52 protein-coding genes and 1 tRNA gene (2 of these 53 cut by a window edge) are annotated in these 57,671 nt (G+C 34.4%); 16 read left to right on the plus strand and 37 right to left on the minus strand.

The annotated features are described in order from the left end of the window. The 5 genes from D1J36_RS00250 to purH all read left to right on the plus strand — a co-directional run. Nucleotides 1-642: the end of an AMP-dependent synthetase/ligase gene (locus D1J36_RS00250; RefSeq protein ID WP_154136976.1), read on the plus strand. 1,140 nt of this gene lie to the left of the window's left edge; 642 of the gene's 1,782 nt are visible here — the last part of the coding sequence; the start codon falls outside the window, past its left edge; it ends in the stop codon at nt 640-642. A gap of 42 nt (nt 643-684) precedes the next feature. Beyond that, nucleotides 685-1,629 (plus strand): SPFH domain-containing protein, encoded by a 945-nt coding sequence (locus tag D1J36_RS00255; protein WP_004918915.1) that lies wholly within the window; start codon nt 685-687, stop codon nt 1,627-1,629. A gap of 123 nt (nt 1,630-1,752) precedes the next feature. Beyond that, entirely contained in the window at nt 1,753-4,578 is a 2,826-nt protein-coding gene (gene uvrA / locus D1J36_RS00260; RefSeq protein WP_154136977.1) for an excinuclease ABC subunit UvrA, read from the plus strand. 24 nt (nt 4,579-4,602) lie between these two features. Next, complete coding sequence (locus D1J36_RS00265) at nt 4,603-5,187, plus strand: outer membrane beta-barrel protein (RefSeq protein WP_004918918.1); 585 nt, start codon at nt 4,603-4,605, stop codon at nt 5,185-5,187. Nucleotides 5,188-5,206: 19 nt separating this feature from the next. Continuing rightward, nucleotides 5,207-6,721, plus strand: coding sequence for a bifunctional phosphoribosylaminoimidazolecarboxamide formyltransferase/IMP cyclohydrolase (gene purH, locus D1J36_RS00270; protein ID WP_154136978.1), 1,515 nt, complete (start codon nt 5,207-5,209; stop codon nt 6,719-6,721). Between the two features lie 300 nt (nt 6,722-7,021). Here the strand turns inward: purH and D1J36_RS00275 are convergent, their stop codons facing one another. The 3 genes from D1J36_RS00275 to D1J36_RS00285 all read right to left on the minus strand — a co-directional run bounded on the left by D1J36_RS00275 (nt 7,022) and on the right by D1J36_RS00285 (nt 11,605). Next, nucleotides 7,022-7,738, minus strand: a complete 717-nt coding sequence (locus D1J36_RS00275) for an endonuclease NucS domain-containing protein (RefSeq protein ID WP_154136979.1) — start codon at nt 7,736-7,738, stop codon at nt 7,022-7,024. A 203-nt stretch (nt 7,739-7,941) separates the two neighbouring features. Further along, entirely contained in the window at nt 7,942-10,617 is a 2,676-nt protein-coding gene (locus D1J36_RS00280; RefSeq protein WP_154136980.1) for a hypothetical protein, read from the minus strand. Between the two features lie 4 nt (nt 10,618-10,621). Beyond that, on the minus strand, nt 10,622-11,605 hold the full coding sequence (locus D1J36_RS00285; protein WP_154136981.1) for a hypothetical protein: 984 nt from the start codon (nt 11,603-11,605) through the stop codon (nt 10,622-10,624). Nucleotides 11,606-11,751: 146 nt separating this feature from the next. Between D1J36_RS00285 and yaaA the strand changes: the two genes are divergently transcribed. The 4 genes from yaaA (at nt 11,752) to ffh (ending at nt 15,481) form a co-directional block, all read left to right on the plus strand. Beyond that, nucleotides 11,752-12,510, plus strand: coding sequence for a peroxide stress protein YaaA (yaaA, locus tag D1J36_RS00290; RefSeq protein WP_154136982.1), 759 nt, complete (start codon nt 11,752-11,754; stop codon nt 12,508-12,510). Then, entirely contained in the window at nt 12,510-13,358 is an 849-nt protein-coding gene (gene prmC / locus D1J36_RS00295) for a peptide chain release factor N(5)-glutamine methyltransferase (protein ID WP_154136983.1), read from the plus strand. The genes yaaA and prmC overlap by 1 nt, the downstream gene beginning before the upstream one ends. Next, on the plus strand, nt 13,355-14,041 hold the full coding sequence (locus D1J36_RS00300; protein ID WP_154136984.1) for a TrmH family RNA methyltransferase: 687 nt from the start codon (nt 13,355-13,357) through the stop codon (nt 14,039-14,041). The genes prmC and D1J36_RS00300 overlap by 4 nt, the downstream gene beginning before the upstream one ends. A gap of 75 nt (nt 14,042-14,116) precedes the next feature. Further along, nucleotides 14,117-15,481 (plus strand): signal recognition particle protein, encoded by a 1,365-nt coding sequence (gene ffh, locus D1J36_RS00305; RefSeq protein ID WP_154136985.1) that lies wholly within the window; start codon nt 14,117-14,119, stop codon nt 15,479-15,481. 70 nt (nt 15,482-15,551) lie between these two features. Here the strand turns inward: ffh and D1J36_RS00310 are convergent, their stop codons facing one another. The 5 genes from D1J36_RS00310 to D1J36_RS00330 all read right to left on the minus strand — a co-directional run bounded on the left by D1J36_RS00310 (nt 15,552) and on the right by D1J36_RS00330 (nt 19,719). Further along, complete coding sequence (locus tag D1J36_RS00310; protein ID WP_154136986.1) at nt 15,552-16,178, minus strand: low molecular weight phosphatase family protein; 627 nt, start codon at nt 16,176-16,178, stop codon at nt 15,552-15,554. Nucleotides 16,179-16,180: 2 nt separating this feature from the next. Next, complete coding sequence (locus tag D1J36_RS00315; RefSeq protein WP_154136987.1) at nt 16,181-16,651, minus strand: DUF6428 family protein; 471 nt, start codon at nt 16,649-16,651, stop codon at nt 16,181-16,183. Nucleotides 16,652-16,706: 55 nt separating this feature from the next. Further along, nucleotides 16,707-17,039, minus strand: a complete 333-nt coding sequence (locus D1J36_RS00320) for an ArsR/SmtB family transcription factor (protein ID WP_154136988.1) — start codon at nt 17,037-17,039, stop codon at nt 16,707-16,709. 179 nt (nt 17,040-17,218) lie between these two features. Beyond that, complete coding sequence (locus D1J36_RS00325; RefSeq protein ID WP_004919879.1) at nt 17,219-18,808, minus strand: peptide chain release factor 3; 1,590 nt, start codon at nt 18,806-18,808, stop codon at nt 17,219-17,221. Nucleotides 18,809-18,876: 68 nt separating this feature from the next. Next, nucleotides 18,877-19,719, minus strand: coding sequence for an ion transporter (locus tag D1J36_RS00330; RefSeq protein ID WP_014938513.1), 843 nt, complete (start codon nt 19,717-19,719; stop codon nt 18,877-18,879). 67 nt (nt 19,720-19,786) lie between these two features. Here D1J36_RS00330 and D1J36_RS00335 point away from each other — a divergent pair, with 67 nt between their 5' ends. From D1J36_RS00335 to D1J36_RS00345, 3 genes are all read left to right on the plus strand, one after another. Then, a complete protein-coding gene (locus D1J36_RS00335; RefSeq protein ID WP_154136989.1) occupies nt 19,787-20,884 on the plus strand; it encodes a Nif3-like dinuclear metal center hexameric protein in 1,098 nt (365 codons plus the stop codon). A 4-nt stretch (nt 20,885-20,888) separates the two neighbouring features. Next, nucleotides 20,889-21,668, plus strand: coding sequence for a zinc ribbon domain-containing protein (locus tag D1J36_RS00340; protein ID WP_064969394.1), 780 nt, complete (start codon nt 20,889-20,891; stop codon nt 21,666-21,668). 81 nt (nt 21,669-21,749) lie between these two features. Continuing rightward, the gene (locus D1J36_RS00345) at nt 21,750-23,756 is read left to right on the plus strand and encodes a S9 family peptidase (RefSeq protein WP_154136990.1); all 2,007 of its coding nucleotides are present in this window, start codon (nt 21,750-21,752) and stop codon (nt 23,754-23,756) included. A gap of 310 nt (nt 23,757-24,066) precedes the next feature. On the opposite strand, the gene D1J36_RS00350 is transcribed toward D1J36_RS00345, so the two are convergent. The 19 genes from D1J36_RS00350 to D1J36_RS00440 form a co-directional block, all read right to left on the minus strand. Then, entirely contained in the window at nt 24,067-24,933 is an 867-nt protein-coding gene (locus D1J36_RS00350) for a carboxypeptidase-like regulatory domain-containing protein (protein ID WP_252339395.1), read from the minus strand. A gap of 102 nt (nt 24,934-25,035) precedes the next feature. Beyond that, entirely contained in the window at nt 25,036-26,118 is a 1,083-nt protein-coding gene (gene recF / locus D1J36_RS00355; protein ID WP_154136991.1) for a DNA replication/repair protein RecF, read from the minus strand. After that, nucleotides 26,118-26,834 carry a hypothetical protein gene (locus tag D1J36_RS00360; RefSeq protein WP_154136992.1) on the minus strand — a complete coding sequence of 239 codons (717 nt, stop codon included), beginning with the start codon at nt 26,832-26,834 and terminating at the stop codon, nt 26,118-26,120. The genes recF and D1J36_RS00360 overlap by 1 nt, the downstream gene beginning before the upstream one ends. A 64-nt stretch (nt 26,835-26,898) precedes the next feature. Continuing rightward, nucleotides 26,899-30,072 carry a c-type cytochrome biogenesis protein CcsB gene (ccsB, locus tag D1J36_RS00365; RefSeq protein ID WP_154136993.1) on the minus strand — a complete coding sequence of 1,058 codons (3,174 nt, stop codon included), beginning with the start codon at nt 30,070-30,072 and terminating at the stop codon, nt 26,899-26,901. 206 nt (nt 30,073-30,278) lie between these two features. Beyond that, nucleotides 30,279-30,869, minus strand: coding sequence for a hypothetical protein (locus tag D1J36_RS00370; RefSeq protein ID WP_154136994.1), 591 nt, complete (start codon nt 30,867-30,869; stop codon nt 30,279-30,281). Between the two features lie 43 nt (nt 30,870-30,912). Then, nucleotides 30,913-31,593, minus strand: coding sequence for a tRNA (guanosine(37)-N1)-methyltransferase TrmD (gene trmD / locus D1J36_RS00375; RefSeq protein ID WP_004919912.1), 681 nt, complete (start codon nt 31,591-31,593; stop codon nt 30,913-30,915). Further along, a complete protein-coding gene (locus D1J36_RS00380; protein WP_154136995.1) occupies nt 31,590-32,936 on the minus strand; it encodes an NAD(P)/FAD-dependent oxidoreductase in 1,347 nt (448 codons plus the stop codon). Before D1J36_RS00380 ends, trmD begins: the two co-directional genes overlap by 4 nt. 43 nt (nt 32,937-32,979) lie before the next feature. Next, nucleotides 32,980-34,212 carry a 2-oxoglutarate dehydrogenase complex dihydrolipoyllysine-residue succinyltransferase gene (gene odhB / locus D1J36_RS00385; protein WP_154136996.1) on the minus strand — a complete coding sequence of 411 codons (1,233 nt, stop codon included), beginning with the start codon at nt 34,210-34,212 and terminating at the stop codon, nt 32,980-32,982. A 53-nt stretch (nt 34,213-34,265) separates the two neighbouring features. Continuing rightward, nucleotides 34,266-37,025 (minus strand): 2-oxoglutarate dehydrogenase E1 component, encoded by a 2,760-nt coding sequence (locus tag D1J36_RS00390; protein ID WP_154136997.1) that lies wholly within the window; start codon nt 37,023-37,025, stop codon nt 34,266-34,268. A 114-nt stretch (nt 37,026-37,139) separates the two neighbouring features. Beyond that, nucleotides 37,140-38,174, minus strand: a complete 1,035-nt coding sequence (locus D1J36_RS00395) for an SRPBCC family protein (protein WP_154136998.1) — start codon at nt 38,172-38,174, stop codon at nt 37,140-37,142. A 10-nt stretch (nt 38,175-38,184) separates the two neighbouring features. Further along, the gene (locus D1J36_RS00400) at nt 38,185-38,472 is read right to left on the minus strand and encodes an ATP-dependent Clp protease adaptor ClpS (protein WP_064968378.1); all 288 of its coding nucleotides are present in this window, start codon (nt 38,470-38,472) and stop codon (nt 38,185-38,187) included. A 21-nt stretch (nt 38,473-38,493) separates the two neighbouring features. Further along, nucleotides 38,494-39,846: a hemolysin family protein gene (locus D1J36_RS00405; RefSeq protein ID WP_154136999.1), complete on the minus strand. Its 1,353-nt coding sequence runs from the start codon at nt 39,844-39,846 to the stop codon at nt 38,494-38,496. 162 nt (nt 39,847-40,008) lie between these two features. Beyond that, a complete protein-coding gene (gene atpG, locus D1J36_RS00410; protein WP_154137000.1) occupies nt 40,009-40,878 on the minus strand; it encodes an ATP synthase F1 subunit gamma in 870 nt (289 codons plus the stop codon). Nucleotides 40,879-40,949: 71 nt separating this feature from the next. Next, a complete protein-coding gene (gene atpA, locus D1J36_RS00415) occupies nt 40,950-42,527 on the minus strand; it encodes a F0F1 ATP synthase subunit alpha (protein WP_004919940.1) in 1,578 nt (525 codons plus the stop codon). 17 nt (nt 42,528-42,544) lie between these two features. Further along, complete coding sequence (gene atpH, locus D1J36_RS00420) at nt 42,545-43,084, minus strand: ATP synthase F1 subunit delta (RefSeq protein WP_153935971.1); 540 nt, start codon at nt 43,082-43,084, stop codon at nt 42,545-42,547. 2 nt (nt 43,085-43,086) lie between these two features. Then, nucleotides 43,087-43,581, minus strand: a complete 495-nt coding sequence (locus D1J36_RS00425) for a F0F1 ATP synthase subunit B (protein ID WP_064968364.1) — start codon at nt 43,579-43,581, stop codon at nt 43,087-43,089. A gap of 96 nt (nt 43,582-43,677) precedes the next feature. Next, nucleotides 43,678-43,887 (minus strand): ATP synthase F0 subunit C, encoded by a 210-nt coding sequence (atpE, locus tag D1J36_RS00430; RefSeq protein WP_004919949.1) that lies wholly within the window; start codon nt 43,885-43,887, stop codon nt 43,678-43,680. Between the two features lie 54 nt (nt 43,888-43,941). Beyond that, nucleotides 43,942-45,000 carry a F0F1 ATP synthase subunit A gene (gene atpB / locus D1J36_RS00435; protein ID WP_154137001.1) on the minus strand — a complete coding sequence of 353 codons (1,059 nt, stop codon included), beginning with the start codon at nt 44,998-45,000 and terminating at the stop codon, nt 43,942-43,944. A 72-nt stretch (nt 45,001-45,072) separates the two neighbouring features. Beyond that, nucleotides 45,073-45,441, minus strand: coding sequence for a hypothetical protein (locus D1J36_RS00440; protein ID WP_154137002.1), 369 nt, complete (start codon nt 45,439-45,441; stop codon nt 45,073-45,075). A 132-nt stretch (nt 45,442-45,573) separates the two neighbouring features. On the opposite strand from D1J36_RS00440, the gene D1J36_RS00445 reads away from it, so the two are divergent. From D1J36_RS00445 to D1J36_RS00460, 4 genes are all read left to right on the plus strand, one after another. After that, nucleotides 45,574-46,791 (plus strand): TCR/Tet family MFS transporter, encoded by a 1,218-nt coding sequence (locus D1J36_RS00445; RefSeq protein ID WP_154137003.1) that lies wholly within the window; start codon nt 45,574-45,576, stop codon nt 46,789-46,791. A gap of 38 nt (nt 46,792-46,829) precedes the next feature. Continuing rightward, complete coding sequence (locus D1J36_RS00450; RefSeq protein ID WP_154137004.1) at nt 46,830-47,171, plus strand: Sec-independent protein translocase subunit TatA/TatB; 342 nt, start codon at nt 46,830-46,832, stop codon at nt 47,169-47,171. Between the two features lie 6 nt (nt 47,172-47,177). Then, the gene (locus D1J36_RS00455; RefSeq protein ID WP_154137005.1) at nt 47,178-47,738 is read left to right on the plus strand and encodes a phosphatase PAP2 family protein; all 561 of its coding nucleotides are present in this window, start codon (nt 47,178-47,180) and stop codon (nt 47,736-47,738) included. A gap of 137 nt (nt 47,739-47,875) precedes the next feature. After that, nucleotides 47,876-47,948: transfer RNA gene (locus tag D1J36_RS00460), tRNA-Met, on the plus strand. Between the two features lie 61 nt (nt 47,949-48,009). On the opposite strand, the gene recO is transcribed toward D1J36_RS00460, so the two are convergent. From recO to holA, 10 genes are all read right to left on the minus strand, one after another. Then, complete coding sequence (gene recO / locus D1J36_RS00465) at nt 48,010-48,687, minus strand: DNA repair protein RecO (RefSeq protein ID WP_154137006.1); 678 nt, start codon at nt 48,685-48,687, stop codon at nt 48,010-48,012. Between the two features lie 11 nt (nt 48,688-48,698). Further along, nucleotides 48,699-50,933, minus strand: coding sequence for a two-component regulator propeller domain-containing protein (locus D1J36_RS00470; RefSeq protein ID WP_154137007.1), 2,235 nt, complete (start codon nt 50,931-50,933; stop codon nt 48,699-48,701). 1 nt (nt 50,934) lies between these two features. Next, nucleotides 50,935-51,882 (minus strand): bifunctional metallophosphatase/5'-nucleotidase, encoded by a 948-nt coding sequence (locus D1J36_RS00475; RefSeq protein ID WP_154137008.1) that lies wholly within the window; start codon nt 51,880-51,882, stop codon nt 50,935-50,937. Nucleotides 51,883-51,889: 7 nt separating this feature from the next. Further along, entirely contained in the window at nt 51,890-52,642 is a 753-nt protein-coding gene (locus tag D1J36_RS00480) for a 5'-nucleotidase C-terminal domain-containing protein (RefSeq protein ID WP_154137009.1), read from the minus strand. An 89-nt stretch (nt 52,643-52,731) separates the two neighbouring features. Then, nucleotides 52,732-54,357, minus strand: a complete 1,626-nt coding sequence (locus tag D1J36_RS00485) for a GMC oxidoreductase (protein WP_154137010.1) — start codon at nt 54,355-54,357, stop codon at nt 52,732-52,734. A gap of 124 nt (nt 54,358-54,481) precedes the next feature. Continuing rightward, on the minus strand, nt 54,482-54,982 hold the full coding sequence (locus D1J36_RS00490; RefSeq protein ID WP_154137011.1) for a hypothetical protein: 501 nt from the start codon (nt 54,980-54,982) through the stop codon (nt 54,482-54,484). Nucleotides 54,983-55,054: 72 nt separating this feature from the next. Then, nucleotides 55,055-55,669: a deoxynucleoside kinase gene (locus D1J36_RS00495; protein ID WP_154137012.1), complete on the minus strand. Its 615-nt coding sequence runs from the start codon at nt 55,667-55,669 to the stop codon at nt 55,055-55,057. Between the two features lie 29 nt (nt 55,670-55,698). Then, complete coding sequence (locus D1J36_RS00500; protein ID WP_252339396.1) at nt 55,699-56,466, minus strand: hypothetical protein; 768 nt, start codon at nt 56,464-56,466, stop codon at nt 55,699-55,701. A gap of 9 nt (nt 56,467-56,475) precedes the next feature. Beyond that, nucleotides 56,476-57,498 (minus strand): glutaminyl-peptide cyclotransferase, encoded by a 1,023-nt coding sequence (locus D1J36_RS00505; RefSeq protein ID WP_154137013.1) that lies wholly within the window; start codon nt 57,496-57,498, stop codon nt 56,476-56,478. Nucleotides 57,499-57,527: 29 nt separating this feature from the next. Further along, on the minus strand, nt 57,528-57,671 hold the final stretch of the coding sequence (gene holA, locus D1J36_RS00510; protein WP_154137014.1) for a DNA polymerase III subunit delta. Its footprint extends 894 nt past the window's final position; the window shows 144 of its 1,038 coding nt (coding positions 895-1,038); the start codon falls outside the window, past its right edge; its stop codon occupies nt 57,528-57,530.

Genomic DNA, 57,671 nt, shown 5'->3' on the forward strand with positions numbered 1-57,671 from the left:
ATGAAAGTAGGAACTGTGGGTCCTGTACTTCCAAATTTAGATGTTAAAATTCAAGGAGACGGTGAAATATCAGTAAAAGGTCCTTCGGTTACTAAAGGTTACTATAAAGATGATGAGAAAACTCAAGAGGCTTTTACAGAAGATGGCTACTTTAAAACTGGAGATATAGGACATATAGATGATGAAGGGTTTTTACACATTACCGACAGAAAGAAAGAGATGTTTAAAACTTCTGGTGGTAAATACATCGCTCCTCAGATGATAGAAAATATGGCGAAAGCCTCCAAATTCATAGAGCAAATAATGGTTGTAGGTGAAGGTGAAAAAATGCCTTGTGCTTTGGTACAGCCAGACTTTCACTTCGCTGTAAATTGGGCAGAAAGACACAACATCAATATTGGCACAACTCCAGAAGAGATTGCTAAAAGCCCTCAATTAAAAGCTCGTATAGAAAAAGAAATAGAGTATCTAAATACAAAATTAGGAAGCTGGGAGAAAATAAAGAAAATAGAGCTTACACCTGAAGTTTGGTCTATCGACAGCGGACTACTTACCCCTACTCTAAAATTGAAAAGAAAAATGATTAAACAAAGATTTATAGAACTGTATAATAATATGTACGGGCATACAGAGGAAGAATAAATCGGTTTAACTATACACATTTAAAAGGAAAATTTAAAATTTATGATAACAACATTTAGTTTTATTTTGGGTTCTTTGGGAGCCGTTCTATTTGTAGGAATTATTTTCCTTAGCTTTTTTGGACTTTGGTTTATTGTAAAGCAACAAACATCAGTTATAATAGAACGCTTAGGAAAATTCCATAGCGTAAGAGGTCCTGGTTTTCATCTTAAAATACCTTTTGTCGACCAAATCGCAGGTAGAATTTCTTTAAAAATACAGCAGTTAGATGTAGTGGTAGAAACCAAAACTAAAGACGATGTATTTGTTAAAATAAAGGTATCCACTCAATATCTAGTTATTGGGGAAAAGGTTTATGATGCTTTCTATAAGCTAGATAATCCTCACGCTCAGATTACATCTTATATTTTTGATGTGGTAAGAGCGGAAGTTCCTAAACTTAGATTAGATGATGTGTTTGAGAAAAAAGATGATATTGCTATCGCCGTAAAATCAGAATTACAAGAGGCTATGAATGACTATGGTTACGACATCATTAAAACCTTAGTAACAGACATCGACCCTGATGAGCAAGTAAAACAAGCAATGAACCGTATCAACGCTTCAGAAAGAGAAAAAATAGCCGCTCAATACGAAGGTGATGCTCAAAGAATCCTTATTGTAGAAAAAGCTAAAGCAGAAGCGGAAAGCAAAAGACTACAAGGACAAGGGATTGCTGACCAAAGAAGAGAAATTGCTAAAGGGCTAGAAGAATCTGTAAATGTGCTTAACAAAGTAGGTATCAATTCTCAAGAGGCTTCGGCACTTATCGTGGTTACTCAGCATTATGATACACTTTCGTCCATTGGTTCTACCAATAAGTCTAATCTTATCCTACTTCCTAACACGCCCAATGCGGCTGGAGATATGCTAAATAATTTAGTAACTTCCTTCTCTACGGCAAGCATTATAGGAGAAGAAATCAAAAAGAAAAATAAGGAAGCGTAAAAGTTTACTTTTAAGAGGTTTAAATCAAAAGATAAGCAGTCCCAATATATTCTAAGACAATTTTAGATATATTGGGACTCATTTTTATTTTCAGCTTTCATAATTCATCACTAAATTTGCAAAATGATGAAAAATAGAGATTTCATAGAGGTCTATGGTGCTAGAGAGCATAACCTAAAAAACATTGATGTTAAAATTCCTCGTAACGAGTTAGTCGTTATTACAGGGCTATCAGGAAGTGGGAAATCTTCTTTAGCATTTGATACTATTTTTGCAGAAGGACAAAGGCGTTATATAGAAACATTTTCTGCCTATGCTCGGCAATTTCTCGGCGGATTAGAACGCCCCAATGTCGATAAAATAGAAGGACTTTCACCTGTTATCGCTATTGAACAAAAAACCACTAATAAAAACCCTCGTTCTACCGTAGGGACGGTTACAGAACTTTATGATTTTCTCAGACTTCTATTTGCTAGAGTTTCCACAGCTTATTCCTTAGAAACAGGTAAAAAGCTACAAAGCTATACCGAAGAGCAAATTTTAGAAACCATCAAAGAACAATATCAGAATGAAAAAGTCTTGCTTCTAGCACCACTAGTAAAGGCTAGAAAGGGGCATTATCACGAGCTTTTTGTGCAATTAGCCAAAAAAGGATATTCCCAAGCAAGAATAGACGGCACTTTGCAAGATATAGAATACGACCTTAAACTAGACCGATACAAAACCCACGATATAGAAGTAGTTATAGACCGTTGGATTATAGGCGAAACCGCATCTGAAGCTAGAATGCAAAAATCACTTTCCACAGCTTTGCAGATGGGGGGCGGTGTGGTTATGGTTCAAAAATATAATTCGGAAGAGTTTCAGTATTTTTCTAAAGATTTAATGGATACCGCCACAGGACAGGCTCTACCATTACCAGAACCAAATACTTTTTCGTTCAATTCTCCTAAAGGGAGTTGTCCTCATTGTAAAGGTTTGGGAACTGTAAAAAAAATCAATCCTGATTATCTAGTTACCGAGCCTACTCTACCCTTTCAGTCGGCACTATTACCATTAGAAACTTATAAATTTAGTAAGTGGGCTTTATCCCAAATTAAAAGCATACTAGAGTTATTTGAGCTTAGCTTACTAACACCATTCAACAAAATTCCTAAAGAAGCCTTAGACTACATCTATTACGGTTGTGATAAAGAGTTTGTAAAAGATTTAAAACACGCTGGAATTTCCAAAAAAACTAAAATTAACTTTGAAGGGCTAATCCCTCATTTAGAAAAAGTTATAGAAGATAAAGAGAACTACGGTGCTACACAAGTGGAGCGAGAGTTTACAGTAGAAGAAATCTGTACGGACTGTAACGGAACAAGATTAAAACCCGAAAGTTTAGCCTTTAAAATAGAAGGTAAGAATATAGCTGAAGTTAATGCGATGAGCTTATTAGACTTAAAGGATTGGCTTTCGGAAATAAAAAATAGCTTTAGCGAAAAAAACAAAATTATCGCCCACGAAATTTTAAAAGAGATAGAAACTCGTTTGGGCTTTCTGCTAGATGTAGGACTAGAATATCTTAGCCTTAACAGAAGTAGCAAGACCCTTTCTGGAGGTGAGTCTCAAAGAATTCGTTTGGCAACTCAGATAGGTTCGCAGTTAGTAAATGTGCTTTATATTTTAGACGAACCTTCTATTGGGCTTCATCAGAGAGATAACGAAAGGCTCATCAACTCTTTAAAAAGTTTACGAGATTTAGGAAACTCAGTTCTTGTGGTAGAGCATGATAAAGATATGATTTTAGAAGCCGATGAGGTGCTAGACATTGGACCTAAAGCGGGTAAGTATGGCGGAAAAGTCTTGTGGCAAGGCAGCCCAAAAGATTTAATAAAAGCTGATACCATTACAGCAGATTACCTCACAGGAAGAAGAAAAATAGAAATCCCTAAAAAAAGAAGAGAAGGCAACGGTAACGCTATTATTCTCAAAGGAGCTACGGGCAATAATCTTAAAAATGTAACCCTAAAAATTCCTTTAGGGAAAATGGTAGTTGTTACTGGTATTTCAGGAAGCGGAAAATCCTCACTGATTAACGGAACCCTTTACCCTATTCTCAACCGTCATTTTTATCGTGCTGTGCAAGAGCCTCTACCATACAAAAAAATAGAAGGTATAGAGCATATAGACAAAATAGTAGATGTAGACCAAACGCCAATCGGTAGAACGCCTCGTTCTAATCCTGCCACTTATACAGGTGTATTTTCGGATATCCGAACCTTGTTCGCTAACCTTCCAGAAAGTAAAATCAGAGGTTATAAGGCAGGGAGATTTTCGTTTAATGTTAAAGGCGGACGCTGCGAAACTTGTCAAGGAGGTGGATTGAAAGTGATTGAAATGAATTTCTTGCCTGATGTCTATGTGCATTGCGAAACTTGCAACGGCAAACGCTTTAATAGAGAAACTTTAGAAGTAAGATATAAAGGTAAATCTATATCCGATGTCCTAGATATGACCATAGACGAGGCTGTAGAATTTTTTCAGCCAATCCCAAAAATCTATTCTAAGGTAAAAACGCTACAAGAAGTTGGTTTAGGTTATATTACCTTAGGACAACAATCTACTACACTTTCGGGCGGAGAGGCTCAAAGGGTAAAATTAGCCACAGAACTCTCTAAAAAACAAACAGGTAAAACACTTTATATTTTAGATGAACCTACCACAGGACTGCATTTTGAAGATGTCAAGATACTGATGGAGGTTATCCAAAAGCTAGTAGATTTAGGGAACTCCTTTATCATTATTGAACATAATATGGATGTGATAAAACTTGCCGACCATATTATAGATGTAGGTCCAGAAGGTGGTAAAAATGGAGGGAGCATTGTAGCAGAAGGCACTCCAGAAGAAATTATAAAGAATAAAAAATCTATCACAGGTAAATTTTTGAAAAAAGAAATGTAGATAAAAAACAAAAACTTTAGCACTATGAAAAAACTATTACTTTCTGCGTTAGTAGCAACAGTTGGTTTCGCTAATGCACAAAAATTGGAAACAGGGTTTAAAATAGGGTATGTAAATTCTACTTTGCACCTAGAAGCTATGGGACAACAGTACAAGCCTAACGCTAAGTCTAGTGTTTACATTGCGATGCCTGTATCTTATAAGGTTAATAAATATGTGTCTCTACACGGAGAACTTGGTATGGCAGGACTTGGAGCAGAGAATCTAATTATGGATAATAATGAGCGTTCAAGGCTGCATCTTACCACTGTCTATATTCCTTTGGGGGTTAAGTTTACACCAATAGAATCGTTAGGGATTTTGGGTGGATTTAACTTAGGTTTTGTAACCAAAGCTCTAGGGAAACAAAACGGACAAGATGTAGAGTTTACCGATATTAGAAAGGGTAACCACTCTATATTTTTGGGTGGAGAATATAAAATAACTAAGTCTATATTCGTGGAGACGAGATATAATATAGGTCTTAGCAACCTTTATCCAACCAATGACATTACAATGAAAAACAATTTCTTACAAATAGGTGTAGGGTATTTATTTGACAAATTTTAATATCTAATAAAAAGTAAAAATGAAAAAAAGAGCTTTAATTAGCGTATCAGACAAGACTAATCTTGTAGAGTTTGCCACATTTTTGGAGCAACACAATTATCAACTCATTTCTACGGGAGGCACATTTAAACATTTAAAGGAAGCTGGACTTTCTCCTATTCAGATAGATGAAGTTACAGAGTTTCCAGAAATGCTAGACGGTAGGGTAAAAACGCTACACCCAAAAGTGCACGGAGGGCTTCTAGCCGTACGCTCTAATCTTGAACATATGAGTACCGTAAAAAACCATGGTATAGAGCTAATAGATATGGTAATAGTAAACCTCTACCCTTTCTTTGAAAATGTTAACAAAAACATTTCTTTAGACGAAAAGGTAGAGTTTATAGACATTGGTGGACCATCAATGCTTCGTTCAGCGGCTAAGAATTTTAATGCCGTTACCGTGGTTACTGATGTTAAGGATTATGCTAAAGTTCAAACCGAAATTTCGGAAACAGGCGATACAACTTTGGAAACCAGAAAAACATTAGCAGGAAAGGTATTTAACTTAACTTCGGCTTATGATGCTGCTATTTCCAAAATGCTTTTAGAGGAGGAATATCCAGAGTACCTTAATGCTTCGTATCAAAAAGTAGCCGATTTAAGATATGGCGAAAACCCTCATCAGTCGGCAGCTTACTATGTTTCTACTACCGAAAATGGAGCGATGAAAGATTTTGAACAATTAGGAGGTAAAGAGCTTTCTTTTAACAATCTAAGAGATATGGATTTATGTTGGAAAGTGGTTAATGAGTTCAAAAATGAGAAAGCGTGTTGTGCCGTTAAGCACTCTACACCTTGTGGTGTTGCTATTGGAGAAACCGCTTTAGACACTTACAAAAAAGCATTTGAATGCGACCCTGTTTCTATCTTCGGTGGCATTGTAGCGATGAACTACACCGTAGATAAAGACACAGCTGAAGAACTCAACAAGACTTTCCTAGAGATTGTAATGGCTACAGATTTTGATGCCGAAGCTCTAGAAGTATTGTCTAAAAAGAAAAATCTAAGGATTATCAAGATTAAAAACCCTGTATCTGACAGCCAAGTGTGGGTAAAGATAGACGGTGGAATGTTGGTACAAAACGCCGATGACCAATTCTCTGATGATATAAAAACAGTTACAGAAGTTCAGCCAACGGAAGAACAAACCAAGGCTTTACTCTTCTCCCAAAGGATTGTGAAGTATGTAAAATCTAATGCCATCGTAGTTACCAACGGCACACAAGCTTTAGGCGTAGGCGGTGGACAAGTAAATAGAATATGGGCTACCCAACAAGCCATAGAACGAGCGAAAGAGAAATTTAGTGGAGATTTAGTTTTAGCTTCTGATGCTTTCTTTCCGTTTAGAGATGTGGTAGATACCTGTGCTAAAGAAGGTATAAAAGCCATTATACAACCTGGTGGAAGTATGCGAGATGACGAAAGCATACAAGCGGCTAATGAGCATAATATCCCAATGCTATTCACAGGAATGAGACACTTTTTTCATTAAAAAATTATTAACACAAAAAACGATAAGCATCAAATTTTTTTTGATGCTTATCATTTTATAGAAAGATGCTTATGTTTTTTAATGAAATTTTTCTAGAATAGAGCTTGGTGCATATTGCTGATGTGATTTTTCTGTGATACTTGGTCATAATACAATTAACACTCAAAAACAAATTTGTTTTGAGATAGAAGAATCACAGTCAAATTGAGCTTTAACTCGCTTACCTTTAACCTAAGACAAATAAAAACTAGAAGATTTTAAATCTACAGTCTCGTAAAGCCTAATATTGGTAAAAACTTTCTATTCTTCTTGCAAAGTTATTTTCATATTATAACTCTTTAATGTAATATTTTTATTGGTTAAAGAAGCCTTTTTTAATCCTTTATCAATTTCTCCCGCTATTATACACCCTCTTAATATTTTACCTTCGAACTTTTCAGATAATAAACCTAAATACATCGAAATTTGCCCAAAAACCCTATAATCAGCTAAACCAGATTTTAGTTCTACAACCAATAAAGTAGTTTTATCTGCACTTTCTAATAAAATATCGATCCTTTTTCCTTCGATGTTATACTCAATACCTTCATCATCTCTTCCAAATATTTTATATCCAGGAAATAAATCTTGAATTTGATATATTATTGAATTTTTTAAATCTTTTTCATAGCTTAAGTTCTGACCTCTAATAAGTTCTTTCTCTTCATTACTTTCTTCAATCTCTATTAATTTTTCTATTTGAACCCTCGAATCACATAAAAACCTATGAAATGATTTAATTGCTGCTCTATTTGTTCCATTTCCATTGTTGCCAAATTCTGAGTACTTACCAGTTTCATATAATTTAACAAAAAATGATAGCTCTTTAGGATCTTTTATCTCATACAAGTCAACATTAATCCCCTCATTATCTAAATAATGTCTATTAATTCTATTTATTGCATTTTTATAATTGTACGCAGTCTGCTGGCTTTTTCCCTCTATATTAATTAGCCAGTTTTCAAATACTTCTTTCATCTTTTTAGGTTCATTAGTTATTAAAATTTTCACCAAAGGTAAACATTTATTGAATTACTTCGTTAGGCTTCAATACCACTAAACTAAACAAAATTGTAAAAGTGAAAAACATTTTGTGATATAAAAAATTAGGATATAATACTAAAACTCTTGATGTAAAAAAAACGGCTGAACCGTTTGATTCAGCCGTGTTTTATAAACCTTTATTTCTGCATAAAATACTTATAGTAAGAGCAACTTCCCATTAGAGATTTACTCGTTTCGGTATCGCTGTACTTTGTTTTCAATTCTGTGAAGTAATTTCTGTAGTTCTGATTTTTAGCTTTGTCTAACTCTTGCTGGAATTTGTCTTGTTTTTCCAGCCAATCATTATCATCATAACTCCAGTTTGGAGTTTGATTAGCTTCCCATTGGTAGTATTTTCCTTGTTCAGCACTTGCCATTTGGAAGAGTATTCTAGCTTGAGTTTCTCTATCTGTACTTTTTTCTAAAGCCTTTTTATAGTAACTAATAGCAACATCAAAGCTATCTGATTTTAAACCTACATTATTATAAGGAATGCTTTTGTAATAGTATAGAGGCGTGTATAATTCAGTATCACTAAGGAAATAATATTTACCACCATTGGTATTATTTATATCCATCACAAAGTAATGTCTATAATAGCCCAATATAGAGGTATTGTATAAAAAGTTCCCTAACAATTGGTTGGCATGGGCAGCATTAACATCATTACCTTTAGCTATTTTGACAAGTTTTAGTACTGCTTCTGCAAGTTCCTTTTTATTCATATTATTTTTAATGAATTTAAAGTCGGAGATAAAACTTTCTGCTTTCATCGACTCGCTTTCAGGGCTAGTATAACTTACCCAAACATTATGTCCGAAAACTAAAGAAGAAACATTGTTGTAACCATTATAGCCTTTAATTTTCATTCTTACCGGTGTATTACTTTGCAATGATCCATCTTCTGAAAATGGAAACTCGTATCTAGGAATACCTATAAAACCACTTGCTTTGGTATAATAATCTAAAGCTTTTTTGAAGTTAGCCGAACGCATCTCGTAATCTCCATAGAGTACATTTATGAAATTTTGAGTGTCTTCACCTGTATCTATATTTTTAGCGAGAATGCTATTTTCAAAAGCATTTTTGTTTTTTCGTTTGTAAAATGCTTCAATATCTCTAACTAGATCTATATCCAAAATATCTTGCAAGCCTGAAAGTTTATTAGACATTAAGAAAGACTTAGCTCTCTCCCCTTGTAAGAAATATCTATTAGCTAAAATATCTGTAATAAAACCTGCCTCTGAGCTGTTATATCTGTCTTCGGAAATAGCGGTTACCAAATCAGGGTAAGTTTTCATGATATGTTGCTCAAACTCACTATCAATTCTTGGTTGAGAAAGAATATCGTTTAATAATTTCATTTTATCAATTTGGGTAAGATATTCTTGGTTGCTGGTGTTTATATTTTGTAATAAGCTACTGCTAGATTTATAATCTTTCTGTAAAAACTTTATATAAGCCTCTGATATTGCCCAAAACTCATCATCTGATTTAGTTTTAACTTTTTCTGTCAGTTTTTCTAGCTGTTCTATATAATCTTGCATTTTTTTATTGTATTCCTCATCAGTTCCTGAAGAAGAAACTACAGGCAAACGGTTAGGGTGATTTAACAGCTCATCATCAGAAAGCCCTTTACTTTCTTCGGCAGTTAAAACTTTAGGTTCAGAACTTTCCATTCCAAAAAGGTTCTTAAAGAACGATACTATTTTATCCCAAAACGAAGCACTAGCTTTGTTCTCTGTCTTACTTACTGAAAGAGCTGTTTTAGAGGTACCTACTTTGGTTTCCTTCTCATTATAGTAGTAATATGGCAGAAAATACCTTTCCAACTCATTGATGGCTCTAGCTTGAAGCACTTTTAAAGCCTCCGAATTAGGGTCTATCTCATAAATTTTCTCCATCATTGGGAGCGGATTATTAAACCCTTGATAGCCGAGAAGAAAATACGCCATTATCTTCTCTTTATCACTTTTAGCTCTGGAAAGCAGGTCTTCAAATGCCTTTTCGCTGGACAGTTTAATAGAAGTATAAGCCGTTTGTTTTCTAGAGTTTGAATTTATAAATACTTGGAAGAAATTCCAGTTGGCTTCTTCTTTCTGTCCTAGCCCACTTTGTGCTCCCGCCATTTGTTCTAAAGCCATATAATAGATAGCGTTTTTTAGCCCTAGTGGCTCTACATAGGCAGAAAAGGCTTTTACGGCTTTATCATAATTTCTATTGTAATGTTCAAAACGAACAATTTGATAGGCATACCTTAGTTTTATCTCTTTGTTTGAGGTATTTTTATAAAAATTTATAAGGTTAACAAGTGTAGTTTCATAATCTAAAGTAGACGCGAGATTATAGGTTTCGTCGTCATAATAAAAACTATAGGTATTGTCATCATCATTGGCAAGTCGGTTAATTCTAAGGTTATTCAGTTTTTTGGCCTCAATGAGATAATCCAAACCTTCTCTATAGTTCTGATAAGCACCTAATTTTTGAAAAACAGCCTGATTTTGATACCCATCTTTAAACGAAATAATATCTTGTAACGGGAGCTTATAAACCAATGTTTTTACCTCATCGTAGGAAAGTTTATTGTTGAAAAAACTTTTCCAAAGTTGTAGATTATCATCAATGACAGCTATATTATCCGCTTCATAAAAAGGAGATGAGTAAGACAAAAGAAAAGGTGTATAAGACTTATCTTTGATGATAGTTTGCGTAAAGAGGTTAAAGTAATCACCGTCTGGGTCTTCCCAAGCACATGCTTTAGAATTTTGGTGAAGTAATAATATAACGCCTAATGAAATAACTGCTTTTTTCATTGTTTTAAAGTTTTCTGTTTTTAATAAATTGACTATCCAAATGATAGTAGATAATATGATAGTGTTTTAATTTTTGGTCTAAAAATGTTTTAACTTCAGTCAGTTGTTCCTCTGAAATTTCCTCTACTCTAACGGTAAAACCTTTATTTAAAAAATATCCAAAGTAGAAACCATCTTCTAATATCAATGCTTCATTGTCCGATATTTTCTTAAATTTATCATTGCTTAAATCGCTAATATTTAAAGCGTTGATAAGTTTATGTTTCCCCACATGATTGGTAACTATGCCCCAAGAATAAATTGGTAAGGCTACAGCTATATTTTTGATGGGATACTGGTCTAAGGAAGCAAGATAGTTTTTAAGCAAACTTACCTCCAAGATAGAGTTTTTACCGTCGTTATCTAAAGGAGATGAGGTAGAATAACACATCAGATAAACTTTATCCACAGGCGGAATGCCCATTTTCTTCTTATCTTTAACCTGATGCAAACGGAGCGTAGATGAAACTTTTTTAGAAGATACCTTTTTCAATTCCTTTAAAAAGAGGAAAAAATCTTCACGAGTGGTTTCCGTCCAATCACAGTCTATTTGTATTTCTGTAAATGCTCTTTCCTCCAAGCCTAGACTCTTTTGTACCTTTAAAATATTATCAAAAGTAGCTTGTGCTATTTGAGCAATCTCTTCTTTGGATATATTGAAAAAAGTTCTGTTGGTAATAAATACCGTAGGTACAAATTGTTTTTCTGCATCTAGCAAGTGAGCATTACCACTAATAGGAGCTAGAATTTCCACTTTTTGCTGCTCTTTATCTATATCAAAAAAACGAATGTAAAGCGTATCTAACGAAGTCTCTTGCAATGCTTCTTTCTCTTTTTCGTCTAACTTAAAATGAGATTTCCAATAATAAAAAGAATATTTATGCTCTGTGCTCTTTTGACAAGACACAAGCAAAGCGAATAACAATAGGAAAATAATCTTCACTTTCATAAAGTACAAATATAACCAAAATCTATTATGCTCAACTCAATTATGATAAATAACCAAACCAATTGATTTTATATATCGCTGTATGTTAGAAAAGAGATTCCTTTTTCTCTTTAGTATTTTTTAACTTTGCAAAAAAAAATAGATTTATGCTCATACTTTCATCTCCAGCTAAGTTAATGAATGTCTCATTAAAATCAGATATGCTAAAACCTACCGAACCTCAATTTATAGAAGATTCGGCGTTTATACAATCGTTTTTGAAAGAGAAAACGCCACAATATCTTTCTGATTTAATGGAAATTTCTTCCAAATTGGCAGATGAAAACTGGGAAAGAAATCAAAATTGGAGTGCCTCGCCTTCAGAAGAGGAGTCTAATGCAGCCCTCTATACTTTTACAGGTGAGGTTTATCGCGGGTTAGACGCTCCTACTCTAGATAAAAAAGCGGTAGATTACCTCCAAAAACATTACAGAATACTCTCGGGATTGTATGGACTGCTAAAGCCTTCGGATAGGATTATGCTGTATCGTTTAGAAATGGGGCGCCCGTTCCAGTTTGATAAGTATAAAAATTTGTATTCTTTTTGGAAATCCAAAATTACCGTCGCTCTTAACGAGGAGTTAAAGGACAATGACATTCTCCTAAATCTTGCCAGTACAGAATACTTTAAATCAGTAGATACCAAAAAGCTAAAAGCGAAGGCTGTAGATGTTAAATTCTACGAATACAAGGACGGTAAACTAAAAACCATTGTAGTCTATACCAAACACGCTAGAGGACTTCTCATTCGTTTTTGTGCTGAAACCAACGCCAAAACTTTAGATGATATTAAAGCCTTTAATTATGAAGGTTATCTTATAGACGAAGAACGCTCCAAAGATAACCAACTGGTATTTGTAAGGTAATGAAGTTGCTAGAACTACATTCTATTTTTAAACAAGAACTTTCGGAGCTTTATAATAGTTCCGAGATTTCTTGTTTGTGGGAAATTTTTGGAGAACATTATCTAGGTTTAGACAAAATAGGACTGCTACAATCCGAAAACACTGAATTCTCAGCTCAACAAATAGCACAATATACCGAAGCCATCAACCAACTAAAAAGCGGTAAGCCTTACCAACAAATTTTAGGTGAAGCTGACTTTTTTGGTATGAAGTTTTGCGTGAACCAACATGTGCTTATTCCTCGCCCAGAAACAGAGGAACTGCTAGACTACGCCATCAAAACCATTTCAAAAGAGTTTTCAGAACAAACAGAAATTAAAATTTTAGATATAGGTACTGGCTCGGGAGTGATATCTATTGTGCTGAAAAAACATTTTCCGAATGCGAGAATAACTTCCATAGATTTCTCTAAAGAAGCTCTAACCATCGCAAAAAAAAATGCAGAAAGACACCACACCGATATTGAGTTTATATTTGATGATTACCTCAATTATAAATTGACAACTCACTATGATGTGATTATTTCTAATCCGCCATACATAGGTATAGAGGAAGTTTCTGAAATTTCGGATACTGTAAAGAATTTTGAGCCTCATTTAGCTCTTTTCTCTCCTTGTTCAGACCCTTTAGTATTTTACCGAAAAATAGCAACAGATGCCAAGCACCATCTTAACAACGGAGGATTTTTATTTTTAGAAATAAACCAAAAACTAGGAGCAGAAACTTTAGCTTTGTATAAAGATTTCAGTGATGCTCAACTCATCAAAGATTTATCTAATAATGACAGAATGATTATAGCAAAAAAATGAAGCCAGAACTAACCAACAGCCTAGAAGATTTAGAAAAAATATTTCAATATTTAGCTCAATTCTTAACTGAAGAACGCCTGCAAAAAATCAACCATTATGCGGAGGAAAGTTCGGATTTCATTTTACCTGTGATGGAAGATGTTTATCAATATCGCAATGCTGCTGCAATCGTGAGAAGTGTGGAAGCGTGTGCCTTCCATAAGGTAGTAGCTTTAGAAAAAGATAATATTTTTGACCCAAACCTCAGCGTTACCAAAGGAGCAGATACTTGGGTAGAAGTAGAAAAAATGCCTAGAAATAAGACTTCCCTAGAGAAGATAAAGGAGCGAGGTTATAAAATAGTAGCTGTTTCGCCCGAAAACAATGCTACCATGCTCCCAGATTATAAGGTAGAAACGCCCATTGCTTTAGTTTTTGGCACCGAATGGGAAGGCGTCTCTGATGAATTACTAGACTTTGCAGACGAAACTTTAGCAATACCAATGTATGGCTTTACTAAGAGTTTTAATGTTTCTGTGGCGGCGGCGATATGTATGTACGAACTCAAACAAAAACTTCTTAATTCTACCATAGACTACAAACTTAGCCTCGATAAAAAGTGGCATACCAAAATAAGATGGGCGGTAAATTCTATAAGAAGCGGAGAAGAAATTTACCATAAATTTTTGCGAGAAAACTTTTAACAATCCATAAGCCAAAGCACTTATTCGGAAGAATGCTAAATTTTCCTTATTTTTGCCACTCAAAATAAAGCGATTATGTTCAATAGTTTACAAGATAAATTAGATAAGGCTCTTCATAACCTTTCGGGAAGAGGTAAAATTACGGAAATTAATGTAGCTGAAACGGTTAAAGAAATTCGCCGTGCCTTAGTAGATGCCGATGTAAATTATAAGGTAGCTAAAGACCTTACCAAGCGAGTACAAGAGAAAGCCTTAGGGCAAGATGTACTTACCAGCCTAACGCCTGGGCAGCTAATGACCAAAATAGTACACGATGAGTTGGTGGAACTAATGGGTGGTTCTCAAGAAGGTATCAACCTTTCAGGGAAACCTACAGTTATCCTAATTGCAGGGCTTCAAGGATCTGGTAAAACTACTTTCTCTGGGAAATTAGCTAACTATCTAAAGAAAAAAAGAGCTAAAAATCCGCTTTTGGTAGCGTGCGATGTTTATCGTCCTGCTGCGATAGACCAGCTAAAAGTACTAGGAAGCCAAACAGGAATTCCGGTATATACCGAAGAGGAAAATAAAAACCCTTCTACCATAGCAGAAAATGCCGTTAATTTTGCTAAAGCTAACAAACACGATGTGGTTATTGTGGATACTGCAGGTCGTCTAGCGATAGATGAACAAATGATGAACGAAATAAAATCAGTTCATTATTTCATCAAGCCTACGGAAACCTTATTCGTTGTGGACTCTATGACGGGGCAAGATGCTGTAAATACAGCTAAAGCCTTTAATGATGCTTTAAACTTTGATGGTGTTGTTCTTACAAAATTAGATGGGGATACCCGCGGTGGTGCGGCTCTTACTATTCGTTCTGTAGTTAATAAGCCAATTAAGTTTATTTCCACAGGAGAAAAGATGGAAGCTTTAGACCTTTTCTATCCTGAAAGAATGGCAGACCGTATCTTAGGGATGGGTGATGTAGTGTCTTTAGTGGAAAGAGCTCAAGAACAATTTGACGAAGAGGAAGCCAAAAAACTACAGAAGAAAATCGCTAAAAATGAATTTGGTTTTGATGATTTCTTAAAGCAAATTCAGCAGATTAAAAAAATGGGTAACATGAAAGACCTTCTTGGTATGTTACCAGGTGTAGGCAAAGCCATTAAAGATGTGGATATAGATGACAACTCATTTAAACACATAGAGGCTATTATCCATTCTATGACACCAGAAGAAAGAAGAAGACCTAGCATTATAGATGTTAATAGAAAGAAAAGAATAGCCAAAGGAAGTGGTAGAAAACTAGAAGAAGTCAACCAACTTATGAAACAGTTTGACCAAATGGGTAAAATGATGAAGATGATGCAAGGACCTCAAGGCAAACAACTCATGGCAATGATGGGCAAAATGGGAGGCGGTATGCCAGGCATGGGAGGCTTGTTCGGAAGATAGTAGAATAAAAATATAAACCGAGAGAAAATTTCTCTCGGTTTTTTTATGTAAAAGATTAAATAGCGTCTGTTTATTTAATATTCCGAAATACATACAACATTTCCGTAGCTATTTGTAGATTTATTTCAGTATAAACTGCAGTTTGATTAGATGTGTTGTCAGAAATTTTAGGATCTTCATAAGTTATGGAAAATCGTTTTTCTGCACCTAGAACGGAAGGACAATTGTTATCCACTTGAGAACAAGTCATAACAGCAGCAAAATTTTCCTTAGGGTTAAAAGGATTGTCTAGCGTTTTGGAAAATCCAATAATAGGCATCTCGTTACCCGAGTATTTTATAGCATAGATGGGATTGCTTTCATCTTTTGACAATGTCTCTATGCAAAAACCTACATTACGAAGAGTATCTACTATTTTAGGAAATAGAGCCGTAGCTTCTGTTCCTGCGGAGTAACACTCTATATTATAAACTCCAAAGTAATAAGCCATAGTCTTTGCCCATATTTGACAAAGATGACTTCTGCGAGAGTTATGTGTGCAAATAAAATTAAGCCTAATAGGCTCCCCCTTCCTTTGCTTTTCTGTAATGAAGTCTATAAGAGGTTGTAATATTTTCCTCCTATCTTTGGAAATAGAATCTACCTCTAATTGTTCTATAAACCACTGAACATTAGATAATAAAACATCTTTATTCATTTTTAGCAACATCCTGAGCTAGGGTCACAGCAATTAGTTTTATTCTGAAGCTCTGAAAGTTTTAATTTAGGCTTTTCAGTAGGGATTCCACACTTATCAGGAGCTAGACAATCCGTCTGTTTAGTTGTGAGAACAAAATGCTTTCCTCTAAAATCTAAACCAAACTTCTGAATGCTCTCTCCTTGATACTCTACTTCTATTTCCTCATCTGTAAGTTGTAATTGTTTTTCGGAAAGAGCAATAATATCCAATAATTTTTCAGGGGTCAATCTGTGGTCATAATCTGTTGCCGTCCATAGCTGAAAGTTTACCCACTTTTCCTTTCGTACTGTTCCACCACAATCTATAAAATCTTTGGTAATTTGCCCTACCTCCGTAATATGAAAATGAGGCGGAATAAAATCGCCATTAGGTATTTGAAAATCAATTCTGTCTAGTGTAGCTAGTACTTTTTTAAATTCTGATAATTTCATAATAATTTAATTTTAGTTAATCGCAAATAAACGATAATTGTTATATATTTTTTTATCAATCACAACAAGAGGATTGAATTTTTTTATCAAAAAAATTGAAAAATAAAGATTTGGCAAGATTCCATTTTTCTTCATCTATACAATATTTTATTTTTGGAGGGTTAAGTTCTCCTTTTATAAGCCCTACCCTTTTTAGTTCTTTAAGGTGTTGAGAAATAGTAGATTGTGCCAGTGGGAATATATCTACCAAATCTCCTGTAAAACAAGAATTTTGTTGTTCTAAATAAGATAAGATAGCGATACGAGTAGGATGAGCCAAAGCTTTTGCAAAATCGGCTAGTAGTTCTACATCTCCCGTATAATCAATAGGTTCTAAATTTCTTTTCATAAGTTCATCGCAAATATACGATTATTTTTTAGACTAACAAGAAATTAGATTTATTTTTTACACTCATTTCATATCTACTCAATAAAGACATATATCATATCTTCAATTATTATAAAAAAAGAGAGATGATATAGTTTAAAATCATCTCTCTTTACTTTTTTAAAAGTCTAAATCAGTTTCTATCTATTAAATTCACTAATAAAATGTAGCTTCACATTAGGAAACTTCTCTTGCGTCATTGTAATTGTAAATGAAGAATCTGCTAAGAAAACCAACTGATTGTATTTATCTCTAGCTAAAAAGCGTTGTTTTAACCTTGCAAATTCTTGGAACTCCGCCGACTTCTCATCTGCCTCAACCCAACATGCTTTGTGTATACTTATAGGTTCATAAGAACATTTGGCTCCATACTCGTGTTCTAATCGGTATTGGATAACTTCATACTGTAACGCTCCTACTGTACCTATAATTTTTCTTCCGTTCATTTCTAAAGTAAATAGCTGTGCCACACCTTCGTCCATCAGTTGATCTATACCTTTAGCTAGCTGTTTTGCTTTAAGTGGGTCATTATTATTTATATATCGGAAGTGTTCTGGCGAGAAGCTTGGTATACCTCTAAAGTTAAGTTTTTCTCCAGCCGTTAAAGTATCTCCAATACGGAAGTTACCCGTATCGTGCAAACCTACAATATCTCCTGGGTAACTCTCATCTACCACTTCTTTTTTATCCGCAAAGAAGGCATTAGGAGAAGAAAACTTCATCTTTTTATTTTCTCTTACCAAAAGATAATTTTCATTTCTTTTGAATGTTCCCGAAACAATCTTTACGAAGGCTAAACGGTCTCTGTGCTTAGGGTCCATATTCGCATGGATTTTAAATACAAATCCTGTAAAGTTTTTCTCCTCTGGCTTCACCACCCTCACATCAGACTCTTTAGGCTGCGGCATTGGTGCTATATCTATAAAGGCATCTAGGAGTTCTCTTACTCCAAAATTGTTAAGTGCAGAACCAAAAAATACAGGCTGCTGTTCTCCTTTCATATAAAGCTCTCTATCAAATTCAGGATAAACAGATTCTATAAGTTCCAACTCTTCTCTTAAGGTTTCTGCAGCTTTTGCACCTATCGCATCGTCTATTGCTTTATCTTGAATATCATCAAAAGTAATGCTCTCGCCTACTTTTTGTTTCTTTTCCTCTAAAAACAGTTGGATATTTTTCTCCCAAATATTATAAATCCCTTGAAACTGAGCTCCCATACCTATTGGTAAAGAAAGAGGCACTACACTAAGTCCTAACTTCTGCTCAACCTCATCTAACAAATCAAAGGCATCTTTACCTTCTCTATCCAATTTATTGATGAACACTAACATTGGGATATTTCTCATACGGCATACCTGAACTAGTTTCTCCGTCTGCTCCTCTACCCCTTTAGCTACATCTATCACAACGATTACAGAATCTACCGCTGTAAGAGTTCTATAAGTATCCTCAGCGAAGTCTTTGTGACCTGGTGTATCTAGTATGTTTATTTTGTGATTTCTGTATTCAAATGCTAGTACCGAAGTCGCTACCGATATACCTCTTTGGCGTTCTATCTCCATAAAGTCCGAAGTAGCTCCTTTCTTTATTTTGTTTGATTTTACGGCTCCTGCTTCTTGTATTGCCCCACCAAATAAAAGTAATTTTTCAGTAAGCGTAGTTTTACCCGCATCGGGGTGAGAGATAATCCCAAAGGTTTTTCTTTTTGCTATTTCTTTTTCTAAAGACATTAATAAACTGTTTTTTGAGACTGCAAAAATCGGTATAATTTTTTGATTAGAAAAACGCCTTTCCTAATTTAATCTTTTAATCGTTCACCACAGATTTTACAATATCTAGCATCGTCATCATTATTAGAGTTGCCACAGCGTTCGCAATCGTTATTCTTTCTGGTTCGTAATTTCATTTCGGAAGTTACAATTCCTGTAGGAACCGCTATAATGCTATAACCACAAAGCATCAAAATAACCGATAAAAACTTGCCTAAAGGAGTTACAGGCGATATATCTCCATAGCCTACCGTAGTCAAAGTAACCACCGCCCAATAGATACAAGTAGGAATATCCACAAAACCGTTTTCGCCTCCTTCTATCACATACATTACAGAGCCCAACAATACCACTATAATGATAATGAATAGCATAAATATGTATATCTTACGAGAACTTTTCCTAAGTGCTTGTACAATGTATTGTCCGTCGTGCATATAATCCATCAAATTAAGTACTCTGAAAACCCTTAACATTCTTAGCAGTCGGATAATCATAAAGAACTTAGTCTGTGGAAAAAACAAACTCAAAAAGAACGGTATTATCGATAAAAAATCAATAATCCCCATAAAACTGAAAATGTAATCCTTTTTATTTCTTACAATTACAATTCTCAAGATATATTCTATCGTAAAGAAGATAGAAATTGTCCATTCTATAGCTAGAAGAAGATAATGATATTCCTTTTCTACTGGTCTTAAACTTTCCGAAACAACAGTAAGTGTACTGATTAGAATAAGGACAAGAAGTACAATATCAAAAAGTTTCCCCAATGGCGTATCTGCACCATAAATAATGCGAAATAGCTCTTTCTTCCAACCTTTTTCTGGAACGAGATTATGCTCTTTTTTTATTCTGACCCTATGTATCATAGCCGCTGCGAAAATAACAAATAAATAATAAATTCTTATTTTCGTGGAAAAATAATTCAGTTTTTAAATGAAAATAAAAGAACTAGTAGCAGAACTTAATCGCCTCGTACCCTTCGCACAAGCAGAAAATTTTGACAATGTAGGTCTTCTTTGTGGAAACCCAAAAAGAGAAGTTACAGGCGTTCTTATCTCTCACGATACACTAGAACACATTGTAGATGAAGCCATTGAGAAAAACACCAATGTTATTTTATCATTTCACCCCATTATATTCTCTGGCTTAAAAAGTATCACAGGCAAAAACTATGTGGAAAGAAGTGTGATGAAAGCCCTAGAAAACAAAATTGCCATTATTGCCATACACACCGCTCTGGATAACGATTTTATGGGCGTTAATCATAGAGTTGGAAAAGAACTAGGATTAAAGAACCTTAAAACTTTAATGCCTAAGAATCATGATTTGCAACAGCTTTCCGTCTATGTACCTAAAGACTACGAAGAGAAAGTAAAAGAGGCTTTATTCTCGGCTGGAGCAGGAAGCATTGGCTTTTATAACGAGTGTAGTTTTAATATCAAAGGAACAGGCACCTTTAAACCCCAAGAAGGTTCTCAACCATTTATAGGACAACAAGGCACAAGGGAAAGCGTAGAGGAAACTTTAATCTCCGTTATTTTTGAAAAGTATAAAAAGAACGCCATCATTTCAGCGATGAAAACAGCTCACCCATACGAAGAAGTGGCTTATCAAATCTATAACCTTGAAAATAAAAATCAATATCTAGGTTTAGGTCAATATGGTGAGTTTGAAACCGAAATCTCCGAAGAAGACTTTTTAAATTTAGTAAAGAAAACTTTTGGATTACAAGTCATTAGACACAGCCAAAAACTCAATAAACCTATCCGAAAAGTAGCAATGCTAGGCGGAAGCGGTGCTGATGGTATTAAAGCCGCACTTGCCAACAGATGTGATGCTTATCTAACGGCTGACCTTAAATACCACGACTTTTTCCAAGCGGAAAATCAATTATTGTTATGCGATATAGGACACTTTGAGTCTGAACAATTTATCATACAACAATTATTTGAACTTTTATCAGAAAATTTTACTAAATTTGCAACCTTGAAAACCACTCAAAGTACTAACCCTGTAAATTACTTTATATAAAGATATGGCTAAGAAAACAAACGACATTTCTGTAGAAGAGAAACTAAGAGCATTGTATGATTTACAATTTATAGACTCTCGTTTAGACGAAATTAGAAATACAAGAGGTGAACTTCCTATTGAAGTAGAAGATTTGGAGATAGAAATAGAAGGTTTAGGAAAAAGAGCCGAAAAGTTTGCTACCGAAATTAAAGAGCAAGAAGTTGAAATAAAAAATAAAAAAGAACTCATCTCTCACGCACAAGGGCTTATAGAGAAATATAAATCTCAACAAGACAATGTAAGAAACAACAAAGAGTTTGAAGCTCTAGCTAAAGAAATAGAATATCAGGAACTAGAAATCCAATTAGCAGAGAAAAAAATTAAAGAGTTTGGTGCTAAAAAAGACCACAAAACAGAATCTTTAAACAATCTAGAAGCTAAAATTGAAGAATTACAAAGCCACCTTACTTTCAAAAAGAACGAACTAGAAAGCCTCATCGCAGAAACTCAAAAAGAAGAAGAGTTTTTACTAGAAAAATCTCAAGAGTTTGCAGATAAGATAGACCAAAGGCTTCTAGCATCTTACCAAAGAATTAGAAAAGGGTCTTCTAACGGTCTTGCAGTGGTAGGTATAGAGAGAGGAGCTCCTAAGGGGTCTTACTTTACTATCCCACCACAGAAGCAGATGGAAATTGCTCAAAGAAAAAAGATTATTATAGATGAGCATTCTGGTAAAATCTTAGTAGATGACGATTTGGTGATTGAGGAAACAGAAAAAATGAAGGAAATAATCAAATTCTAAGAAAATAAATTTTATCTGTCCGCTCTTTTTAGAGCGGATTTTTTTATTTTTGAGCTTTACTTAACCTATAATGCTTAATTTATGATAAACTTAAAACAAAAAATGCTGGCTGTGGCGACCAGTCTCCCGATGCTCGTCAGTGCTCAAAATCTTATGACACCAGAGAAATTGTGGACGCTTAAAAGAATGAGCGTTCAGGTAGTTGCACCAGACCAATCGGGGCTAATCTATAAAGTAGGACAAACCGACTTAAAGACAGAAAAAACCAATTCCGAAAACTACTTTCTCAACTTAAAAAACAATCTTTCGTCTAAAGTTAATTTTAACGGAAAAAGCATCTTCCAATGGGATAAGAATGGCATCTATGCCACGGAAGGTAAGCAGATATTCCTTTCAAAAGACCAAGGTAAAACGTGGAGTTCATTCTATACCCTACCTGATGATGCCGATAATGTTATCATCTCTCCCAACGGAAAAAAGATAGCTTACAGCAAAGAAGTGCTTGTAGAAAAGGTGCTTGGCAAAGAGAAATATAATGATGTACCTAATACAACGGCTCATGTTTACTCTGACCTTAACCACCGCCATTGGGATTACTTTAACCAAGGAAGATACAACCATATTTTTGTGATAGATTTGGACAAAAATAGCTCTCCTAAAGATTTACTAGAAGGTAAAAAGTGGGACAGTCCACAAAGGCCTTTTGGAGGAGCAGAAGATTTTGTATTCAGCCCTGATTCCTCTCAATTATTATTTGTAATGAAACCTTTGGAGGGAGCGGAATATGCCAAATCTACCAATACAGATATTTTCTCTTATCATTTTGATAGCGAAACTATAAAGAACCTTACCGAAGCTAACAAAGGCTATGATGTAAGCCCTAAATTCAGTCCTGATGGCAATTACCTTACTTGGTTAAGTATGGCGAGAGACGGCTACGAGGCAGATAAAAACGACCTCAAAATAATGGATTGGAAAACAGGAGTAATAACCAACCTTACCAAAGATTGGGACGAGTCTGTTACTGGAGATTTCTTTTGGAGCCAAAACAATCAGTTGCTTTACTTTACAGCAGCTTACAGAGGTACCAAACAGCTTTTTAGCATCAGTCCTAAATCTAAAAAGGTAACTAAAATCACCGAAGGAACTTTTGATGTAAACGATATTATCACAGAAACCAAAAACCAACTTTTAGTTACTAGAACAGACATCAACCACAACGCCGACTTATTCTCCGTAAACACCAAAAACGGAGCGATGAAGCAAGTTACCGAAGTTAATAAAGAGGTGTACCAAAACATCGCCACTTCTAAATCTGAGCTTAGAATGGTAAAAACTTCGGACGGCAAAGAGATGGGCGTATGGTTTCACTACCCACCAAACTTCGACCCTAACAAAAAATATCCTGCACTACTCTATTGTCAGGGAGGTCCACAATCTGCATTAACGCAATATTTTTCGCTTAGATGGAACTTTGCACTAATGACAGCTAACGGCTATATTGTTATAGCTCCTAACAGAAGAGGTATGCAAGGCTGGGGTGTAGAATGGAACGAAGCTATTTCTAAAGATTGGGGTGGACAGCCTATGAGAGATTACCTTTCTGCTACAGATTACGCTAAAACACTTCCATTTGTAGATGGAGACAGAATAGCTGCCGTAGGGGCTAGTTATGGTGGTTACAGTGTATTGATGCTGGCAGGGATACACCAAAACAGATTTAAGACCTTTATTTCTCACAACGGTCTATTTGATATGAAATCTTGGTATCTTAATACTGAGGAACTTTGGTTTGCGAACTGGGATTTGGGTGGTTCTCCTTACGACAACCCTCTACCAAGAGCTTATACAGAGTTTAATCCGAGTAACTATGTCCAAAATTGGAACAAGCCTATGATGATTATACAAGGGCACAAAGATTACCGAGTGCCTTATGAGCAGGGTCAAGGTGCTTTCCAAGCGGCAAGACTAAAAGGACTAAAAGCCAAACTACTCTACTACCCTAATGAAAACCATTGGGTTCTAAAACCTCACAACGGTTTAGTATGGCAAAGAGAGTTCTTTGATTGGTTAAAAGAAACGCTTTAGGATACTAACATAGTATATAATAATAAGGATAGGTTTATAAGCCTATCCTTTATTTTTTTTAATCAACTGAATTAAAAGTGTTTTACATTACAATAATTTGAAAATATCAAATCTTCATTTCGGGAAAGAGCTTTGCTAAGGCGGGGCTAAGAAGCACGAAACCTTCTATAAACACGAACCTGAGCAAAAACCATTTTCGCTTTTGTAAGATTACAAAAAATTGAATTTTTTGTGACTAAAAATTACAAAATTTTCAATGCTAGAGAGCTTTACCTCCGATGTTGCAAAACCGATGTTGTCTGCAGTGTTTTTATTTCTCTGATTTTACATCAATGTTTATCGCAGGAACAATACTTGCAGGAAATTTTCTCCATTTTTCAACAAAGCTTCTCTTATATGAACTTCCTAAAAAACCTGCGCTAATAAAAAAACTCCCTGAAAAATTTCTGTCAAGTGGTTGAAAACTAACGAAGATTTTACCTTTAAACCATATATTTTTATCAGAAACATCCAATGTAAAGACATTGTTTTTAACATTTTCATTCTCAATAGAAAATAAAATATCTTCTGAATTTAGAATTTTATCAGGCTTTCCTTCTGACTCAGAATAAATAATAAATCTTGCAGGCATCGGTTTGTTAATCTCAAACTTTGCAAAATTAATATTGATTTTAGTAATTTTAGATTTTGAATTTGATTGAATGGGCACTGCAATTTCCGCTTGTGGTTTTTCCAATTCTTCAACAGTATATTTTTTTATTGCTGTTTGAGAATTTCTTGAGAGATAATCTATATGTATGCTTTTTGACCGAGAATTATAACCTAAATTCTTTGCAACATACTTTTTGCTAGAAATTATAACTTCTTCAACATTTACAAATCTTGGATTTAAAGCAATTTTTGTAGAGTTAAGTTTTATAAGATTTTTCACAGTATTTTCATAAGTTTGAAAACCTGCAATCTCAATTTTGACCTTCAAGTTTATATCAACATTTGTAAAGTCTATTTTGAAATTTCCTTTCTCATCGCTAAAAGTTCCTTTCTCAATGTTTTCAAACCCAATTTTGGCGTAAGAAATCGGAGAATTATCCTCACTTGAAATTAAAGTTCCTGAAATTACTTGACAAAAATGCAAATTCGCAATAAAGACTAGGAGTAGGAAAAAAAAATTCTTCATGTGTTTATGATAAGTAATAGGTTGATTTTATAAGTATTTTTCTTTTATGTGGTCGTTTTGGTAACATTGCAGACGACAATTCTGTTTATGCAAAATAAAATCTTAAGCTATCTCAAAAATACGGCTTTCTTCATTGATGTTTTTTACTACGGCTTCCGTTCGTTCTTTATGGGTATCTGTAATGAATATCTGTCCAAAATGTTCTTTGTTCACTAATTCTATAAGTTGAGCCACACGGCGGTCGTCCAACTTATCAAATATATCGTCTAACAGCAACAGTGGAGTCTTCCCTGTAATTTCTTTAATACGGTTGATTTGAGCCAACTTTAACGCAATTAGAAACGACTTCTGTTGCCCTTGAGAACCAATTTTCTTTATCAAATCCCCACTCATTTCAAAACGGAGTTCATCTTTATGAATCCCTTTAGAAGTGTAGGTAAGCACTCGGTCTTTTTCTACATTTTGAGATAGAACTTCTGCCATTGTTTGCTCTTCCAAATCCGATTGGTAAACAATATTAACCTCCTCTTTACCATTAGAAATCATATTATAAAAATGCAAAAAAGTAGGCAGTAGTTGTGTGATAAACAGGTTCCTCTTTTCAAAAATCACCCCTGCATATTGGCACAAAGGCTCATCATAAATCTCTAGCGAATCTTTATCAAAATATCTATTTTTAGCGAAAGACTTTAGTAAGGCATTTCTTTGTTTAAGTGCTTTTTGGTATTGCATAATAGAGTGCAAATACTCTGCATCTACCTGCGAAATCATTGCATCTAAAAATCGTCTTCTGCTCTCCCCAGAATCAGAGATAAGATTGGCATCATAGGGAGAAATCATCACACTTGGCAAAAACCCAATATGGTCTGACAAACGAGCGTAAGACTTATCGTTCTTCTTTACCAACTTTTTAGCGTCTTTGCTTTGGATAATTTTTAATATCGTTTCTTTTTCGCCATCATCCACCACCGCCTCTAAAGTAAAGAAGTCTTCCCCCGTAAAAATATTATTAACATCAGAATTTCCTAGAAAACTTTTCCCTACGGACAAGTAGTGCAAAGCGTCTAAAATATTGGTCTTCCCTGCCCCATTATTCCCTACGAAACTATTGATTTCGGAAGAAAAATCAAATACTCGCTCTTGATGATTTTTGAAATTTGTTAAATATAATTTTTTGATAATCATTACTGAAAAATTAGCCAAAAATACTCCAATAAAATCAGAAATAAAAACGGAAGCCCACAACAAGTTTCTACCCACAAAGAAAAATACCAATCAGGCTTACTTTCAGACGCACCATAAACCAAAGCTGAAGCCACCACAATAGCTCCACCAAACGCCACCGCATAAAGTGTATTAAAATAAATAAATGACAGCCCTCCGCTAAAGATTAGTAAAATATAAGCCAGTTTTTTAGTCGCCGCTACGCCTATAAACTTAGGGAATGTTATCACTTTATCACTGGATTTATCTCGTATATCAAAAGGTAATACCAATGCCGAAACATAAAGAAAACTCACAAAAAAAATAGCTCCATCTATTTTAGGTAAAAACAACCAAGCACTTACCAAAGCCCAACTCAACCCCACATAAAATATCTTTAGTAATGGTATTTTTCGAACAAAAGTATTCAAAAAACGAGAGTTATAAGCCAAGCCAAGCGATAAAATCGTAAGCCATTTCAATAGAACATCAACACTATAAAAAGACAAAATCAGCATTATGCCGAGTGCAAAACTAACTGCATTAACTACTAATATTCTACCAATGATTGGCTTTCTATATTGATATTTAGTATATAGATAACCATTAAAATAAGTGAGAAAAACCAAACTCAATAGCTCAACTGAAATCTGAACTTTGGTATTATTGACAAAAAAGACAGTCAGAGCTGTTCCCATTACGGAAACATAAATCTGACTGTCTATAATATATTTTTTAAATTGTGTAAAAATGATTTTACTCTTAGTTTTTGGAGTTCAGTTTTTTATATTTAAACCACGCCGCTAAAGAAATGGTAATCATACTCGCCCCTGTAATATAAACCCACGCTGGTACAGGGATAGGGTCTCCTGCCGCATAAGAGTGTAACCCTGAAAGATAGTAATTAACCCCAAAATAAGTCATAATAACCGAACTAAAAGCAAACATCGTTACCATATGAAAGGCATAACGCCCTCTAAGCCCTGGCACCAAACGCATATGTAATACAAAAGCATATACCATAACCGATATAAATGCCCAAGTTTCTTTAGGGTCCCAAGACCAATATCTTCCCCAAGATTCGTTAGCCCAAACTCCACCTAAAAAAGTCCCTATCGTAAGTGCAAAAAGCCCTATCGTAAGCGACATTTCCGAAACGGCAGTAAGCTCTTTTATCGTGGTATCATTATGTTCTTGGAAAGTAGCTTTACTAGAAACAATGTAAAACAACAGTACCATAATTCCTATAATAAAGGACAACGCAAAGAATCCGTAACTAGAGGTAATAATAGCCACATGTATTACTAACCAATAAGATTTAAGCACTGGCACTAAAGGTGTAATTTGCGGGTCTAGACTTACCGCACCATGAGCAAAGCCCATCAGCAATACCGCCACTAAGAAACCTGCCGAAGGTATCAAAGCATTATTATTTCTGTAAAGTAATAACCCTGCACTAATGCCTACCCAAGAAATAAACATAATCGCCTCATAACCGTTACTCCAAGGTGCGTGTCCTGAAATGTACCATCTGATACCCAGCCCCACAAGATGCACAAGGTAGCCCAATATCCCTGCAGCTAAAATCACTTTAATGACTTTATGTAGCCAACGATTGGGTTTAAATAATTCTATAAAACCAAGTACCAATAATAATGCAGCAACAACACTATAAAAAATCATCAACTTAAAGTTGAGGTCAAGTTTGTTCATTAAAATTTCTAAGTCTATCTTGGTTTGAGGCGGCATCACATTTTTACCCCATTTTGCTTGATAACTCTTTACTTTATCTAGTTCCTTATCAGCAGTTGCCCACTTATCGCTTTGTGTAGCCATCAGTACCGAAGAAAGGTAAGGACCTAACACCTCCTGTGCATTAGTATCTATTTGGAAGTTAGCGTCCATTACAGAATTCCATTTGTGGTTAGGGTCGTTCTGTACTGGTATCACACGGAAATATTGCCAAGACATTAGGGCATTCATCACTTGTACTTTATCATTAAGTTTGATAACTGCTTGGTCGTACTTAGATTGTTCGGCTGGCTTTTTGTTAAAAGCCTCATTGTAATCATCTTCTAAAACAAAACGAAGATTACCAAACTTATCCGCTGGGAAAAGATTTACAAGACTAGTATAACCCTCATCGTTCGCCTTGGTTTTTTTCTTTAATTCCTCCCCTACTTTCCCTCTAGTCTCTACCTTAATAATATGTACTTGTGCCCAAAACATTGGGTCTATAGTCGCTGACAAAAACCACTGGTTAGCATCTAGTTGTTTAAAAGATTCTTTACCCGTAAGTTTTCTTAAAATATCTAGTGCTTGTGTATTTACTGGCTGTATTCTCCCATCATAACTCTGCACTAACAAAGAACCAAATTTCTCTGCGTGAGCCTTATCTATATTGATGTGCTGTACCATATCATCGGCAGAAAGCACTTTTTGAGCAGGCACTTTGCCTGCTGATGTTTTTGGTTGTGCTTGTAGAAGACCAAAACTCAACATCAGTAATAATACTCCTAACGCTTTTTTCTTACTAATATCTTTTAGCATTTTATTTAAAGACCAAAAACGAGTTCCTCTCCAAAACAGAGTAATAAACATTGCAATAAACATAAGTGTATAGCCTATATAGGTAATAAGTGTTCCCCAATAGTCGTGATTAACCGATAGTACCGTACCGTGTCTATCTGGGTCAAAACTAGATTGGAAGAAACGGTATCCACGATAATTAAGTACATTATTCATATAAATTTTGTATGGTGTCTGCTTACCATTATCTATAATCTGAACGTGGCTCTCATAAGCAGACGGCGAAGAACTCCCTGGGTAAGTTTCCATCACAAAGTCGTCTAATTTCAATGCAAATGGCGTAGTGTAAACTTTAGCACCAAACCCCAACATCATATTCATACCATCTAACGAAATTTGTTTTACCAAGTTAGGATTACCTTCCTGTACTTGTAGGCTAACTTGCTGCTTAGTTTTAGGACCTTCTACCTCTAGTAAAAGCTCATCAGGTATATTTTTATCCTTCTTTTTATCTCCAGAATAAGATACTATTTCGCCTCTTTTTAGTCCTTCAGGCACTACAATTCTCATTTGGTTAATCGTATATAAACTTCTAAGAGATAACGGCGTGTACTCATCTTTAGGAGATGCCCCCACTTCTTGACTCGTCATTACCATATAAGTAGCATCTACAGGAGTTTTAATGTAAAGTTTCCCGTCTTGTTTTTTAAACTCCACCGCCCCATCTATCGGTCTGTTATAAGTTACTAATGTACCACCGATATTTTTAACCTCTCCTTCTGACAGATAATACTCTAACCTTCCTGCATCGTCTGTGGTTACAAAATGAAGATACTCTTTACCATTAGGCATTACCTTTATACTGTCCTTCTTTCTAGGCGTGTAAGCCAACTGCTTTACTTTTATTTTTTTACCATTAAAGTCGTAAGCCGCTTTAAAGTAATGATTGGTAACTTTAGACCAAAAAGGTACTTCTGGCGTCATCAAGAACGGAATATCCTTATAATTAAGCACTTCTCCTTTTTCTTCTATTTGAATTTTAAAGAAATTCTTGCTAGTTACTATTTCGTTAGAAGTTTCCCCCTCACGAATGTGCATCGTCCCTTCGTAACTGATATATCTAGTAATAGCACCTCCTATAAACAACAAAATAAATGATAAATGGAAAACCAATAAAGGCCACTTTTCTCGTTTCCATAAGCGATACCTACCGATATTGCCTATAAAATTGATGATAAGCAAAAACATAATTGCCTCGAACCATTTAGACTCATAGATAAAAGCCTTTGCCGTAGGCGTGCCATAATCGTTTTCCATAAAAGTGGCATACGCCATAGATAAAGCATAAACCAACAGCAACACCGCCATAGTACGGGTGGATACAAGAATATTTTGGATTTTTTTCATAATAATTTAATCATCAATAATGAAAAGTTTCATCATTAGCTCCGCAAAAATAAGGAGGATATTTTAAATAAAAGAATATACCTAGATAGTTTTTGTAAATTATGATATTCAGAGAAATACAATATTCAATTCCCTAAATCTAAATATTTTTTCTAAAAATTCTCTAAACTCAACTGAAATATAACATTTTGCAAAATAACATCGCCCTAATAAAGTCTAAGTACCTCCATAAGTTTCTCATAATCATCCCCCTGACCAAATCTGCTAGTAGTTGCCTTTGTCCCAATAATATCAGATTGCTTGCAGTCAAAACAAATCTTAACAAATCCTATTATTTTTTCATTTTTCTTAAAAATTAAAATATCTCTATAAATAGGTGCACAAGCAAGGGCAACTCCATCTCTTTCTGACTTTTCAACAAATATTTGGTTTATTTTTGAAAAATCCTGAGATTTAATTTCCATCTTCTTAAATCCAATTTGACTCAACTGGTTTGTAAAATTAACTTCTTCTATATTTTTTGGTGTACCCTCTAAAATTAACTTGACTTTAAGCTCATTAAGTTTTGAGTTATCTCGATTTTCTAATAATTCCAATGCATCACTTTCTGAAATATTGGTTTTATAGTATTCAATTTGATCGTAATCAAAAAATAAATTTCCAATTTTTATATCATCTTTTGATTTACGATTATTTTCTTTCATATCATCTTCTAAAACCTCTGGTTTTAACTTAGAATTTTCACATGAAAAAAACACAAAAATTAGGATAACAAAAACTTGATTTAAAATTTTCATTTTTTTACATAAAATTTAATCCAAACATTAAACATACCTTTTTCTAATCTTCTCCTAACAAATCGGGTCTTTTAGTTCTAGTGATTTGTAGTGCTTGTTCGTAACGCCAATCGTCTATTTTAGGAAAATTACCACTCAATAAGACTTCGGGAACTTTCAGCCCTTTGTAATTTTCAGGACGAGTGTAAATAGGTGGAGCTAACAAATCGTCTTGAAAACTATCTGTAAGAGCCGATTGCTCATCGTTAAGAACACCTGGCAATAGCCTTATAACAGCATCTGCCAAGACACAAGCTGCAAGTTCGCCTCCCGTTAAAACAAAATCTCCAATAGAAATTTCTTTAGTAATGTGTAAATCTCTCACTCTTTGGTCTATACCTTTATAATGCCCACACAAAAGAATAAGATTTTCTTTGATAGAAAGTGTATTGGCTATTTTTTGATTAAGAGTTTCTCCATCAGGTGTAAGGTAAATTACCTCGTCGTACTCTCGTTCAGATTTTAGTTTAGAAATGCACAGGTCTATCGGTTCTACCATCATTACCATACCTGCACCGCCGCCGTAAGGCTCGTCATCTACTTGACGATGTTTACCTACGCCCCACTCTCTTAAATGATGGAAATGGACTTCTGCAATACCTTTCTCCATAGCTCTTTTAAGAATAGAAGTCTTAAAAGGACTTTCCATGAGCTCTGGTACTACACTTATAATATCTATTCTCATTGTTCTGTTCTGTTTTTTTTGTTAGGAAGTATAATTAGTCTTAAAGAAGAATCTCCATTAAGGTAACTCCACATCCAGTTGAAAAATATAGCGATTTTATTTCTCACCGAAAGAATCAGCATTAAATGTAAAAACATCCAAAAAAACCATGCAAAAAAGCCCTGAAACTTCATATATGGTAAATCTACCACAGCTCTATGCTTCCCTATCGTTGCCATAGAGCCTTTATCAAAATATTCGTACTCTTTCCAATCGTTTTCGGAGCGTTTGTTTAGATTATCACCTAAGTTTCTTCCTTGATTTATAGCTACATTAGCCACCTGAGGGTGCCCTTGAGGATATTTAGGTGTTTCCATATAAGCAATGTCTCCTATTGCAAATATATTGTTATAACCTTTTACTCTATTGTAGCGGTCTACTCTGTATCTATTGTTGATGATTTGCTCTTCTGATAATCCCTCAATGATATTTCCTGTTACACCAGCTGCCCATATCACATTGTTAGACGGAATTTCTTTACCACTTTTTAGATAAACTTTATTGCCATCGTAGTTTACCACCCTATCATCGCTGATAAATTTAACCCCCAACTTATTAAGATACTCTTCCGATTTATTCTGGGCTTCTTCGCTCATTACCGCCAGCGGCTTTTTGGTAGAACTCACTAAGATTATTTCTAAGTCATTGAAATTCATCTTAGGATAATCTCTAGGTAAAATATCTGCTTTCATTTCCGCAAATGCTCCTGCCAATTCTACCCCCGTAGGACCACTGCCTACAATTACGATATTCCAATTACCATCATCAGACCTCTTTCTTTCTATAATAAGTTTCTCAAAAGTGAGTAAAATATGATTTCTAATACTGATAGCTTCCTGAGTATTTTTCATACCATAACTCAGTTGCTCCATTTGTTCGTTACCAAAAAAATTGGTTCTACATCCTGTGGCTATAATCAGTTTATCATAAGAAAACTCGGAATCTTCTGTAATAATTTTATTTTCTTCGGGAAGTATTTTGGTAACCTCCGTCATTCTGTATTGTATATTTTTAGACTTCTGAAATATCTTTCTAAAAGGAAACGATATGTTGGAAGGCTCTATCCTCCCACATGCTACCTGATAAAATAATGGCTGAAACATATGATGGTTCACTTTATCTATCACCATTACCTTTTTCCTTTTACCATTGAGTTTTCTCGCCAGTTGTAACCCAGCAAAACCGCCTCCTATGATGATTATTTTCTCTCTTGCTTCCACAAAGTCTAAATTTAAAAGTACAAATTTAAAGATTTTAATTACAACTATTCCCCCTACAAGTAATAATAAAAAACTCCTACCCAAAAAGAATTGAGTGGGAGTTTTTTAATTATTATTATGTGATTGACTAAAGTTCTAATCCTCTTCTTTCATCACCTCCTAGCAAGTGCTCCACAGGGTTATCAATAGCTTCTTTTACCGCTACTAAGAAACCTACAGATTCTCTACCATCTATAATTCTGTGGTCATAAGATAGTGCTAGATACATCATTGGACGAATAACTACTTGCCCATCTACTGCTACTGGTCTTTGGATAATGTTGTGCATTCCTAAAATCGCAGATTGAGGTGGATTGATAATCGGTGTTGAAAGCATAGACCCAAATACCCCACCATTAGTGATAGTAAAAGTTCCTCCTGTCATTTCATCTACCGTAATTTTTCCGTTTCTTGCCTTCTCTGCTAATTCCTTAATGCTAGCCTCCACACCACGGAAAGACATTGTTTCTGCATTTCTAAGCACAGGAACCATAAGCCCTTTAGGACCAGATACCGCGACAGAAACATCACAGAAATCATAAGTAATCATTTGATTACCATCTATCATAGAGTTTACCTCTGGATACATTTGTAACGCTCTAGTAACCGCCTTTGTAAAGAAAGACATAAAGCCTAAACCTACACCGTGCTTCACTGCAAACTCCTCTTTATATTGTTTTCTAATTCTGAAAATCTCACTCATATCTACCTCATTGAAAGTAGTAAGCATCGCCGTTTCATTCTTAACAGAAACTAAACGCTGAGCTAATTTTCTTCTCAATGAAGATAATTTAGTTGTCTTAGAAGATCTAGACCCATTAGTAGCAAATACAGAACCCATAGCCGGTACAGAAGCCTGTTCTGCATCTTCTTTAGTAATTCTACCATCTCTACCTGTTCCTTTTACTTGAGATGCATCTACCCCTTTTTCATCTAGAATTTTTTTAGCTGCAGGAGACGGTGTTCCCGTAGCATAAGTTGCAGAATAAGCCTCTTGTTTTGGAGCTTCTGCTTTAACTTCTTCTTTCCTTTCTTCTACTTTAGTAGTCTCTTGCTTAGCTGCACCACCTTCTGGCTTAGCTGCACTCATATCAATTAGACAAACCACTTGTCCTACTTCTACTACATCACCTTCCTCTGCTTTTAACGTAATGATACCACTTTCTTCAGCAGGAAGTTCTAGCGTTGCCTTATCAGAATCTACTTCTGCGATAGGCTGATCTTTTTCTACATAATCACCATCTTGAACTAACCAAGTAGCAATTTCTACTTCTGTAATAGACTCTCCCGGAGAGGGAACTTTCATTTCTAATATTGACATATTGGGGTATTTTTTATTATTCGTTGATTTTTATTTTTAATATTACTCTATTTCTAGATACCAAATGTTTGGTTAATTACATTAGTTTGGTTAATCTCATACTTCTTATGGCTACCTGGTGCTGGCGTTCCACTAGGAACTGGTGCAATTACTTGTACATCGTACTTGCGGAAATTTCTCAAAATATAAGACCAAGCTCCCATATTCTCTGGTTCTTCTTGAACCCACACAAAATCTTTTCTGTTAGAATATTTAGACAACACAGTCTCTATTTTCTCTGAATCCAAAGGATACAACTGCTCCAGCCTTACTAAAGCGACTTTCTCATCTCCTAATTCTTCTTTTTTAGCCAATAAATCGTAGTAAACCTTACCAGAACACATCACTAATCTCTCCACCTTAGAAGCATCAGCCGTAGCATCATCAATCACTGGTTGGAAACTTCCGTTTGCTAACTCTTCCATAGAAGAAATAACCTTAGGGTGTCTTAGTAACGACTTAGGCGTCATTACCACTAACGGTTTTCTAAACGGAAACTTCATTTGCCTTCTCAATAAATGGAAATAATTGGCTGGAACTGTACAATTAGCTACGAAAATATTATTATTAGCACAAAGCGTTAAAAATCTCTCTAACCTAGCCGAAGAGTGTTCTGCACCTTGCCCTTCAGAGCCGTGAGGTAACAACATTACCAAACCATTTTGCAGCTTCCATTTTTCTTCTGCAGCTACCAAATATTGGTCCACAATAATTTGAGCGCCATTCACGAAATCTCCAAACTGTGCTTCCCAAATGGTTAAAGTATCAGGCGATGCCATAGCATAACCATAATCAAACCCTAAAACAGCGTACTCTGATAGTAATGAGTTATAAATATGAAACTGCTGACTTTCGTTGATATGTTGTAATGGTACATATTCCTCCTCTGCATCTTCTGTTTTTACCACTGCATGACGGTGAGAGAAAGTACCTCTCTCCACATCTTCCCCAGAAATTCTCACATTGTAACCTTCTGCAAGAAGCGTAGCATAAGCTAAAAGTTCTGCCATTGCCCAATCTAGCTTATCCTCTTCTATCATTTTTAACCTTTGATCAAAAAGTCTAGTGATTTTTCTTATGAACGCCTTGTCTTTAGGTAAAGAAGACATCTTAACTGCCAACTCTTTTAACTGTTCAGCATTGTATTGAGTTTCTACAGCCTTTAGAACTTTTTGTTTATTTGCAGGGTCTAGATACTTAATCCAAACCTGTTCCATAAATACATCTAAAGTATTTTTTTGAATTTCTTTAGATGCATCAAAATCTTTATCAAGAAGGGTTTTAAATTCTTCCTCCATCTTCTTCAACACTCCTTCAGAAAGCACTCCTTCTTTCTCTAATTTTGCTTTATAGATTTCTCTAGGATTAAGGTGTTTCGCTATGGTATTGTAAAGTTTAGGTTGTGTAAAGCGAGGTTCATCACCTTCGTTATGCCCATATTTTCTATAACCTAACAAATCTATATAAACATCTTTGCCAAACGCTGCTCTATAATCCGCCGCAAATCTAATTGCGTGTACCACTGCTTCTACATCATCTGCATTTACATGCATTACAGGCGAATCTGTTACCTTAGCAATATCTGTACAGTAAGTAGAAGACCTTGCATCTAGATAATTGGTTGTAAACCCTACCTGATTATTAACTACAATATGAACCGTTCCTCCTGTCTTGTAACCGTCTAAAGTCATCATTTGTGCAATCTCATAGACAATCCCTTGTCCTGCAATAGCTGCATCTCCGTGAATAACGATAGGCAATACTTTCTTAAAATTATTACCATAAGTATGGTCTATTTTAGCTCTAGAAATACCTTGTACTAAAGAAGCTACAGTTTCTAAGTGAGACGGGTTAGGCGTTAAATTGATAATTACCTCTTCCCCTGCAGCCGTTTTTATTTTCGTAGTAGAACCTAAGTGATACTTAACATCTCCAGAAAATACATCTTCCTCAAATTCTTTACCTTCAAATTCAGAGAAGATTTGCTTGTATGACTTCCCAAAGATATTGGTTAATACATTAAGCCTCCCTCTGTGTGCCATACCTAAAACCACTTCATCTACACCGTGTTTTGACGAACGACTGATAAGCTGGTCTAAAGCAGGGATTAAAGACTCTCCCCCTTCCAGTGAAAATCTCTTTTGCCCTACGAATTTAGTATGAAGATAGTTTTCAAATGCTACCGCTTGATTGAGCTTAGATAAAATCTGTATTTTTTCGTCTGCCGAAAGTTCTGGGTGATTTTCATTCTTAGAAATCCACTGGCGAATAAATTCTTTCTCCTCTACCTCACGAATATGCATATATTCTATACCAATAGAGTCGCAGTAGATTTGGTCTAAATGACGGATAATGTCTGCCAAAGTAGCTGCTCCCAGCATTCCTGTTTCTGTAGCAGAGTTAAATTTAGTATCTAAATCTGACTTTGATAACCCAAAGTTCTCTATAGATAAATCAGGGAGATAAGTTCTTCTCTCTCTAACAGGGTTAGTTCTAGTAAACAAATGTCCTCTAGTTCTATAAGCCTCTATTAAGTTAAGAACTTTAAACTCCTTTATAATATCATCTGGAACACCTACTTGCTGAGATAAAGAAGACGCACCTACTTTTTCTGTAAAAGAATCGTCTTCACCAAAATTTTCTAGAGCAAAATCAAACCCTTGAAAAAAAGCTTTCCAAGATGGCTCTAAACTATCTGGGTATTTTAAGTACTGCTGGTACATGCTATCTATAAAATCAGCATGTGTTGCATTTAAGAATGAAAATTTATCCATTATGACAGATTTATCTGTTTTTTAATTTAACTTTTTATATGATGCACAAATTTATTAAAAAAAAACGATTCGGAAAACTCCAATAATCAAAGTTTATTTTTTCTTTTATGTCTCTTAAGACGATACTGGTAATGCTATTTTTAGCAATACTGGTTTATTCTCTACAGGTGTTTCTATAAAGACCTCTTGTAATTTACCAGTCCTTAAACTGTCTTCTTCTGCTTTTTTTAATAACTTATTGATAACCGAAACCCTATTAGCATAATCTCCCTTATAATACATCACATACAATCTAGAAGCGTCCTGCATATGATAAGTAAAGTTGTTATCTGTAATCTCTGTTTTTTTAGATAGTGGTATTCCATAAAAATAGCTTACCTCTTTATCTTTATAGCTTTTGGCTTGAGTAATGAGCATAGGAAAACCAAATTCATCTTCTTTTTTACCCAAGTCATTCATCACAAAATTGACTACCTTATGATGATTTTTAACTAAATCTTTAAAATAAATAGTTTTGTTTTTATTCTGAGTATTGGCATTTATTCCTACTAAAATGGCAGCTTCTTGATTTTCTACCATAAGGCTATCATATTTGATATTGGTTAAAATTTCTATTTTATCCACCTTATTACTCAATACTGCTTTTAAATTTCGAAGGCTCTCATCTACCATTCCCTCAAAATTTTCCACTGAAAACAGATTAACATAACGATCTAGAAGTGCTTTCTTTGGTGTGGTTACCATCCATATCAATCTCGTTTTTTCTCCCTTTGGCAAAAATTTAATATCTACTTTGAGAGGTGCATTAGTATCCGCATCAAAAAACTCGTATCTCAGAGTTTTTTCGAAGTTTTCATATCTAATAAATACCATTCCTACCCCTTCTTTAGCATCTACAAAGTTCATAGAACTTCCCTGCCCTTCATAAGGTAGGAAATATTCAAATTTCAATTTAGGATTTTGGGTAAAGTACTGATACCATCTGGTAAGATTCTGAAAGTTACTAAATTGTGGATAAACTTTATCTATGGGATAATCAATCTCTCTTTCTACTTTAAAGGATTTGCTCTCATCAACAAACAACATGGAGACCGCGTAAACACCTGCCAACAGCACCCCTAAAACTAAAACAAACTTCAACCAACGCATGAGATTATTTTTAGATTATTTCACTAGATAGCCCTCTTAAAAGTAGTTTTTTGTGCATGGGCTGAATCAGTTCTAAATCACCTGTTTTCACAGTACATTTGCCTTTATAATGTACCAAGAACGTACATTGTTCTGCCTGTTCTAATGTATGAGCACATACTTCCATAAGAGACTCTATAACGAAATCAAAGGTATTAAAATCATCATTATGCAATACAAGTTTATGCATCGCTTCAGTGGAAGATAAAACGTCAACCTCTTCTTCGTTCTCTTTATTAGGGATATTTTGAAAAACCATTTTCATAGTTTGAAATAACTATTAGTTAGCATTAGTACCTTCCCCCGATTCTCCAAAAAAGCTATCATCATAGGTAAGCTCTACCATTTCTACACTTTTATTATTCATTTTCAGTATTTTAAAATGGTAATTTTCAAAATCAAACTCTTGATTTTCCTCTGGAATTTCTTCCAAACGATGAAGTATAAAACCTGCTAAAGTGTTAAATTCACCCTCTTCAGGCAGTGGTTTTGGTAAAAAATCGTTAATTTCTTCGAGTGGTTGTGTGGCTTTAACCCAATAAGTATTTTCTCCTATTTTATCTACTATCTTTTCTTCTTCATCTTCCTCATCTTGTATCTCTCCCACCAACTCTTCCAATATATCCTCTAACGTGATAATACCTTCTGTACCTCCAAATTCATCTATCACAATAGCAATATGCTGTTTTTTAAGCTGAAAACTCTTCAATAAGTCAGAAATCTTTTTGCTTCCAACTACAAAATAAGCCTCTCTTAAGAAACCTCTCAAATCTTCATGGGTAAGCTCTCCTTTGGTTTTAATATAATTTCTAATAATTTCTTTGGTATAAAATATACCTATCACATTGTCTATAGAACCTTCATAAACAGGAATACGAGAATAACCACTTTCCATTATAATTTCTATAATTTCATCTATCGAAGTTTCTATATCAATAGATAAAATATTCTGGCGTGGCACCATAATCTGCTTTGCAGAATGGTCTGTAAAATCAAAAGCGTTCTTTATAATTTCGTAATTTTCCTCTTCTATCTCACCACCATCAGCACTTTGCTTTACTAGAAGTTGTAATTCTTCAGTAGAATGTATTTCATGCTCTGAGGCAGGGTTTATCTTTATCAATCTTAAAAAAGCATTAGAAATAGAGTTCATTAACCATATAAATGGTCTAAAAATATTATAGAACAATTTGAGCGGTGCCGCAACGAACAACGTAGTTTCTTCTGCCTTTCGTATCGCTATAGATTTGGGAACCAGCTCTCCAAATACTATATGCATCACGGTAATAATAAGAAAACTAAGCACCAAAGATACTGTGGTAACCGTAGTAGTATCTACACTGATACTAAAGTATCTAAACAAACCTTCTATAATATGATGAAGTGCACTTTCTCCCACCCAACCTAATGCTAAAGAGGCTAGAGTAATCCCTAACTGCGTAGCAGAAAGATAGGCATCTAAGTTTTTGATAATGTCTTCTGCCTGCTTTGCCATAGCATTACCTTCGGCAGCTTTAATTTGAATTTGAGAATAGCGTACTTTAACTATTGAGAACTCTGCGGCTACGAAAAAGCCATTTAGTAGAACTAAAAAAATTGCGATAAAAATTTTGACTATACTGTCGGGATCCATTTAATTTTATAAATTATAGTGATATGCAAAGATAAATATTTTTTTAACAACAATATATAATCTCTATAATTTTCAGCAATATTGTATTCGTAACATCATATAATGCAAAAAGGTACTAGAAAAATTTCTAATACCTTTTTATTATTTATTTTAAACTGATTATCACCCGTTCTTAAGAGCCTCAGCACCAGAAACAATCTCTAAAATTTCGTTAGTAATAGCAGCCTGACGTGCTTTATTATAGTAAATTACTAATTCATTCTTAAGAGCTTGAGCATTATCTGTTGCCTTATGCATCGCCGTCATTCTAGCCCCATGTTCTGAAGCTATAGAATCTAAAACAGCTTTATAAACTTGAGTTTTTATAGACTTAGGAATAAGTACATCTAAAATCTCATTTCTATTTGGTTCGAAAAGATAGTCAGTCTCTATAGCTTTATCACCTTCTTCAGAATCCTTAATTGCTATAGGCAAAAGTTTTTCCGTTTGTACTGTTTGAGTAGCAGCATTTAAGAATTTGTTATAAATAAGATACACTTCATCAAATCTCTCCTCACGGAAATCTTTCATCACTCCATAAACAATATTAGCAACCACTTCGAAGCTGAGATTATCAAAGATATGGCTTTCATTACTATATGGAGTTTTAATCTTCTTTACTGCATCATAAACCTTCTTACCTATAGTAATCACCTCTACCTTCTTATCAGAATTTTGTGATAACTGAGCATTAAGCTCTTTAATAATAGAAGAGTTGAATGCTCCTGCTAAACCTCTGTTAGAAGATATTGCAATATACAATACTCTCTTTACTTCTCTTTGTTTAGCGTAGATAGAAACCTTATCTGCATCTGAACTTGTATTTACATTCTCAATAATTTCCTGTAACTTTTCAGAATAAGGTCTCAACATCACGATGGCATCTTGCGCTTTCTTTAGTTTCGCAGCGGAAACCATTTTCATCGCACTTGTAATCTGCATCGTAGAAGAGATGGAAGTTATTCGCCCTCGTATTTCTTTTAAATTTGCCATATTTTATGGATTCAAAATTTAAAACTCCGAGTTTAAAAATTATCTTCTAAACTCGGAATTATGAGTTATTTTTAGTTATACTTAGATGCTAAATCATTAGCAGCTTGTCTTAGCACACCTGTAATTTCATCATCAATTTTACCTGCCTTAATTTTAGCCATAGTGTCTGGGTGCTTAGATCTCAAGAATTCTACATATTCTTTTTGGAACTCCTTAACCTTATTTACAGGTACATTTCTCAATAAGTTTTCTGTACCCGCGTAAATCATCGCCACTTGGCTATCTACAGGTAGTGGAGAGTTTACTGGTTGCTTAAGAATTTCCACATTTTTTTCACCTTTTGTGATTACCGCTAAAGTTGCAGCATCAAGGTCAGAACCGAACTTAGCAAACGCTTCTAATTCTTTATATTGTGCTTGGTCTAACTTAAGTGTACCTGATACTTTCTTCATTGACTTAATCTGAGCGTTACCTCCTACTCTTGATACAGAGATACCCACATTAATTGCAGGACGCACCCCAGAGTTAAATAAATCTGACTCTAAAAATATTTGTCCATCTGTAATAGAGATTACGTTAGTAGGGATATAAGCAGATACGTCTCCCGCTTGAGTTTCAATAATTGGTAATGCAGTAAGAGAACCTCCTCCTTTAACGATTGGTTTTAAAGAATCAGGAAGGTCGTTCATTTGCTTAGCAATGCTATCATCAGCAATTACCTTAGCAGCTCTTTCTAAAAGTCTAGAGTGTAAATAGAATACGTCCCCTGGATAAGCCTCACGACCTGGTGGTCTTCTTAATAAAAGTGAAAGCTCACGATAAGCCACTGCTTGCTTAGATAAATCATCATAAACGATAAGAGCAGGACGACCTGTATCACGGAAATACTCTCCAATAGCAGCACCTGCCATAGGAGCATACACCTGCATAGGTGAAGGGTCTGAAGCATTAGCAGCTACTACTACTGTATAAGCCATAGCTCCTTTATCCTCTAGTGTTTTAACAATTTGTGCTACGGTAGAACCTTTCTGACCTACTGCAACATAAATACAGAATACAGGCTCACCAGCATCATAAAACTCTTTTTGGTTAAGAATCGTATCTATCGCTACGGTAGTTTTGCCTGTCTGACGGTCACCAATGATAAGCTCTCTCTGACCTCTTCCGATAGGAATCATAGAGTCAACCGCTACGATACCTGTTTGCAAAGGCTCATTAACTGGCTGTCTGTAGATAACCCCTGGAGCTTTTCTTTCCAAAGGCATCTCATAAAGCTCTCCTCCGATAGGACCTTTACCATCTATAGGGTTACCTAGAGTATCTACAACTCTTCCTAACATACCTTCTCCTACTTTGATAGAAGAAATTCTGTTAGTTCTTTTAACAGTATCCCCTTCTTTTACTTGTTTAGACTCTCCTAGTAGAGCAACCCCTACATTATCTTCTTCTAAGTTTAATACAATTCCTTCAATACCACTTTCAAATTTAACAAGCTCACCGTATTGTACATTTTCTAGTCCATATACACGAGCAATACCGTCTCCTATTTGAAGCACTGTACCTACCTCCTCAACATTAGATTGAGTATCAAAATTTGCTAATTGCTGTTTTAAAATTGCAGATACTTCTGCTGGATTTATTTCTGCCATTGTATGGTTATTTTTTCTTAATTCAACTGAAATTCTTTTTTCATCTGAGCCAACTTAGTTCTTACTGAAGTATCTAATTGTTGGTCTCCTACTCTCAAAACATACCCGCCTAATAAATCTGGATTTACATTGATTTTTAAATCATGAGATGCTCCAGAATTCACAAGACTAGAAGATTTTAATATTTTATCAATATTTTCTTGAGAAAGAGAAGCCGCAGTTGTCAAAGTAATTCTTTGTACTCCGTTGATATCTTCTACTTTATCTATAAAATCTTGTGCTATAAACTTAAGCTGAGCCTCTCTACCTTGACGGATAACTAATGAAATTAAATTCTGACTAGTAGCACTAAGTCCTTTAAAAATTTCTTTAGCTACCGCTATTTTTTTCTTATAGTCAATAAAAGGCGTTTGTAAAAAACGGTTAAGTTCTTTACTCTCACTCATAATCTTAACTACGGCTTTCATATCAGAAAACACAGTAGAGGTTTGCTGAGACTCTTGGGCAAAATCCAAAAGACCCTTAGCATATCTTTTGGCTACTTTAGATGTTCTCATTTTTAGTTAAGATTAGATTTATTCAACATGTTCTCTACTAAAGCATTTTGAGCTTCAGTATTATCTAATTTTTGTTTAAGAATAGTTTCGGCTATACTTAGAGATAAAGCACCCACTTGGTTTTTAATATCAGCCATAGCCGCAGACTTCTCTGCTGCTATTGATTGCTTCGCAGCTGCAATCATTTTATCACCTTCTACTTTAGCTACCTCTTTAGCTTCATTTACAATTCTATCCTTAATCTCTCTAGCTTCTTTTAGTATAGCATCTCTTTCTACCTTAGCTTCACGAATAATTCTCTCATTATCCGCTTTTAAATCTTCCATCTCCTTTTTAGCTAATTTTGCTTGGTTCAAAGCATCTACAATAGAAGTCTCTCTATCATTAACCGTTTTAAGGATAGGTTTCCATGCAAACTTAGATAGTAAAAGTACTAAAATAAGGAAAACCACTAAAGACCATATAAGGTTACCTTCTGAAGGAATTAATAAATCCATATTATTTAAGATATTAATTTATATTGTTATTTAATTTTTCTTAAAATCAAAAGAAAAGCGACAGACCAACCGTCTGTACGCTTTTCAGTTTTTAGATTATCCGTTTCCTAGTAATGCTACTACGATACCGAATAGACCAGCACCCTCGATAAGAGCTGCTGCGATAATCATTGCAGTTTGGATTTTTCCTGATTGTTCTGGTTGTCTAGCAATAGCGTCCATTGCGTGACCACCAATTTTACCAATTCCTAATCCTACACCTAGAACTGCTAAACCAGCTCCGATTGCTGCGATACTACCTGTCATAACTTTAAATTTAAAAGGTTGATATTAATTATTTTTATTTTCTTTAACTTAATTTTAATGATGCCCTTCTTCTACTGCCATTCCTATAAATAGAGCTGTAAGTAAGGTAAAGATGTATGCCTGCAAAGCTGCTACCAATAACTCTAATGTATTTATAAAAAGAGTAAGCATGATAGAAACTGGTGCGATAGCATAAGTTTCCATTATAAATATAAGAGATATTAAACTCAAGATTACGATGTGCCCTGCAGTCATATTCGCAAAAAGACGAATCATCAATGCGAAAGGCTTAGTAAACATACCTAAAATTTCCACTGGCACTAAGATAACATAAACCAAAGCTTTACCTGCCCACGGCATATTGTGCCCTAATGGGTCAAATATATGCGACCAATAAGTCTTTTTACCACTAAATGTTACTATAATAAATGTAAGAACTGCCAACACCATTGTAAAGGCGATATTACCTGAAACATTGGCTGCACCTGGAATAAGCCCAAGTAAGTTAACAATCCATATAAACAAGAATAACGTTACTAAATACGGCGTATACTTTAGATAGTTTTTAGTCCCAATATTTTCTAAAGCAATATCATCTCTCACGAAAAGCACTAAAGGCTCCAAAAATTTAGCTATCCCTCTAGGAACTCCATTAGAAGTGTAGCTAGACTTAGTAGCAAAAGCTAAAATAATTAGTAAAACGGCAGCTAATAAAGTTTGTGCTACATTTTTAGTTATAGAAAAATCCAATGGTCTTTCATTGGAAGGATGCCCATCATGCATCTCTAAAGTACCATTGGCATCAGTTTTGTATATTTTGTTATGGTATAACTTATAGTAGTTACCATCTACTTGAGCTACCTCATCCTCATGATGACCAAAATGAGATGAAGAAAAAATCTTCAATCCATTATCCCAAAGTATCACAGGTAAAGAAAACCCGATACTTTTATCTCCTTCCCCCCAAAGATGCCAACTGTGGGAGTCTGAGATGTGATGCATAATGTCTGGAACTGGATTGTACTTCTCTCCAGATTGTTTAGTCTCGGTAGAGGCATTAGCCCAACCCATCATAAAAATGGTCAACAATAAAATAACTCTCTTGAAGTGCATTTTCTTCAGTTTATAATTTCTGCAAAAGTAGGAAATTGATTTTATATTTTCAAATTAAAAAAAATTAAAATTTTATGATTTTTGTTGGCTTTTAAGATTTTTAGAAATCAGACTGATTATCAAAACTGTTTCTATTAAAAGATAGAAAAAATAAAGCCCCACAGATACCATAAGTTGTTCTTTCAGGTCAGGAAAAACATAAAAAAGATATAAAAAAGCACCCATTTTCAGTATCATAAATGCCATGTAGACAAATCCCATAATATCCTTTTTAAAAAGACCAACCCCTCCTACCGTTATAAGACCTAAAAAGTGTAGAAAAGCAATTAGAAAATGTAGTGATAATGGATACTGAAACAATAGAGATTGTCCTAGAATACCAAAAACAACCACTATACAATATACTAGAATAGATAGTAAAATTTGACGCGAATATTTCATTCGACAAAAATAGTCTATTACACAATGATTCCAAAAAAAATAATTCAATACAAATACCTACTTAAATAATAACTCTTATATTTTGATTTTTGAAGGCAAATTTTATTTAATTTTGCTCCTTATTTTAAAAATATGGAAAAGCCTCATAAGTCTGCAGCTATTAGCTTTATTTTTATTACTCTCCTTATAGACATTACAGGCTGGGGCATTATTATACCTGTAGTACCTAAATTGATAGAGGAACTCATCAATGGAGATATTAGTCTTGCTTCTAAGTATGGAGGGTGGTTGAGTTTCGCTTATGCGGTTATGCAGTTTATTTTTGCTCCAGTATTGGGTAATTTAAGCGACCAGTTTGGACGGCGTCCTGTTATCCTATTCTCGCTATTAGGTTTTTCAGTAAACTTTTTTCTACAAGCTTGGGCTCCTAGCATTTTGTGGTTGTTTATAGGTCGTCTTCTATCCGGTATTACAGGAGCAAGCATCACAACTGCCAGTGCCTACATTGCAGATATAAGTACAGAACAAGATCGTTCAAAAAATTTTGGAATTATTGGAGCTGCATTTGGGTTAGGCTTTATTATTGGTCCTGTACTTGGAGGTGTATTAGGACATTACGGTGCCAGAATACCTTTTTTAGCAGCAGGTGCACTTTGCCTTATCAACTTTCTATACGGTTTTTTTATACTACCTGAAAGTCTTTCCAAAGAACACAGACGGAAATTTAATTGGAAAAGAGCTAACCCCATAGGCTCTCTTCTACAGCTAAGAAAATACCCTGAGTTGTATAAACTTATCTTAGCCTGGTTCTTAGTCTATATTGCCTCCCATGCAGTACAAACTAACTGGGCTTATTTTGGTATTTATAGATTTGGTTGGAGTGAAAAAACAGTAGGGATTTCACTTGGTGTAATGGGAGGATTAACAGCTTTGGTGCAAGGCGTTATACTAAGAAAAGTAAATCCTAAAATAGGTAATGAAAGAAGTATCTTTTATGGCATTGGTATGTATAGTTTAGGAATGCTACTTTTCTCATTTGCAGGAAGCAGTTGGATGATGTTTGCCATTCTTGGTATCTATTGTTTGGGAGGAATCGCTGGCCCCTCTTTACAATCCGTTATTTCCACAAAAGTATCTGCGAGTGAGCAAGGCGACCTACAAGGAGCTCTTACCAGCATTATTAGCCTCACTAGTATTATTGGCCCGCCTCTTATGACAAATATTTTTTACTATTTCACTCATAATGATGCTCCTTTTAAGTTTGCTGGTGCCCCTTTCTTTGTTGGATTTATTTTAATGAGTATTAGCACCTATATAGTTTACCGTGGATTTTATAAAAATAAAAAATAATTTTTTTCGTTTCATACTTTTATTTGTAATTTAGCAGAATGGATTTTAGTTTTAGTGAAATGTTAGTAATAGCACTAGTAGTATTAGTGCTTTTTGGACCTAAAAAGATCCCAGAAATAGCTCGTGGGTTAGGTGAAGGTGTTAGAAAAATGAAGTCTGCAATGGAAGACATCAAAACCGAAATCATGAAGGAGACAGACAACCCTGTATCTGAAATAAAAAAGGAAATTGAGCAGGTAAAACAATCTGTACAAGAAGTAAATCCTTTGAACGATATTAAGAAAGACCTTACCGAAGCGACCAACGATATTGTAAATCTAGATAAAAAACCTAGTGTATCACAACTAGACGACGCTCACGAAGGACCCGTAAGCAGATAGAGTAATATGCACAAAATCATAGAGCTTGACCAATCTCTCTTTCTTTATCTAAATGGATTAGGTAATACCTATTTTGACACCTTTTGGGTTATGGTATCAGGCAAACTTACTTGGTTGCCTCTCTATTTTATATTTTTATATCTCATCATAAAAAACTACGAGAAGAAAAAAGTCATTTATATCCTCCTATTTATTACTCTAGGAATTATTACTTCCGACCAGATTGCTAATATTTTTAAAATAGGAGTTCATAGATTTCGTCCGTGCCACGAACCACTCTTAGAGGGATTAGTAAGAGAAGTAAAATGCGGTGGACCTTTTGGTTTTTATTCAGCACACGCTTCTAATAGTTTTTTTATAGCTTCTTTTATGAATCTTCTTTTTTCAAAAAAGATTAGATTTTTCGGTTTAATGGTGTTTGCTTGGGCATCTTTTGTAGCTTATAGTAGAATTTATTTAGGAGTTCATTATCCACTAGATATTATTTACGGAGCAATGGTAGGTTTTCTCTTAGGTGGCTTTTTTGGGAGTTTAGCACTTTATGCGAGTAGACCTAAAAAGCTTTAACCACCTCTTCTCTATCAGTAATTAAGTAAGAATACAAAAAAATAAAACTACTAATCAATTAGTTACAAAAAATAAAAATATTTCAACTCTATTTTTTTGGTAAATAAAAAAATCGTCGTATATTTGCACCACAATATCGCGGGGTGGAGCAGTAGGTAGCTCGCAGGGCTCATAACCCTGAGGTCGCACGTTCGAGTCGTGTCCCCGCTACTACTTAGAAAAGGATGATAATTTATCATCCTTTTTTTTATTTTTATGATTACCTCTTGGTTTAAAAAACCTCTCTAAAAATATCCAACGATTTAGGCTCACTAAATTCAGGAATATGATACTTACAATATCTCATTAGAACATCTATTATATCTCTCCTTTCACTAGCATCTATCGGAGTTTTAACAAACATCAAGCTTTCTATATTTTTTAATATATCCGACAAAGGTCTATTGACAGTAAACTCATTCTCCACCTCTTGAAAACATCCATTTTTTAAATCAAAGAAAGTACCTTCTGTAAATAAAAATCCATAACCAATATTCTTTATTATGGAATAAATGGAAAATATCAGTGCGTTTTTATTGTCCATATTGATATAAAACTCTTCCACACACTTATAAAGACTATCTTCCACAACTTCATAAGGAACAGTTTTTAGAATAAACTCTGCTAAAAGAGTCATTTGAGCATTATTAACCAAAGTGAAATCTATCATCTTTGATATTTCTGAAAGAGAAATTTGGTTTACCAATGGTAATGCTCCACTTTTAGTTTTGGAAACATTAAAATCCACCCCTATTAAAGGCATAAGATACACTTTCTGCTTATTCCGAGCTAGATAAATATTCTTAACAAAGTAAGACTGAATACCCGCTTCTCTTTCTAAAATACGAAGCACAGCTCCAGAGTCGTTATATTTAGTATAAGATAGTATAAACCCTTGTAAAGATTGCAATTTTAGTGTATTTAATTAACCACTGCTATTTTCGCTGTTGCTTTATCTGTGCCGTCTTCATTAGTCATCAATACAAAATAAATTCCTGAAGCCACACGAGAACCTCTTTGATTTTGTAAATTCCACTCGTAATAACCGTTTCTAGAAACCGCTTGATGAATTGAATTACCCGCAGCATCTGTAATACGAATATTGGTTTTTTCAGCCAGTCCTTTTATTTTCACACTTCCCTTAAATTGGCTATAAACCACAGGGTTAGGATAAACTATTACTTCCCCAAATTTTGAGGTTACATTAGCCACATCTCCCTTATAAACCACTATACCACTGCTAGTTGCAAAATAAACCTGCCCTGTTTTATCATTTATTTTTATATCCGTAACCTCGTCCGAAGGAAGTGGAGAATTAGCTTTGGTAAAATGATTGTAAACCTTCTGTCCGTCGGCACTTAGAAAGAATACACCTCCTCCATTTACAGATACCCATTTGTTGTTACCTGAATCTACCGCTATACTCAAAATTTCTGCATCTTTAAAAAGTTCTTCCGCTATGCCATTTTGAGTAATAACTATAGGACTTACTTTTACTTTAGTTCCGTACAAATCGCTCAAGGCATTCGGAAGAATTCTAAGTCCTGTTGTAGAACCTAACCACAGACTATTGTTTTTATCCATCGCCATAGCTGTTACTGATGCGGAAGGCAAACCTTCTTCAACTCTTAAAATTTGTTTCAAATCATCATCAAAACGAGTAGGCGTATTATTAAAATAATAAATTAATAGACCTCCCTCTGATACTCTAGGTCCACCTATGAAAAGTCTATCATTAAATGCTAATATACCTGATGAATTTTGCTTGATATTTGCTGTTTTTATAGTTTCAAACCTAGAGCCATCTTGTGAAATAAAGTACATTCCCACGAAATTTACATCTCCTTCAAAAAAGGAAAAAGTAGCAAAGAGATTATTATTTTTATCAAAGGCTAGATACTCTGGAACATTATACCACTGAGCACTAGAAGTGTTAAAAACTCTTGAAAACTTATTATCAATCATTTTATAAACACCTTTAGAACCTCTTTGGGCATAATTGGTAAAATAGATTTCGCTTAGGTTAGAAGGATTAACAGCAACATCTAAAATATTAAAGGCTAATTGTGGGTTATCTAAAAAATATTGTGGATACTCCCAACGTGTTCCGTTGTAGTAATAATATCCTAAATTATTATCATAAATTGCCTGATAATAACTCCCCTTTTTACCCGTAGCTACCCATATTTTATCATCAACGAGAGTCATTCTAGAAGCCATATTACTGTACGGTCCGTCAGGTTTTACACTAGTATAATTTCGATCTAGAATGCCTGAAAAAGCACTTCCTGCAAATAACTTCCCATTATATAGAGTTCCTGTTGTAAGCTGATAAGATGAGAAATCATACGTATTTTGTAAACTACCATCAGTAGAAAACTGATAAATTTTATTTACATCACAAACTAAGAAATCATTAGCTTGCCATACCACATCTTTAACATCAGTAAAAGAATACGGCAAACGCTGAAAAGCCTCTCCTAAATAAACCTCTTTTTTTGTAGCAACTAAATAATTCTGCCCATTAGTATCAGACTGTGATAAATTAAGTGCATTAAGTTTCTGCCATGTAGAATAAATTGGAAACTCTAGGTCAATTTTATGCGAATATAACCCCTGATTGGTAGCTGCATATACCATATTATCTTTTACAAACGCTTCATTAGAAGCAATAAAGTTAGTTCCCTCCTGAAAAAATACGGTTTCTCCAAACTCTTTCTTATCCAAATTAAAGATAGAAACCCCATAACCTGCCGAAATTATCGCTAGATTATCTTTTATAAAAATATGATTGACTTTTTTTGAACCTTGATAACTTCTTGCTATAGGAATATCTACGATTAAAGTTACCCCATTAGGTGTAACAATATCTAAAGCTCCTGTTTCGTAGCCTATCAATCCTATTTTAGTATCAGGATTATAGTCAAACGCCGTAATACCAACCTCATGAAGCCCATTAGCTTTTGACAATTTTCTAATCTCTCCAGAAGCTACAGTATAGTAAAATAAACCACTCTTAGTAACTGCAATAAGTTCTTTATCATCTTGCTTTATCTTGATAATATGATTGTAAGAAAACAAATCTTGCCATTTGCCTTCTTGAGCAAAAAACAAAAAACTTATACTGAAAATTAAAATTTGAAATATTTTTTTCATCTTAGACCATTATCTTATCATCTATCACTTGGTTGTTCCAAGCTATATTTTTAATTTTCTTTTGGCTATCAAAATAGAAGTCTATTCTTCCTAACAATAGACCAGCCCAACCCACTTGATTTACCAAAACTTCAGTTCCCTTTCTATTGATAAAAGACTGTGGTTCTGGTAAAAAAGTATGTGTATGACCTCCTAAAATTAAATCTATATTATCCGTTTTTTGAGCCAACTCTACATCACATATTTTATTGGTATGCTCTCCTTTGTAAGAATAACCAATATGAGATAGGCAAATTACCAAATCACATTTCTTTTCATTTCTAAGCATATCGGCGTATTGCTGAGCTATTTCCACAGGATGATGCCAAACAGTTTCTTTATATTGTTTTTTACCTACAAGCCCTTCTAACTCTATGCCTACTCCAAAAACCCCAATTCTGATTCCGTCTTTATTAAAAATTTTATACGGTTGCGTTTTTCCGTCTAGTATGGTGTTTTTAAAATCATAGTTAGAGCATATAAACGGAAATTTAGCGTTAGGTAAAGCCTTTAAAAACCCTTCTAAACCATTATCAAAATCATGGTTACCCATTGTAGCGGCATCATACCCCATCATAGACATCAGTTTAAACTCTAACTCTCCACCAAACATATTAAAGTAAGGCGTCCCTTGAAAAATATCACCACTATCAAATAGCAATACATTTCGCTCCTGTTGTCTAATTTCTTTTACCAAATGAGCTCGCCTTGCAAAACCTCCCTGATTAGGATTTCTGGTATAATTAGCATCAAAAGGTTCTATTCTACTATGTTGGTCGTTAGTATGAAGAATTGTTATTTTTTTGTCTGAACTATTAAGTAGTGTGGTATTAGCCAAGAAAGTATTAGGTACTAATGATAATGCTAAAGTCCCACCTCCTATTGTTTTTATAAAATCTTTACGGTTCATAGTTTTTTTAATTATTAAAAATTAATCTTACATCATTTGGAGCATTCACTTCGGGATTCTGTTTAAATTTTTCAATGAATAAATCTCTAAGCTTAATACCTGTTGAAATCATTTCTCCTTTACTGAAAAACCACATATTATCTCCTCCTAACGCCAAATAATCTGATGTAGCGATATAATAATCTTTCTCTAAATCCAACTCCTTACCGTTTACAAGACCTTTGATAACTTTCTTATTATTGGTTTCTAAAAACAAATGTGATACAGGGTTGTTCTTTTGAGTTTCAGCATAATAATCAAACATACCTAGTAAATCTTTTCCTTGCATTTTAACAATTACAACCTCGTTTTCAAAAGGCATTACCTCAAAAATATGTTTTAGTAAAATATCGCCCTTGCCTATGGTAGACCTAATACCTCCTATATTGATAACTGCCGCATCTACATTTTGTTTCAAATTTTGCTTTGCCCAAACATCGGCTCCTTCATAAGTGTAATCTGCCAACAATCCACCTAAATTACTATTATCTCCTGTTTTTGTAAGCTCCACGGGTGTGTAAGATATTTTAGTATTCATCTGCCGTTCCATTTCCTTTTTGTAAGGTTGGATTAGCTTATCCATCTCTCCATCAAAAGGAATAGATGAGGCTATACTGATATTTTCGTAGGGTTTAACCTCCGAAACAGACATTGCTGTTTTACAACTTGTTAACCACAATAAAGGGATTAAAACTAAGTGTGAGTATTTTATTTTTTTCATTAAATAGAACTTTTTAATCTAAAGTGAACTGCAAATATAAAAAAAGCACAAGCAAGTTTTCTAGAATTGTAATAGAAACTTGTATGTAGCTAATAGTCATTCTTTAAAATAGCATCAATACAATACTCAGACAGCGCTGTTATTGTAACATAAGGATTTACACCCAAACTCCCTGGTATTAGAGAGCCATCTGTAACATATAAATTGTTATACCCATGTACTCTACCGTGTAAATCCGTTGCTTTACCCAACACACAGCCTCCCAACGGATGATAACATATTGTTTCATCTACACCATTCTTTGGCAACAATACTGTATTATTAACATATTTATTATTAAACCAGCCTGTAGAACCGTTTTGATTCATTTTAGACAAAAAATATTCTGCATTTTTTCTCATGTGAGTATTATGAGTAGCACCCCAATCCAAAGCTATTTTTTGTTTGTCCAAATCATAAGTTATAGAACCAAACTCATTGACTTTACTTACTACTAAATACAACGCCGTATAAGTACCAAATACAGGCATTGGTGCTATTTCTGCAAAAAAAGGATAATTGACATCATTAAAATTATCCAATCCTCTCACAGGCATTGTTGACTGATGATTTCCTCTAGAGTGATGACCTAAAACAAAAGCCGTATACCTACTCGCCATCGTATTACCATTATTCCCCCAATATTTACCAACCTCATCGTTGATATTTGGAAGTTTATTAAGCACTTTAGATTTCAATAGTAGCTCTGTAGTTCCTAGACTTCCTGCACCAAGATACAATTTATCACAAGTAAACTTTTTTACACCAACCTCTCTATTAAGCGTATCTATTTGTTTTACTACTAGAGCGTATTCACCACTTGGTAGAGCCTCTATATAATCTACTTTATGCTGTGGTATAATAGTAACATTACCCGTATCTAAAGCCCTTTTAAGATAGGTTTTTGTAAGATCTCTTTTGCCATAATTGTTACCATAAATAACTTCAACATTAGTAGCTGACCTTGGTACTTTACCTGCTATTTCGTCCCTCATATAATCAAAATCGTACAAATTAGGAACAATTACATGTGTAAAGCCTGAGTTAATACCTTCCTCTATCCCCATTCTAGAGAAAGTATACCATTCTGAATTATAAACATCATCTGGAACTAAATTTCTCCCCAATGAATGGTTAGCCAAAGGAAAATAAGTATCATAAAGCTCATCTACTGGTAATGAAACGCCTACTTTATCGTAGACTTCTTTCAGATATTCTTTTTTGGGTGTAACCGTCATTCCCCCATTAACTAACGAACCTCCGCCAACGCCCTTTCCTAAATAAATTTTAATATTAGCAAAATCTTTCCTTTCTAAAATTCCCGTGAACTTATCAAAACTATTCATATTTCCAAGTCCAATAGGTGCTTGAGTAGATTTATTCATCCAAGTAGATTCTTTACCTGGAGAAGTCATTTTATAAAATTTAAAATGTGGATTTTTAAGTTTATAGCCCTCCCAGTCTAGCCCCATTTCAATCATCAAAACTTGATGCCCTGCCTTAGCTAATCTCTCTGCTACAACTGCATTACCATAGCCTGTACCTACGAGTATATTTGTAAAATGTCCTCCATTCATATAGGTAGGTAACAATAGTTGTTTACCTATCATAGACCTCCCTATAAGCAACCCAAAAGAGGTTAACCCTAGCTTTGTTAAAAATTCTTTTCTATTCATTAACTTTACTTTGCTTATGTAAATAAATGTAATTATATAGAACTAATATCCACCATTATTATCAACAGATTAGATATTTATTTCCCACTCTCAGTAAAGTAATACATTTTAACTATTAAACTTATTATCCATAACAACCGAAATTAACACTTATCATTCTTCCATTTTTTGACTCACCTATAGTAACCGCTGTTTTATCTTTCAGCAAAGACTCTTTGTATTTAAGTATATCTAATGGTACTAACTTCTCACAGTCATTTGAGATAACCAAAGTATGAGCATCAATGATATAAGTTCTTATTTTAGAGCTTTTGTTAACAATAAACTTTTCATCTATATTTCTATACTTTATTTCTACAAAATCAAGGTCAATATAGATAATTCCATTTTTCTCATATATATTTTTTGCATAAGCATTTATATCTTCAGAGTCTTCTCCTAAAGAAATTTTTTCAGGCTCAATATATTCATTAGACTTAGGTGAAGAGCTATGGTAGCTATTTAAAGTTTTTTGTTTTTTAGTCTCCACTGTTTTTTGAAATTTACTATCACAAGACTGTAATATAAAAATCGTTAATATTAAAGGCTTAACTAAATTTTTGAATTTAATATTAAAATAATACATAATAATAGTTTACAAGAGTATAACTTTCTATCAAAAAAAGCACCAAAGAGATTCCCTTTAGTGCTTTTTAATTTAGAATAAACCATTGAGCTGACCATCTATCCTTTCTAATATAGAACCAAAATCTTCTGGTCTTTCTACGAAGTCTAAATCATCAACCTTTATGATTAAAAGTTTACCTTCTTTATAATTTTGTATCCAACTTTCATATTTATTATTAAGCTTGGAAAGGTAGTCTATACTTATTTCTGCTTCGTAATCCCTACCTCTTTTGGCAATTTGTCCCACCAATTTGGGTACAGAGGCTCTTAGATAAATCAGTAAATCTGGGGCGGAAACAAAAGTTTTCATCAACTCAAAAAGCGAAGTATAATTTTTATAATCTCTATCGCTTAAGAGTTGCATTTCGTTTAGATTTTCTGCAAAAATATGAGCATCTTCGTAGATGGTTCTATCTTGAATAATGTTTTTACCACTCTCTCTAATCTCTTTAACCTGACGAAATCTACTCCCTAGAAAATATATTTGTAAGGCAAAAGACCACTTAAACATATCGTGATAAAAATCGTCTAAATAAGGGTTATCATCTACATCTTCAAACTGAGCCTCCCAGCCGTAATGTTTTGCTAACATCTTGGTAAGTGTGGTTTTACCTGCACCTATATTTCCTGTTACTGCTATATGCATGGGTTTATTTTTTGAAAAAAATTATTGATTTAAAAAAGTTCGTAAAGATAAAGTTTGTCCCCTATCAAAGCCAAATATCCATTGTTATTTTTTTCCACAATTTGAGCTTTAGGTTCAGAAAAAACAGTTTTTAATTTATCTTCTTTCAACTCAATTACAGAAGTATTGGTAATCACAAAAATAGAGTTTCCTTCTCTCCTTAATTTTCTAGCAAATGGCACTTCTATTTTTTGAACCTTTTTTGAGGTTAAGGACATTTTTATTAAATAGTCATTTTGCAAATAATATAAGAAGCCATTATCTACGATGAAATCTTTAATATCGTTAAAATCTATATCTAAAACAAAAGAGTTAAGTAATCTATTTTCTCTGAAATGATACTGCAACAAGGTTTTAGACATAGGATTGAGCAGCCACATCAATTGTAGATTTTCCATATACAAATGGCTAATATAACTAGCACTCTGGCTAGGGCTAGGCTTAAGACTTTGAATTTCGTTAAGGTTTTGGTCTAGCATTTTTATTTCTTGCTGATTTTCTGAAAACAAAACGATATTAAGAGGATTTTGCACCGATTGAACCTTAAACGGAAATACCATCATCATTCGTCCTTGCTTTTGTCCTTGTATGTTATATTTGGTAAAGCTAAAATCGTTATTCTGATATAGGTAGATATTTTCATAATCATCTATAAAAATATCTTGCACAGATTTTAATACCTTCTCATCTATAGGTACAATAACCTGTGCAGAAAGGTTTGCTACCCAAAAACTTATAACGAAGACAAGGGTTCGCACTTCACTAAATTATTTAATCTTAACCTCGTAGATTTTATCCCAATTTTTTCCTGTAACTAGCATATTTTCACCTTTGAAGGCAATTCCATTTAAGACATCATCTTCTCCCGTGGTGTGCTTTTTAGATATCTCTGAAAAATCAAATTTCCCCACAACCTCTCCTGTATTCGGATTGATTTTCAGTATATAAGGCTGTTGCCACACATTAGCGTAAATAAACCCTTGATGATATTCTAGCTCATTAAGTCGGTCATAAGCTTGGGTGTTTCCTGCTACAGCAATCTGCTTAACAATTTCAGACGGGTTATTAGGATTTAAAAAATAAAGATTTTTTGTTCCATCTGATAAAATAAGGTTTTTACCATCATAGGTAAGTCCCCACCCCTCGCCTATTGCACCCGGATAAGGGAATTCTGATAAAAGTTTTAAACTAGCCTTATCATAAATAAACCCTTTCTTGTTTTGCCAAGTAAGTTGATAAACTTTATCGCCCACAATAGTAGAACCTTCCGAGAAAATTTCATTAGACTGTGGTGTTACCGCCAAAGGTGTTACACTTCCTAAATTATATTTTAAGATTCTAGAGCTGCCATTTTGCCCATCACTTTCGTAAATGGTATTCCCTTCTAACTGAAACCCTTGCACAAAGTTTTCGGTACTATGTGGATATTCGTTTACGATAGTATAACTTAAATTTTGTTCTGGATTTTTAGCAAAAACATAGATAGTTGCATCTTGAGTTAATGTTTCGCCACTTTTAGTTTTAATAACAAAAGACACCTCGTTATCGCCTAAACTAAATACTTCAGGAGTAATCTTAAGGTCTGATATTTCTTTATCTCCAAAACTAATACTTATCGTCTCAGCATTTTTAGTAACCTCTTCTGGAAGTTTAATAACATCACCAAAATGATAGCCTTTTTCTTCCATAGAAAGATTATACTCATTAAGTGTATTTAATATCTCTTTATCTTTATTACAAGAGGCTAAAAGCATTAAGCCTAAACAAGCCACAATAATATTTTTTTTCATAATTAGAATCTTTATTTTCCAGTTTTTAATTATACTTTAACTTTTGTTTTATCTACATTCAAAATTTTATAAACCATTTCTTTCAGAAGCTCAGCGTCCGTCATATTTACCGCTCCTAGACCTTTACTTTTCATATCAAATTCTCTAAGAATAGATATAATTCTAGTAGCGTG

It is taken from the genome of Riemerella anatipestifer (assembly GCF_009670965.2).
GTDB classification, from domain to species: Bacteria; Bacteroidota; Bacteroidia; order Flavobacteriales; family Weeksellaceae; genus Riemerella; species Riemerella anatipestifer_B.

Excerpts from the sequence above, each read along its gene's own strand:
- atpE (WP_004919949.1), bottom strand. The coding sequence starts at position 43,887 with ATGACAGGTAGTATCGCAGCAATCGGAGCTGGTTTAGCAGTTCTAGGT.
- D1J36_RS00455 (WP_154137005.1), top strand. The coding sequence starts at position 47,178 with ATGCACAAAATCATAGAGCTTGACCAATCTCTCTTTCTTTATCTAAAT.
- D1J36_RS00475 (WP_154137008.1), bottom strand. The coding sequence starts at position 51,882 with ATGAACCGTAAAGATTTTATAAAAACAATAGGAGGTGGGACTTTAGCA.
- D1J36_RS00405 (WP_154136999.1), bottom strand. The coding sequence starts at position 39,846 with ATGGATCCCGACAGTATAGTCAAAATTTTTATCGCAATTTTTTTAGTT.
- D1J36_RS00345 (WP_154136990.1), top strand. The coding sequence starts at position 21,750 with ATGATAAACTTAAAACAAAAAATGCTGGCTGTGGCGACCAGTCTCCCG.
- D1J36_RS00265 (WP_004918918.1), top strand. The coding sequence starts at position 4,603 with ATGAAAAAACTATTACTTTCTGCGTTAGTAGCAACAGTTGGTTTCGCT.
- D1J36_RS00320 (WP_154136988.1), bottom strand. The coding sequence starts at position 17,039 with ATGAAAAGAAATTTAGAACCTATTGATTATACGGGAGATGTAGAACTA.
- D1J36_RS00445 (WP_154137003.1), top strand. The coding sequence starts at position 45,574 with ATGGAAAAGCCTCATAAGTCTGCAGCTATTAGCTTTATTTTTATTACT.
- prmC (WP_154136983.1), top strand. The coding sequence starts at position 12,510 with ATGAAGTTGCTAGAACTACATTCTATTTTTAAACAAGAACTTTCGGAG.
- D1J36_RS00370 (WP_154136994.1), bottom strand. The coding sequence starts at position 30,869 with ATGAAAATTTTAAATCAAGTTTTTGTTATCCTAATTTTTGTGTTTTTT.
- D1J36_RS00350 (WP_252339395.1), bottom strand. The coding sequence starts at position 24,933 with ATGAAGAATTTTTTTTTCCTACTCCTAGTCTTTATTGCGAATTTGCAT.
- D1J36_RS00360 (WP_154136992.1), bottom strand. The coding sequence starts at position 26,834 with ATGGGAACAGCTCTGACTGTCTTTTTTGTCAATAATACCAAAGTTCAG.
- atpA (WP_004919940.1), bottom strand. The coding sequence starts at position 42,527 with ATGGCAGAAATAAATCCAGCAGAAGTATCTGCAATTTTAAAACAGCAA.
- D1J36_RS00485 (WP_154137010.1), bottom strand. The coding sequence starts at position 54,357 with ATGAATAGAAAAGAATTTTTAACAAAGCTAGGGTTAACCTCTTTTGGG.
- D1J36_RS00335 (WP_154136989.1), top strand. The coding sequence starts at position 19,787 with ATGAAAATAAAAGAACTAGTAGCAGAACTTAATCGCCTCGTACCCTTC.
- D1J36_RS00480 (WP_154137009.1), bottom strand. The coding sequence starts at position 52,642 with ATGAAAAAAATAAAATACTCACACTTAGTTTTAATCCCTTTATTGTGG.
- D1J36_RS00275 (WP_154136979.1), bottom strand. The coding sequence starts at position 7,738 with ATGAAAGAAGTATTTGAAAACTGGCTAATTAATATAGAGGGAAAAAGC.
- D1J36_RS00495 (WP_154137012.1), bottom strand. The coding sequence starts at position 55,669 with ATGCATATAGCAGTAACAGGAAATATAGGTGCAGGTAAAACCACACTT.
- D1J36_RS00470 (WP_154137007.1), bottom strand. The coding sequence starts at position 50,933 with ATGAAAAAAATATTTCAAATTTTAATTTTCAGTATAAGTTTTTTGTTT.
- D1J36_RS00310 (WP_154136986.1), bottom strand. The coding sequence starts at position 16,178 with ATGAATAAAGATGTTTTATTATCTAATGTTCAGTGGTTTATAGAACAA.
- atpB (WP_154137001.1), bottom strand. The coding sequence starts at position 45,000 with ATGCACTTCAAGAGAGTTATTTTATTGTTGACCATTTTTATGATGGGT.
- D1J36_RS00280 (WP_154136980.1), bottom strand. The coding sequence starts at position 10,617 with ATGAAAAAAGCAGTTATTTCATTAGGCGTTATATTATTACTTCACCAA.
- trmD (WP_004919912.1), bottom strand. The coding sequence starts at position 31,593 with ATGAGAATAGATATTATAAGTGTAGTACCAGAGCTCATGGAAAGTCCT.
- ffh (WP_154136985.1), top strand. The coding sequence starts at position 14,117 with ATGTTCAATAGTTTACAAGATAAATTAGATAAGGCTCTTCATAACCTT.
- D1J36_RS00330 (WP_014938513.1), bottom strand. The coding sequence starts at position 19,719 with ATGATACATAGGGTCAGAATAAAAAAAGAGCATAATCTCGTTCCAGAA.
- uvrA (WP_154136977.1), top strand. The coding sequence starts at position 1,753 with ATGATGAAAAATAGAGATTTCATAGAGGTCTATGGTGCTAGAGAGCAT.
- D1J36_RS00315 (WP_154136987.1), bottom strand. The coding sequence starts at position 16,651 with ATGAAATTATCAGAATTTAAAAAAGTACTAGCTACACTAGACAGAATT.
- D1J36_RS00255 (WP_004918915.1), top strand. The coding sequence starts at position 685 with ATGATAACAACATTTAGTTTTATTTTGGGTTCTTTGGGAGCCGTTCTA.
- atpH (WP_153935971.1), bottom strand. The coding sequence starts at position 43,084 with ATGAGAACATCTAAAGTAGCCAAAAGATATGCTAAGGGTCTTTTGGAT.
- D1J36_RS00440 (WP_154137002.1), bottom strand. The coding sequence starts at position 45,441 with ATGAAATATTCGCGTCAAATTTTACTATCTATTCTAGTATATTGTATA.
- recF (WP_154136991.1), bottom strand. The coding sequence starts at position 26,118 with ATGATTATCAAAAAATTATATTTAACAAATTTCAAAAATCATCAAGAG.
- D1J36_RS00300 (WP_154136984.1), top strand. The coding sequence starts at position 13,355 with ATGAAGCCAGAACTAACCAACAGCCTAGAAGATTTAGAAAAAATATTT.
- D1J36_RS00400 (WP_064968378.1), bottom strand. The coding sequence starts at position 38,472 with ATGGTTTTTCAAAATATCCCTAATAAAGAGAACGAAGAAGAGGTTGAC.
- D1J36_RS00390 (WP_154136997.1), bottom strand. The coding sequence starts at position 37,025 with ATGGATAAATTTTCATTCTTAAATGCAACACATGCTGATTTTATAGAT.
- yaaA (WP_154136982.1), top strand. The coding sequence starts at position 11,752 with ATGCTCATACTTTCATCTCCAGCTAAGTTAATGAATGTCTCATTAAAA.
- odhB (WP_154136996.1), bottom strand. The coding sequence starts at position 34,212 with ATGTCAATATTAGAAATGAAAGTTCCCTCTCCGGGAGAGTCTATTACA.
- D1J36_RS00340 (WP_064969394.1), top strand. The coding sequence starts at position 20,889 with ATGGCTAAGAAAACAAACGACATTTCTGTAGAAGAGAAACTAAGAGCA.
- D1J36_RS00490 (WP_154137011.1), bottom strand. The coding sequence starts at position 54,982 with ATGTATTATTTTAATATTAAATTCAAAAATTTAGTTAAGCCTTTAATA.
- D1J36_RS00285 (WP_154136981.1), bottom strand. The coding sequence starts at position 11,605 with ATGAAAGTGAAGATTATTTTCCTATTGTTATTCGCTTTGCTTGTGTCT.
- D1J36_RS00450 (WP_154137004.1), top strand. The coding sequence starts at position 46,830 with ATGGATTTTAGTTTTAGTGAAATGTTAGTAATAGCACTAGTAGTATTA.
- atpG (WP_154137000.1), bottom strand. The coding sequence starts at position 40,878 with ATGGCAAATTTAAAAGAAATACGAGGGCGAATAACTTCCATCTCTTCT.
- D1J36_RS00505 (WP_154137013.1), bottom strand. The coding sequence starts at position 57,498 with ATGAAAAAAAATATTATTGTGGCTTGTTTAGGCTTAATGCTTTTAGCC.
- purH (WP_154136978.1), top strand. The coding sequence starts at position 5,207 with ATGAAAAAAAGAGCTTTAATTAGCGTATCAGACAAGACTAATCTTGTA.
- ccsB (WP_154136993.1), bottom strand. The coding sequence starts at position 30,072 with ATGAAAAAAATCCAAAATATTCTTGTATCCACCCGTACTATGGCGGTG.
- D1J36_RS00325 (WP_004919879.1), bottom strand. The coding sequence starts at position 18,808 with ATGTCTTTAGAAAAAGAAATAGCAAAAAGAAAAACCTTTGGGATTATC.
- D1J36_RS00395 (WP_154136998.1), bottom strand. The coding sequence starts at position 38,174 with ATGCGTTGGTTGAAGTTTGTTTTAGTTTTAGGGGTGCTGTTGGCAGGT.
- D1J36_RS00425 (WP_064968364.1), bottom strand. The coding sequence starts at position 43,581 with ATGGATTTATTAATTCCTTCAGAAGGTAACCTTATATGGTCTTTAGTG.